Raw genomic sequence first — 56,169 nt, forward strand, 5'->3', positions numbered from 1 at the left:
ATCTGGCGGCACATGAAGGAAGTCAGGTCGCACCTGACCTTGATCCTGTTTCCCCATACGCCCGAGCAGCGGAGCGAATGGCTCGACAGCTTCGCGCGATCGCCGGGCGGAAGGTTCGCTTTCCGCGACGATGGGTCGCTCCACGTCGATCTGGTGCACGCGACACTGAACGGCACGGCGCTGCACATCCGGCGCTTGTGGACCCATGTGGGCGGGGTGAATGATCCATTGCAGAGCTTTACGATCCGTCTCAACCCGATCCAGTGCGGCGACTTCGAAGCGCGGGCGCGGGAGGCCCGAGCGATGCAGGACTGGATCGACCTGAAACCGCATCATCCTTCCGTCAACTGACGGCATCAGCTGGCGGCGATTTCCTTCGCCGTCCCTCAGCCAATCCCTCTAATGCCTCCACGTGCGGATTCCGCTCCGCTCGATTGTTGTTGCCTGTCGCCATCATCTGCAGGGAGCTTTAGGCACGTCAAAGAACGGCCGATGACTCAACCGTATCCTGTGGGCCTGTAACTGAAGCAAAGCAACGTCGCCTGCTCGTAGGTTCGACACTCGTCAATGGGCGGGCTGCACAGCGCGATTTGCTTGCGTTCAGTCATGCACTCGATATGCGAGGGAGTCGCCGCATGACCAGTCCGATCCATTCATCAGCCTCCGTCCTTGTTGCCGCCAGCCAGCATGATCGCTTGCTGAAGCTGGATACGCCCCTCGGCGACGACGTGCTATTACCGTTGCGTGTCGCAGGGCAGGAACGGTTCAGCAGTGCTTATGAGTTCATCGTCGATTGCCTGTCGGTCGAAGGCGATATCGAACTAAAACGGCTCATCGCCCAGCCCGTGACGCTGTGGCTACGGCGGGACGATCGGAGTTACTTTCCCGTGCACGGCTACGTGCATCGCATGACGCGGCTTGGCAGCGATGGCCAGAGTACGTTTTGCCAGTTGTCCTTGTCACCCTGGCTGCACTTCCTCAAGTTCCGCAAAGACGCGCGGATATGGCAGGACAAGACGGCGGACGACATCCTGTGCGACGTCTTCAATAGTTACCCGCAAGCGCAGGGCAATTACCGCTTCGACATCCGCGACCCGGCAACCCGGCGCTCCTACTGCACGCAATACGAGACCGACTGGCATTTCACGCAGCGTTTGATGGAGGAGGAGGGCTGGTACAGCTATCACGAGCAGCGGGAAGATGGCGCAGGACATGTGCTGGTCGTTACCGACAACCTCAACCAACTCAAGGCGATCGCGCAGGAACCGATCCGATTCCATCGTGCCGGGACGCGCGATGAACTGAACAGGATTGTGCACTGGAGCGCGGTACGAAGCCTGGGGTCCACGCAGTATTCGGCGCGGACCGATGACTACAAGGCCACCTTTTCTCCGAAGCAGACGAATACGATCGTGCGTCCCGAGCATGGCCAGTTGCCAGGGCAACTGGAGGTGTACGAATACACCGGCGCCTACACTTACTCGAAGCACGAGCAGGGCGACAAGCAGGCGCGGCTGCGTATCGAGCAGATCGAATCGGGCCTGAAGCGATACTTCGCCGTTTCCGGCGTCCGGTCGCTGCGGGTTGGGGGCTGGTTCACGCTCGAAGATCACCCTGCCCACGCGTATGACCCTGACGACGACCGCGAATTTGCGGTGATCGCGATCGAATGGAGCATCGAGAACAACTTGCCATTCTCGAGCGGCGCACAGCGCTTTCCCGGCAGTCTGCAATCCGATCTTGCCGCCTTCGGTATCGACACGTCCGGGCAAGAGTCAGCCGGCAACGGGCACTGTTTCAACCGCGTCGAAGTACAGCGCCGCAATGTGCCCTATCGCAGCGCCTTCGAGCACGCCAAGCCCACGCTGCATCCGCAGACCGCGGTCGTGGTCGGGCCTGCAAGCGAGGAGGTACACACCGATCAGCTCAACCGCGTGAAAGTCCAGTTCCGGTGGGACCGGCAGGGCCAGGACGACGAGCGTTCGTCGTGTTGGGTGCGCGTCAGCTATCCCAACGCCGGGCAGGGCTGGGGCGCGCTCAACGTGCCGCGTATTCGCCAGGAAGTGATCGTCACCTTTCTGAATGGCGATGCTGACCGTCCCGTGATCACGGGGCGCCTGTACAACGAAGAGCAGGTGCCGCAGTGGCACACCAATGGCCTGCTGTCCGGCTACAAGTCGAAAGAGTACAAGGGTGCGGGCTTCAACCAGCTGGTCATGGACGACACGACCGGGCAGAACCGTATTCATCTGTACAGCACCAGCGCCAACGCGCAGCTCAATCTCGGCTATTTGGTGAGCCAGAACGGCAATCAGCGCAACGGCTTTTTCGGTATGGGCTTTGCGCTCAGCACCGACGATTCGGGAGCGGTCGTCGCGCCGAAAGGCCTATACCTCGGTACGTTTGGCCGCCCGGGAGCGCAGGGAGTGCAGTTGGCTGCCAACGAAGCGACCAGCCAGCTCAAGGCCGGTGCCACGTTGACGAAAACGCTGTCCGATACCGCCTCCAAGGCCGGTGCCGAGGTGCTGGCCGGGCAGGGCGCGCTCAACGACTTTATCGAGGCCACGCAGGATCGTTACGACGGCCAGGGGCAGGGCGGCGCGAACCGCTTCAAGGAACCGGCGCTGCTGGCCGGTTCCCAGGCCGGTATCGGCCTCGTCAGTACCAAGGGCACGCATGTGCACGCGGGCGCGGAGGTGACCGTGTCGTCGGGGCAGGACACCAATATCGCCGCCGGCAAGAGCCTGCTCGCCAGCGTCGCCGAGAAGATCAGCATGTTCGCCCACAACGCTGGTATCAAGCTGTTCTCGGCCAAGGGGAAAGTCGAGGTACAGGCGCAAGGCAACGACCTGGACCTGATCGCGGAAAAGGTGGTGCGTCTGCTGTCGACCACCGCACGTGTCGAGATCCATGCCCAGGAAGAGGTGCTGATTTCCGCTGGCGGCTCGTTCGTGAAGATCAACGGTTCCGGGATCACCAGCGGCACCTCCGGCACATGGACGTCGCACGCTGCGAAGCATTCGATGCCGGGACCGGCCACGCAGCAATCCGTAATGCCGCATATTGCAAAGCCGGAACTGGAGAAGACGGACCTGGAATTCCGACACCTGACGGACTGGGGCGAGCCGCTGGCTGGCGCGGCGTACAAGGCCATCCTGAGCGACGGCAGCATTCGCAAAGGGATCCTCGACGCGGCCGGCATCGCCCGCATCAGCGGTGTGCCGCCGGGAGTCGGCGCCAAGATCGAGTACGACTATCGCCCGCTGCAGGTCATCTCGACTGTCAGCACGGAGCTCGATGCCGACGTCCACGAGCTGCTCAACTGGGCGGCGGGTGCGGCGAGCGGGAAGGGGCAGGCATGACGCAGCGGCCACCGGATCACCACAACATCGTCGAGGATGCCTGGAGCGAGGTCGTCGGCGGCCTACATTGGCTAAAGTCGGTGTTCATCGGCGAGTTCGCGGACCATCGGCCGATGTCGGTGCTGATTGCCGACATGCTGCTGAGCTTTTTTCCAGGCGTCGTCATCGTCACCAGCGCGCGCGACGCCGTCGCGGTGATTCTGCGCCTTGCCAACCATCCCGAGAAGCGTGAAGAGCTGATGGAATGGGTGCTGTTGAGCGCTTGCCTGATCGTGATCGCGCTGCCGGTCGCGATGGCCGCGGGCGGCGCAGCCGCGGCCGGTGTCGGCGCGATCGTCGGCGGCATCGCGGGTTCCGAGCTGGGTGCGGCGCTGCGCGCAATGATGCTTCTGCTGATCAAGGAAGCTTCCAAGCTGGTCGAGGTGGTGGAGTTTCTGCAGAAGTTCATGAAGGGCGACGTCCTCAAGTTCGTCCGCGCAGTGAAGTTCGCAAAATATGAACAGGCCTTGCTGCAGGCATTGAATGCAATGAGCGGCAAGCTGCTCGAGATCGTCAAGTCGCTCCGCCTGCACCTGGAAAGCCTGCGCTACTTCGACGCCGTCAAGGCGACGATCGCCCAACTGGCCGCTTGGGAGAAAAAGTTCTACGATTTGCAGCGGGATGCGCTCAGGCAGATTCCGAGAGCGCTGGCTGAGCTGGATGCCCGGCTGGCGATGGTGATTGCGCAGACAGGCCCCAAGGAGGCGCATACGGTGGCCGCGGGCGTTCAGGCTGACAAAACCGCGGTGGCTGTGCCGGCCAAGCAGCGGGTTAGGGATACGCCGGGGAATGTGTTCGCGAGTGTGGCCGATAATGTCGTAGCGCACGGGGAACAGAAGGCCACGCCTAGCAGCGGCAGCTCGCCGTCGAAGTCACAGTCGATACCAGGAACAAAAGCTGCTGAGAAACCGAAACCTCCTGCTGAGCCGCTAAAGAACAAACCCGAGCCACCCGAACGGCAGGAGCAGGGAGCGAACACGAAAACGCAAGCGGTGGTCGATGCGGTGGCGGCGGCGGATAAAGCGCGCATTACTCAGTTGTCGAATGAGGCGCTGGAGGCTGAGAGAGCCGGAAATATAGAGCTGCGCGACAAAAAAATAGGTTTGGCGCAAGATATACTTAGGCCATATTTTCCTAAAAAAAATTCAAATGAAACATGGGATGAGGTCGTAAAGAGGCTGGATGTGTCGTCGCCTAAGGATGGGGCAGTCTTTTGGTCGGGCACTGCAAATTTGGCCAAAGAGACAGGAAAACCCGACGCGGCAAGGGTGTTCGCGGAGAAGATCGGAGGGGTAACGTTAGAGACGACCCCAGGAGGACGTATTGTAGACGGCTGGGAGGAAATTAATGTCGACTACCCATGGAACCAGAAGGATGGATCGAGACCATTTGCTAGCGAGTTGTGGCAAGGGATATCGACCAATTATGCTCAATCTGCAATAGGCAAGGTAACGTTGTTCAGACAGCCGATAAGTTACGCGCGGACTACACTGTTTGGTACAATTTTGAAAAAGGTGAACTTGTCAGCCGTAGAAGGAATGGGCTCATAGGTGAAATAGACATTCATGTGGCACACCCGGATTCTTCGCTTACCACGCTAGGAAAAGACGAGGTCGAGGAACTATTGTTCTATAGGAAATAATTATGAATACATATCAGAAGTTTTTGGATTTTTTTTCGATGCATAATAAGGAGCGACTAGACGGCCTTACTTCAGCCTACTTCGATGGGATGGCCCAAGATGAGCGGAAAAGGGCATACGACTTTCTCTTCGCACGCGTCGTGTCTGGTGGTGTCGAGGAAGATGTGAATGGTATTTTTATGGCGGACTCCGGCAAAGCGATGAAGGATATGGCTGTGCTTTTGAATGCAAAGCAGCTCGGCAACATTGCAGAGATTGTTGTTGCTGGGCACATGGCTGCTGCTGGTGTGAATATGGACCTACTTCCAATTTTCATCAACGCAATGTCCAGTCCGGAAAGAGAGCTGCGTGAACTTGGTGCTCGTTATGTGCCGGCCACTGTTGAGCCAAATGTGCTAAACGGTTTGCAAGGAATGGTCAGAACTGAAACGGATAGACGATTACTTATTCAGGCCGCAACTAAGCTCCTGCAATGCTTCGATCTTAGTGTTCATACGATTGATAAGGACGAATATATAGATCTGTTCAATGATTTGTTGAGTAATGAGATTGAAAAAAAGGAACGCGCTCTTGCGAAAGCAAAAGCCCTCGCTCAGAGGTAGCAATACGCTAGCCTGAGAGAGTAAGCGTCACTGCAACGTTGAATGGCTTTATGAAATTGATTTGGTTTTGCTTTGGAAGGTTGTGATTTCCAAAAAAAAGTGATATGACATCGCCATCCCTGGGTGAGGGTTTAATGCGAACGGCGAGGAATGGGGTTGTGCCATGCCAACAGACAATGAGCTGAATGCTCGGGGTGGCGATAATATGGCCGATTTCTATGGGTTCTTTAAGCAGTGCAATAAGGAGCGCCTGGATGGTCTGAACGAATGCCATTTCAGCGCGATGTCACTTCAGGAGAGGGCGCGAGCGTTCGACTTCTTGATGGAGCGGGCCCGGGGCAGCGGGGGTGCTGAATCCATACACGGCCTTTTCGTGGCGGACGCCTCGAGGGCGGTTGAACCTGTAAAAGCACTGCTGAGGGCTGGCACGCTTACGCAGTCCGGACAAATTGCAGCAGCCTGGAACTTGTACTGCTTACAGCCAGACAAAGCGCTGATCGATGTTTTTGTCAAGGCTATGACGGGTTCTGACAGTCGTGTCAGGGAAGAAGCAGCGTATTTTGTCCCAGATGCCTACCTGACAACCGAGTTGAAATTTGCTCTTCAAGCGATGATCGTTACGGAAGAGGAGCGGCTGCCGCGTATCCACGCCGTAAACAAACTTCTCGCATGCTATGGTGTTACCGAGGATTCCGTAGGTCGCAAAGTGTATAGGACGATATATCGGGGGCTCCACAGTGACGATCTAGTCGAGAAGGAAAAAGCGTTTCGGACTCTAGACGAGTTGTTCGATTGCCGCGACGATAGCGTGAACTGGATTATCTGAAACGGCTGGCACTTCCCAGCGCCACCTCACCGCAGCCCCCGCGCCGCCGCCTCCGCCAACCCCACAAACGCCTCCACCCGCGGATTCCCATCCTCGACCCGCTGCGCCAGCATCATCGTGGTGGTGGCCGCAGGGTCTTCCAAAGGCCGGTAGACGACCCCCTCCATCCTGATCCGGTCGAACGAGCTGGGCAGCACCGAGATGCCGATGCCTGCCGCCACCAGGCCGATGATGGTGGATGCCTCGCCAGCCTCCATCGCGATCTGCGGCACGAAGCCGGCCGCGCGGCACAGCCGGAAGATCTGCGGGTAGATGCCCGTGCCCGCGTTCTTCGGGTACATCACGAACGGCAGGCCTTCCAGGTCCTTGATGGCCACCGTGTCCTGCGCCGCGAGCGGCGAGTCGGCCGGCAGCACCAGGCGCAGAGGTACGTGCTGCAGGGTGGTCAGCCGGATCGTATCCGGCACCGCCACCGAGACGGCACGGACGAAACCCAGGTCCAGTTCGCGCGCCTCCAGGGCCGCCAGTTGCGGTAACGTGGCCATTTCATGCAAGGTCAGCGCGACGCCGGGGAATTGCTGGCGGTACTGGCGGATGACGGTCGCGAACAGCGGCGTGAACGGCGTCGAGAACGTGAAGCCGACGCGCAGCTCGCCCGCTTCGCCGCGGGCCGCGCGCCGGGCCGTTTCCTTCGACTGCTCGGCCAGTGCCAGCATGCGGCGCGCGTCGGCCAGGAACAGCTTGCCCGCTTCCGTCAGCCGGACCCAGCGCTTGCTGCGCTCGAGCAGGCGGGCGCCCACTTCGGCTTCCAGTGCCTGGATCTGCTGGCTTAGCGGCGGCTGGCCGATGTGCAGCCGCTCGGCCGCGCGCGTGAAGCTCAGCTCTTCGGCGACGGCGACGAAATAACGCAGGTGACGCAGCTCCATGTTATCGCTTTGAAGTATTAATGACGCTTCAAATATATATTGGACTGTAGGGAAACGCCAACCTAACATGGCTCCACTGTCTCACGAGGTTTCGCCATGTCCCGCATCGCCGTCGGCACGCCCGACTTCAAACGCAGCAACCGCGCCATGTTCTTCGGCGGCTTTTCCTGCTTCGCCCTGCTGTACTGCGTGCAGCCGCTGATGCCGCTCTTGGCGCACGAGTTCGCGCTGACGCCGGCGCAAAGCAGCCTGTCGCTGTCCATTTCGACCGGGGCACTGGCGCTGTCGCTGCTGGTGTCGTCGGTCATTTCCGACCGCTTCGGGCGCAAGCCCATCATGGTTGCCGCGATGGCGGTGGCCGCGCTGATGACGCTGGCCTGCGCCTTTGCCGACGGCTACGGCCAGCTGCTGGCGCTGCGTGCATTGCTGGGGCTGGCGCTGGGCGGCATGCCCGCGATCGCGATGGCGTATCTCGGCGAGGAGATCGAGCCGGCGTCGCTGGGATTGTCGATGGGCCTGTATATCAGCGGCAGTGCGTTCGGCGGCATGTTCGGGCGGCTGTTCGCGTCGACGTTGTCCGATTTCCTGTCGTGGCGGGTGGCGATGGCCGTCATCGGCGTGACGGGCGTGCTGGCAGCGGCTGAATTCTGGCGCAGCCTGCCCGCATCGCGACATTTCCGGCCCGGTGTCGGCGGCCTGCGCGGCCTGGCGGGCGGGCTGCGCCAGCATTTCGGTGACGCCGGCCTGCCGTGGCTGTTCGCGCTGGCCTTTCTGTTGATGGGCTGCTTCGTCAGCGCCTACAACTTCATCGGTTTCCGGCTGCTGGGCGCGCCGTTCGGGCTGCGCCAGGGCGTCGTCGGCGCCATCTCCTTCCTCTACCTGCTGGGCATTTTCAGCTCCGTCTGGGCCGGCAAGCTGGCCGACCGGCTGGGGCGGCGCGGCGTGCTGTGGCTGGTCATGTCCGTCATGGCGGCCGGGCTGGTGTTGACGTTGTCCGGCTCGCTGATCGTCATCGTAGCCGGCATGGCGCTCTACACGTTCGGCTTTTTCGCCTCGCACTCGATCACCAGCAGCTGGGTGGGCCGGCGCGCGCGGCCGCCGCAGGCGCTGGCCTCGGCGCTGTACCTGTTCTTCTATTACCTGGGCTCCAGCGTGGTCGGCTGGCTGGCGGGCATCCTGTGGGCGTGGGGCGGCTGGAACGGTGTCGTCGCCTTGCTGGGCGCACTGCTGGGCTGCGCCTTGCTGATCGCGCGGCGGCTGCGCTGCCTGGCGCCCCTCGAGCCGGCGCAGGCGCTGGCGCCGGCCAGTTGACAGGCCGTTTGAGCGAGCGCAAACGACGGCCGGGCTGACGCAACCATCGCCAGCGGGACCGCTCCAATGTTCATCGGCACAAGAGGTGCCACATCAGACAGAGGAGGAAGCCATGTTGCCGGAACAGGAAATCCGCAATCGTCTCAGCAGTCTGCAGCTGGCCGTCGGCCATGCGGCCCAGGCCTTGTCCGCCGAGCGCTGCCTGCCTGGAGAGCTGCGCGACTATATCCAGAAGCTGGACCGCCAGTCCGATCGCATCAGCGAGATCCTGGCGTTGCGCGATCCGCGCCGCATCGTCAAGCTGATCGAGGACATGGAAGTGCTGGGCGCGCGTGCGCGGCGCGTGTGCAGCAGCGGGCTGCCGCTGTCGGGCCAGATGAAGTCGGCGGTCAACCACATGCATAACGAGCTGGTCGATTTCAAGCAGCGCTTGCATTGACGGGCAGGCGACCGGGCGCCGAGCTGGCACGACAGCCGGTGCGCGTCTCTTACCGGCGCCAACTGCTATATTGACGGTCCGGTGGCCGCGGCTCGGTAGCATGCCGCGGTCCCTGACGACATTCGGATAATTTGCAGGCTGCGTTGCCGGGCCTGTACGAGCGAAAGCGAGGAAGCGTACGATGCAGCAGTATTCAGTAGGACTCGTAGGCTATGGCCTGGGCGGCGCCACGTTTCACGCGCCGGTGATAGCAGCTGTGCCTGGATTGCGGCTGGCCCGCATCGCCAGCCGCAGCGCGCGGCCGGAGACGCTGGATGCCTACCCCGGAGTACAGCTGGACGATACCCCGCAAGCGATGCTGGACGATCCTGCCATCGAGCTGGTCGTGGTGTGCACGCCGAATGCCAGTCATTACGCGTTGGCCAAGGCCGCCCTGTTGGCCGGCAAGCACGTGGTGGTGGACAAGCCGTTCGTGCTCTCTTCCGCCGAGGGCGAGGAGCTGGTCGCCCTGGCGCGGCAGCGCGGCGTACAGCTGAGCGTGTTCCAGAATCGCCGCTGGGACGGCGATTTCCTGACGCTGCGCCATGTGATCGAGTCGGGCCAACTGGGTGCGGTCCATACCTACCGCGCGCATTTCGACCGCTATGCACCGCAAGTGAAAGCGCGCTGGAAGGAAGCGGCGCAGCCCGGCGCCGGCGTGCTGTGGGACCTGGGCTCGCATCTGATCGACCAGGCGCTGGTACTCTTCGGCATGCCGCGCTCGGTCACGGCGCACCTGTCGATGCAGCGCGACGGCGCCCAGGTGGAAGACGCGTTCGAGCTGCAGCTCGATTTCGGCGCCACCAAGGCCATGCTGCATGCCGGTGCGCTGGTGCGCGCGCCTGGTCCGCGCTACCAGGTCCACGGCACCAACGGCAGTTTCGTCAAGCACGGCATCGATCCGCAGGAAGCGGCGCTGAAGCTGGGCGCGCGGCCTGGCGATGCCGGCTGGGGCATCGACGCTCCCGCCGACTGGGGTACGGTGTTCGCGGCCGATGGCTCGTGCAGCACGGTGGAAACCATACCGGGTGCCTATGAGGCGTTCTATCGCGGCATGTACCATGCCATCGCCGAAGGCGTGCAGTTGCCCGTGCAGCCGGAAGATGCGGTGCAGGTGGTGCGGGTGATCGAGCTCGCACTGCGCAGCCACCACGAACGCAGGACGATCGATTTCACTGGAGGGGAACACGGTGCAGGATGAGAATTTAGCCCTGTTGAGGGAACTCGAGCTCGAGGAACAGCAACTGCAATTCACCGCGTTCTCGAACGCGGACGCGCTGCGGCTTGGCATCGCGCTCGTCGAGCGCGCCCGCGCGCTGGGCAAGGCCATTACGGTCGACATTACCCGCAACGGCCACCAGCTGTTCCATCACGCCATGGACGGCACGTCGCCCGACAACGCCAACTGGATACGGCGCAAGAACAACGTGGTGCAGCGCTTCGGCCGCAGCTCCTGGCACGTGGGCACGCGCTACCGCAGCAAGGGCAAGTCGTTCGAGGCGGACAGCGGCCTCGATACTACGGACTTCGCCGCGCATGGCGGCGCTTTCCCGCTCACGATCCGCGGCACGGGCGTGATCGGCACGATCACCGTCTCCGGCCTGCCGCAACAGGAAGACCATGCGCTCGTGACGAGCGTCTTGCGCGCATACCTGGAAACGCTGCGATAAGCGTTGCAGCCCGCGCTCCCGTGCCCAGCGGCCGGGAGCGGGACCGGACCGTTACGGCTACAACACCCCGGCCGCCCGCAGGGCCGCGATGTCCTCGGCCGTATGCCCCAGCAGCTCGCCCAGCACCTCGTCGGTATGCTGGCCCAGCGTCGGCGGGGCCGTGCGCACGTCGGCAGGGGAGGCGGACAGGCGCATCGGGCTGCGCACGAGCTTCGTGCTGCCGGCCGTCGGGTGCGGGACGTCGACTACCATGCCGCGCGCCTGCACCTGCGGGTTCTTGTAGACGTCGTCCAGGTCGTTGATCGGGCCGCACGGCACGTTGACGGCTTCCAGCAGCGCGATCCATTCGTCGCGCGTCTTGGTCGCCACCATCCCGGCCAGGATCGGCACCAGGATGTCGCGGTTCTGCACGCGCAGCGGGTTGGTCACGAAGCGCGGGTCGGTCGCCAGCTCCGGCCGGCCACCGGCCTCGACGAACTTGACGTACTGGCCGTCGTTGCCGGTGGCGACGATGATGTGGCCGTCCGCGCAGGCGAAGGTCTGGTACGGCACGATGTTCGGGTGCGCGTTGCCCCAGCGCTTGGGCGCCTTGCCGCTGTTCAGGTAATTGCTGCCCATATTGGCCAGCATGGCGACCTGCACGTCCAGCAGCGCCATGTCGATGTACTGGCCTTCGCCGGTGCGGTCGCGGTGGATCAGCGCGGCCTGGATCGCGATGGTGGCGTACATGCCCGTCATCAGGTCGCACAGCGCCACGCCGGCCTTCTGCGGGCCGCCGCCGGGCAGGTCGTCGCGCTCGCCCGTCACGCTCATCAGGCCGCCCATGCCCTGGATCAGGAAGTCGTAGCCGGCGCGGTGCGCGTAGGGGCCGTCCTGGCCGAAGCCGGTGACGGAGCAGTAGACCAGGTCCGGCTTGACGGCCTTCAGCGCTTCGTAGTCCAGGCCGTAGCGCTTCAGCTGGCCGACCTTGTAGTTCTCCAGCACCACGTCCGACTGCGCCGCCAGCGCGCGGATCAGCGCCTGGCCCTGTTCGGTCGAGATATCGACGGTAACGGAGCGCTTGCCCCGGTTGGCGGCCAGGTAGTAGGCGGCCTCGCGGGTGTCGCGGCCTTCGGCGTCCTTGGCGTACGGTGGGCCCCAGGCGCGGGTGTCGTCGCCGGCGCCGGGCCGTTCGATCTTGATGACGTCGGCGCCCAGGTCCGCCAGGTTCTGCGAGCACCAGGGGCCGGCCAGCACGCGCGACAGGTCGAGCACGCGGATGTGACCCAACGCTTTTGGCTTGGGTGCCGAGGTGGAAATGGTTTGCATCGATGGTCTCGTTGTTGTTCGAAGGGCCACAGCTTAGCCTATCTGTACCCCGGCATCCACTCATGCTACTGTAATGGGCATGTGGCCCTATCCGACAATGATCGCCCACCGGGGCGGCGGTACCACGGCGCCGGAAAACACGTTCGCGGCGCTGGCGGCCGGCCTGCGCCATGGCTATCACGCCGTCGAGTTCGACGTGATGCTGGCCCGTGACGGCGTCGGCGTGATCATGCACGACCCCGACTTCGGCCGCACCGTGCCCGGCCCGGGCAGCGTCGCCGAGACCGACTCGGCCGTCCTTGCCGCGCTCGATGCGGGCAGCTGGTTCGGCCCCGACCATGCGGGCGAGCCGGTGCCGCTGTTCGTACCCTTCGCCGAGTACTGCAAGGGCCACGATATCTGGATGAATGTCGAGCTCAAGCCGGCACCCGGTCACGACGAAGCCACGGGCCGCTGGGTGGCCGAGACCGTGCGTCGCCTGTTTCCCGACGAAAGCGACCTGGCGCGGCTGCCGCTGCTGTCCTCGTTCAGCGCCGCCGCGCTGCGCGCCGCCCGCGCCGCGGCGCCGGGCCTGCCGCGCGCGCTGGCATTCGGCGCGCTGCCGCCGGACTGGGAAGGGCAGGCGCGCGAATTGGGCGTGCTGTCCGTGCACGTCGACCACAATGAGCTGACACCGGCGCTGGCGCAATCCGTCAAGGCGGCCGGCTTCGGCCTGTTCTGCTATACCGTCAACGATCCGGCGCGGGCGCGCCAGCTGCTGGGCTGGGGCGTGGACGCCCTCTGCACCGACCGGATCGACCTGCTGCCGGCCGATTTCCGCTGAGCCGCTGGCCCGTGCGACCGCCCACCGGCGGCGCATTGGTATACCGTATAATCAATCTTTTGCCAAATCCGCCTGGTTCTACCGCCAACACGACATGAAATCATCTGAAATCCGCGAGAAGTTCCTCAAATTCTTCGAGTCCAAGGGTCACACGATCGTCCGTTCCAGCCCGCTGGTGCCAGGCAACGATCCCACCATGCTGCTGACCAACTCCGGCATGGTGCAGTTCAAGGACGTGTTCCTGGGCCTGGATACGCGCCCGTATTCCCGCGCCACCTCCGTGCAGCGCTGCGTGCGCGCCGGCGGCAAGCACAACGACCTGGAAAACGTCGGCTACACGGCGCGTCACCACACGTTCTTCGAGATGCTGGGTAACTTCAGCTTCGGCGACTACTTCAAGCGCGACGCCATCGCCTACGCCTGGGAGCTGCTGACCAAGGTGTACATGCTGCCGGCCGAGAAGCTGACCGTGACGGTGTACCAGGAAGACGACGAAGCCTACGACATCTGGGCCAACGAAATCGGCGTGCCGCGCGAGCGCATCATCCGCATCGGCGACAACAAGGGCGCGCGCTACGCGTCGGACAACTTCTGGCAGATGGCCGACACCGGCCCGTGCGGCCCGTGCACGGAGATCTTCTACGACCACGGCGCCGAAATCTACGGCGGTCCTCCCGGCTCGCCGGAGGAAGACGGCGACCGCTTCATCGAGATCTGGAACCTGGTGTTCATGCAGTTCAACCGCGACGAAGCCGGCAACATGACGAAGCTGCCAAAGCCGTGCGTGGACACCGGCATGGGCATGGAGCGCCTGGCCGCCGTGCTGCAGCACGTGCACAGCAACTATGAAATCGACCTGTTCCAGAACCTGATCAAGGCAGCCGCGCGCGAGACGGGCGTGGAAGACCTGGAAAGCAAGTCGCTGCGCGTGATCGCCGACCACATCCGCGCCGCCGCGTTCCTAATCGTCGACGGCATCATCCCGAGCTCGGAAGGCCACGGCTACGTCCTGCGCCGCATCATCCGCCGCGCGCTGCGCCACGGCCACAAGCTGGGCCAGACCAAGCCGTTCTTCTACAAGCTGGCTGCCGACCTGAACACGGAAATGGGCAGCGCCTATCCGGAACTGACCGAAAAGCTGGCCTACGTCCAGCAGGTGCTGAAGACGGAAGAAGAGCGCTTCGGCGAGACGCTGGAAAACGGCATGAAGATCCTGGAAGCGCAGCTGGCCAAGGATGCCAAGAACCTGGACGGCGCCACCGCCTTCACGCTGTACGACACCTACGGCTTCCCGCTGGACCTGACCGCGGACATCTGCCGCGAGCGCGGCGTCACGCTGGACGAAGCCGGCTTCGCCGAGGCGATGGAAAACCAGAAGAAGACGGCGCGCGCGGCCGGCAAGTTCAAGATGGCCGCCAACGTCGAGTACAGCGGCGCCAAGACCAACTTCGTCGGCTACGAGCAGCTGACCTTCGACTCCACGGTGATCGCGCTGTACAGCAACGGCGCGCCGGTGCAGGAGCTGCAGGCGGGCGAGCAGGGCATCGTCGTGCTGGACACGACGCCGTTCTACGCCGAATCGGGCGGCCAGGTGGGCGACCAGGGCGTTATCCAGAGCACGGGCGCCAAGTTCAGCGTGGAAGACACGCTGAAGATCCAGGCCGACGTGTTCGGCCAGCATGGCGTGCTGGAAAACGGCACGCTGAAGGTGGGCGACAAGGTGTCGGCGCTGGTCGATACGGAGAAGCGCAACCGCACCATCCGCAACCACTCGGCCACGCACCTGATGCACAAGGCGCTGCGCGAAGTGCTGGGTGGCCACGTGGCGCAGAAGGGCTCGCTGGTCGATCCGGACAAGACCCGTTTCGACTTCAGCCATAACGCGCCCGTGACGGCCGAGCAGATCGCCCAGGTCGAGGCGATCGTCAACCGCGAGATCCTGGAAAATCACCCGACGAAAGCGCAGCACATGTCGTTCGACGACGCCGTCAAGCATGGCGCGATGGCGCTGTTCGGCGAGAAGTACGGCGACCAGGTGCGCGTGCTGGACATCGGCTCGTCGAAAGAGCTGTGCGGCGGCGTGCACGTCAACCGCACCGGCGACATCGGCCTGTTCAAGATCGTCTCCGAAGGCGGTGTCGCGGCCGGTATCCGCCGCATCGAAGCCGTGACGGGCGAGGGCGCGCTGGCGCTGGTGCAGTCGATGACGCGCCGCCTGAACGAAGCCGCGGCCGCGCTGAAGGCGACGCCGGAAGAGATCACCAGCCGCATCGGCCAGGTGCAGGACCAGGTCAAGGCGCTGGAGAAGGAACTGAACGCGCTGAAGTCCAAGCTGGCCTCCGGCCAGGGCGACGAGCTGGCGACCAAGGCCGTCGACGTCAAGGGCATCAAGGTGCTGGCCGCGACGATGGAAGGCGCGGACGTGGCCGCGCTGCGCGAGACGATGGACAAGCTGAAGGACAAGCTGAAGACGGCCGCCATCGTGCTGGCCAGCGTGGCCGACGGCAAGGTCAGCCTGATCGCCGGCGTCACGCAGGACTCGATCGGCAAGGTCAAGGCCGGCGAGCTGGTCAACTTCGTCGCCCAGCAGGTGGGCGGCAAGGGCGGCGGTCGTCCCGACATGGCCCAGGCCGGCGGCACCAACCCGGCCGCGCTGCCGGAAGCGCTGGCCGGTGTGGCAGGCTGGGTCGAGGGCAAGCTGTAAGCTCGTAGCGACCTGGACAAAGGCGGCTTCGGCCGCCTTTTTTGTTGGCCGCCGAGACCTTGGCAAGACCCTTGGTGTCAGGCACCTGTCTCCGGGCGTTACCGCCCTGAGACAGGTGCCTGACACCGGTGTTTCCGGCGTCATCGATTGCCCCTCGGCACCGCCCCGGTGCGGCACTGCACCGTCATGACGCAGTGCGTCAGCGACGGTTTTTGGTCTATACTCCGCACCTTGCGCGTCAGATCAGGGACTCGTTGTCTTACTTGATACTGGCGTTGCAACTTTGCAACGACTAATGAACAATTTTGGTGCAGTGCGTCACGGCGGGGAAATTGGAGTAGACTGTGGCGACTCTGCACAAAAATTGGCGAGAATCTGATGAGCGAAACTCTACTCGAAACCGAAATCATGGAATTTCATAAGGAACTCGATGCACGCGGTTTGAATTGCCCGCTGCCGATCCTGAAGGCGAAGAAAGCCTTGGCCGAACTGGAAAGCGGGCAGGTGCTGCGCATCATGGCAACCGATCCGGGCTCCGTGCGCGACTTCCAGGCCTTTGCCAAGCAGACTGGCAACCCGCTGCTGTCGCATGTCCAGCATGGTGCTGAATTCACCTTCCTGATGCAACGCAAGTAAGAGGCGGCTGGCAGCGCGTCGTGCAGGCACGGCGCGTTCTCAGTGCGTTGTCACGGCAAGCTGCGCGGTTCGCGGCCGGCAGAAAAGGCTCGAACCGCAGGCTCATCGATGGGGTCGTCTTCCCGCATGAAGCACGAAAAAACAAGGACAGTTCTGCGAATGAACTGTCCTTTGTCGTTTTAGAGCGCTACCACTAACAAAAAATCGCACGATCGTGCTTTAATTCTGTACCAGGCTAGAAATACTCATATAATCTAGCCCACATTTTTCACCATCACCACTATCACTTTTCCAAAGGCATCCCATGAAAGTCCTGGTACCTGTCAAACGCGTGGTCGACTACAACGTCAAGGTGCGCGTCAAGTCCGACGGCACTGGCGTCGATATCGCCAACGTCAAAATGTCGATGAACCCGTTCGACGAGATCGCGATGGAAGAAGCGACCCGCCTGAAGGAAGCGGGCAAGGTGACCGAAGTGGTGGCCGTCTCCTGCGGCGTCACCCAGTGCCAGGAAACCCTGCGCACCGGCATGGCGATCGGCGCCGACCGCGGCATCCTGGTCGAGACGACCGCCGACCTGGAGCCGCTGGCCGTGGCCAAGCTGCTGAAAGCGCTGGCCGACAAGGAACAGCCGCAGCTGATCATCCTGGGCAAGCAGGCCATCGACGACGACTCCAACCAGACCGGCCAGATGCTGGCGGCCCTGCTGGGTTGGCCGCAGGCGACGTTCGCGTCGAAAGTGGTACTGGAAGACGGCAAGGCGACCGTGACCCGCGAAGTGGACGGCGGCCTGGAAACCGTGGCCCTGACCCTGCCGGCCATCGTCACGACCGACCTGCGCCTGAACGAACCGCGCTACGTGACGCTGCCGAACATCATGAAGGCCAAGAAGAAGCCGCTGGAAACCGTCAAGCCGGAAGACCTGGGCGTGGACGTGGCGCCGCGCCTGAAGACGCTGAAGGTCGTCGAGCCGGCCAAGCGTTCCGCCGGCATCAAGGTACCGGACGTCGCAACGCTGGTGGCGAAGCTGCGCACCGAAGCCAAGGTCATCTAAGGCCAGCCTTTAACGCATACATTTACCCCAGGCGCAAACCCGGGGTCGGACCCGCCGGGTCCGACCCCGGCCCCTGCCCCTGGGGGTAACAGACAAGGATAGAAATCATGGTCGCACTCGTCATCGCAGAACACGACAACGCCAGCCTGAAAGGCAGCACCCACCACACCGTCACCGCGGCTGCGCAAGCCGGCGGTGAAGTCCACGTCCTGGTCGCCGGCGCCAACGCCGGTGCCGCGGCGGAGCAGGCCGCGCAGATCGCCGGCGTCACCAAGGTGCTGGTCGCCGACGCGGCGCACTTCGCCGACGGCCTGGCCGAGAACGTCGCCGAGCAGATCCTGGCGATCGCCGGTTCGTACTCGCACATCCTGGCGCCAGCCACCGCCTACGGCAAGAACATCCTGCCGCGCGTGGCCGCCAAGCTGGACGTCGCCCAGATCTCCGAGATCACCAAGGTCGATTCGCCCGACACGTTCGAGCGCCCGATCTACGCCGGTAACGCCATCGCCACCGTGCAGTCGTCCGACAAGGTGAAAGTCATCACCGTCCGTACCACCGGCTTCGACGCCGCCGCGGCCACCGGCGGTTCGGCCGCCGTCGAGAACGTCACCGCTGTCGGCGACGTCGGCAAGTCGTCCTTCGTCGGCCGCGAACTGGCCAAGTCGGACCGTCCGGAACTGACCGCCGCCAAGATCATCGTCTCGGGCGGCCGCGGCATCGGCTCGGCCGACAACTTCAAGCTGCTGGAACCGCTGGCCGACAAGCTGGGCGCGGCCATGGGCGCCTCGCGCGCCGCCGTCGACGCCGGCTTCGTGCCGAACGACTGGCAGGTCGGCCAGACCGGCAAGATCGTCGCGCCGTCGCTGTACATCGCCGTCGGCATCTCCGGCGCCATCCAGCACCTGGCCGGCATGAAGGATTCGAAGACGATCGTCGCCATCAACAAGGATCCGGAAGCGCCGATCTTCTCGGTGGCCGACTACGGCATCGTGGGCGACCTGTTCGAAGTGGTGCCGCAACTGGTCAAAGAGCTGGGCTGATAACACGGGCCAAGCGCCGAACCGACTGTACGAGCCACGCTGGCCAGGCACCGAACGCCGGCCACCGTGGCTTTTTTCTTGGAGAGACAAAGATGAGCTACAACCCACCACTGAAGGACATGCTGTTCGTGATGAACGAGCTGGCCAACCTGCAGGTCGTCAGCGCGCTGCCGGGCTGCGAGGACGCGACCGCGGAAACCGCCGAAGCGGTGCTGGAAGAGAATGCGAAATTCGTCAGCGGCGTGATCGCTCCGCTGAACCATCCGGGCGACAAGGAGCCGAGCTTCTGGCACGACGGCCAGGTCACCACCAGCAAGGGCTTCAAGGAAGCCTTCCGCCAGTTCGCCGAGGCGGGCTGGCAGGGCCTGCAGCACCCGCAGGAATTCGGCGGCCAGGGCCTGCCGAAGCTGGTCGGCACGCCATGCGTGGAGATGCTGCAGGGCGCGAACATGTCGTACGGCCTGGTCGCGCTGCTGTCGGACGGCGCCATCGAAGCGCTGCTGACGGCCGGCAGCGACGAGCAGAAGGCCACCTACCTGGAGCCGCTGGTCACGGGTAAATGGACCGGCACCATGAACCTGACGGAGCCGCAGGCCGGCTCCGACCTGGCCGCCGTGCGCACGCGCGCGGTGCCGCAGGGCGACGGCACCTACAAGATCTTCGGCACCAAGATCTTCATCACGTGGGGCGAGCACGACATGACGGAGAACATCGTCCACCTGGTGCTGGCGCGCACGCCGGACGCGCCCCCGGGCGTGAAAGGCATCTCGCTGTTCATCGTGCCGAAGTTCCTGGTCAACGCCGATGGTTCGCTGGGCGCGCGCAACGACGCGCACTGCGTGTCGATCGAACACAAGCTGGGCATCAAGGCCAGCCCGACGGCCGTGCTGCAGTTCGGCGACAACGGCGGCGCCATCGGCACGCTGGTCGGCGAAGAGAACCGTGGCCTGGAATACATGTTCATCATGATGAACGCGGCCCGCTTCGGCGTCGGCATCCAGGGTATCGGCCTGGCCGAACGCGCCTACCAGCAGGCGGTGGCCTTCGCCAAGGACCGCGTGCAGTCGCGCGACCTGGCCGGGTCCGCCGGCCCGGTCTCGATCATCCACCATCCGGACGTGCGCCGCATGCTGATGTCGATGCGCGCCCAGACCGAGGCGGCGCGCGCGCTGGCCTACGTGGGCGCCGGCTTCTCCGACATCGCCCACTACCACCCGGACGCGGACGAGCGCGCGGCCCACATGGCCATCTACGAATACCTGGTCCCGGTCATCAAGGGCTGGTCCACCGAGATGAGCGAGAACGTCACGCGCGACGGCGTGCAGGTGCACGGCGGCATGGGCTTCATCGAGGAGACGGGCGCCGCCCAGCACTACCGCGATGCCAAGATCCTGCCGATCTACGAAGGCACGACGGCGATCCAGGCCAACGACCTGGTGGGCCGCAAGACCGTGCGCGACGGCGGCAAGGTGGCGCAGCACCTGATCGCCCAGGTGCGCGCCACGGCCACCCAGCTGGGAGAACTGGAAGGCGAACACTTCGCCGCCATCCGCGCGCAGCTGGAAAAGGGCGCGGCCGACCTGGAGGCGGTAGTCGCCTTCGTGCTGGCCAACGTCAAGAGCGACGTGAAGGCGGTGTTCGCGGGCAGTGTCCTGTACCTGAAGCTGGCCGGCGTCGTGCTGGGCGGCTGGCAGATGGGCCGTGCCGCCATCGCGGCGCACAAGAAGCTGGCCGAGGGGAACGGCGACGCGGCGTTCTACCAGGCCAAGATCGTCACGGCGCGCTTCTTCGCCGACCACATCCTGACGCAGTCGGCTGGCTTGAAGAGCGCCATCGTCGACGGCCATGCCGGCGTGCTGGCGCTGTCCGAAGACCAGTTCTGACGCAAGCGATGTGAGAGTGGAGGGCGGGCCATGCGAACGACGATCCTGTTGTTGCTGGTTCCGCTCTTCCTGTTCGCTCCGGCCGCGCGCGCGGAACCGGGCATCGTCTACCTGCACCGGCCGTGGGTGCACCCGGACGTCACGGAAGTAAAACGCCAGGAAATGTTGCGCCGTGGGGCCGACGACGCCCGCCGGGCCGTGGCGGCGGGACGGATGTACTGGTTCGACGGCCGTCCCAGCCTGATCGACGACAGCGGCGGCATCACCGATGGCGTACGTGCCGAGGTGCTGGCGCGCTACGGCATCACCGAACAGTGGCTGATCTGCCCGTTGCCGGGTGGTGTGTGGGACTACCAGCAGGCCTATAACGAGGTCGTGGCAGCCTGGCTGCGCCAGCGCCACGGTGCGCGCTTCTGGCAGCGCATCGAGCGCGAAGTGAAGGCGGGCGTGCGCCAGGAGCGCCGCCGCAAGCCGCCGCGTTTTCGTCCCGACCCGGCCTCGCAATACTTCATATGCTAGGCGGGCCGATCTCCGCCGTCGCACGTCGGCCGCATAATTGTCGGAAAACTGTCAGCGTGTTCAGCGCATTTGTAAGGGAGCGCTCACACGGGCCGCATGGTGGAGTACGCTGACCATGTGGTTCACGGGAGCGTTGAAGGGAGCCTCGCCCGAGGCATCATCTTCTTGCCTTTACCCCGCCGGCACGTCCCTGCCCGCGGGGCTTTTTTTGTCTGCTGGGCGAGAACGCGACAGTAAGCACATCGCGATATTGACGTAGGGCAATTTTCGCGGCATGATTGCCATGAAAACCTGATAACGTCACACCGCCCCTCCCCAAACTTCGCAGGGCACCGTCTGACATTGCGCCACCGGCCAGCGCTGTATCCGCGCCGATGGCGCTCATGACATCGAGTGCACCATGCTGAAAAAAATCACACTGGCCCAGGCACGCACGGGCATGTACGTCCACAAGATCGAAGGGTCGTGGCTGAACTCGCCGTTCTGGCAGAGCTCCTTCGAGATCGACAGTGCCGACGTGCTGGCAACGATGCGCACCACCGGGATCAAGGCGCTGTGGATCGACACGGAGCGCGGGCTCGACGTCGCAGTGCCGCCCGCCGCGCCCACCGCGGTCGCCCCCGCCGCTGCCCCGCCATTCGCGTTCGCTCGCGTCGAGCGTGCCACCACGCGCGAGGAAATGGCGCGCGCCGGCAAGGTGATCGCGCGCGCCAAGGGTGCCGTCATGACGATGTTCAACGAAGCGCGCATGGGGCGGCTGGGCGACCTGACGGCGGCGACCGACCTGGTGGACGACGTGGCGGCCTCCGTCATGCGCAACCAGGGCGCGCTGATCAACCTGGTGCGCCTGAAGCAGGCCGACGACTACACCTACCTGCATTCGGTCGCCGTGTGCGCGATGATGATCGCGCTGGCGCGTCAGCTGGGGTTGCCGGACCAGGAGGTGCGCGACTGCGGCATGGCAGGGCTGCTGCACGACCTGGGCAAGGTGGCCATCCCGCCGGAGATCCTGAACAAGCCGGGCAAGCTGACGGACGAGGAATTTCAGCAGGTCAAGCGCCATCCGGTGGCCGGGTTCGAGGCGCTGGGGGGGTGGCAGGACGTGCCGGACATCGCCCGCGACGTCTGCCTGCACCACCACGAGCGCTACGACGGCAAGGGCTATCCGCATGGGCTGAAGGGGGAGCAGATCAGCCGGCATGCGCGCATGGGCGCCGTCTGCGACGTGTACGACGCGATCACGTCGAACCGGCCCTACAAGGAGGGCTGGTGTCCGGCGGAGTCGCTGCGGCGCATGGCCGAGTGGACGAAAGAGGGGCACTTCGACCCGGTGCTGTTCGCCGCGTTCGTCAAGTGCATGGGCATCTACCCGGTGGGCACCTTGTTGCGCCTGAAGTCGAGCCGGCTCGGCGTGGTCGTCGACAACAGCAAGTCGCTGTTGAAACCCATCGTCAAGGTGTTCTTCTCGGCCAGGTCGATGGGCTATATCCAGCCGGAGGAAGTGGATCTGTCGTTGCCCGGCCTGACCGAAGCCATCGCGACGCGCGAGGAGGCGAGCGCCTGGGGCTTCGGCGACATCAGCCGCTACTGGGCCAACGCCTGAGTGGAAAATCCGGGACAGTCCCGGACCATTCTTACCGCTGCGTGCAATCAGGAACGGACGATGGTGCGATCCGTGCGGCGCACGCGATCGCCGTTCTGCATGCGCGGGTTGTCGCGGAAGTAGAACGTGTCGGTCTTGCCGTTGTCGAAGCGCACCTTGACGTTCCACGTGCGCACCTTGTTCATGCGGCCCTCGATATGCTTGCCCGCATACGCACCGCCAACCGCGCCGGCCACGGTGGCCAGCGACTTGCCGGTGCCGCTGCCGACCTGGTTGCCCAGCAGGCCGCCGGCCAGGCCGCCGACGATGACGCCTGCCGCGCCGCCCTTGCCGTTCTGCTCCGTCACATACACATTGGTGACCTTGCCGCAGGTATTGCACACCCGATGCTTGTGGTGCGGGTCGGCTTGCGCGCCGGCCGCGCTGGCGCTCAAGGCAAGGGCGAGGAGGGCGGCTTGGATGTTCTTCATGTTCTGCTCCAGTGGTGACGATGGCCGCAGTATAGGGCGCCACCCGGGCGCATGGCTGGGCAAATTGTAATCGCTTGTGACAGGCCGTCTAGCCGTAGGCGCCACCCGTGTAGAGCAGGTCGAACAGGCGGGCGATGGTCGCGATCAGCATGCCGGCGCCCACCATCGACGTGGCGACCAGGACGATGGCAAGCGGCCAGCGCGAAGCCGAGTGCCGGCCGGACCCGGCGTTGTGGCGCGCATCCCATTGGTCGTCCGGCGTCAGGCCCAGCACCAGGGCTTCGAGGCAACCGGCCAACATCGACAGCGTCAGCGGCAGGTACCAGAAATACCAGTCGGCGCCCGGCGCGGCCGTCATGACGATGCCGCAGGCCGGCAGGGCAGCCGCATGCAGCCAGCCCCAGCGGTCAGTCGGTCCGCTCAGGTAGAAGCGGTGCGCGCCGATGCCGCCCAGCAGGAAGGCCAGCAAGGTGGCGACGGTCTTGTTTTTGTGTTTGGTTTGCAACATATCGACCATGCAAGGTTCCTCGGAGTACACAGTAAATGCGCAGTATCTTGCATAATCGTCGTCCCGTGTGGCGTGGCGAATCGTCAATTAGCGATTGCCGCCAACGCGAGAGTAGGGGATAATGCCGGATTGCCCCAACACTCACCCCATTGTTACTAATGCTTTGCAGTCGGCAGGAAGCACGCTATAATTTGCGGCTTTTTCCGACTCAGCACACTTTTTGGAAATATTATGGTCGTTATTCGTTTAGCTCGTGGTGGCGCCAAGAAGCGCCCTTTCTACAACATCGTTGCAACCGATTCCCGCAATCGTCGTGACGGCCGCTTCGTCGAGCGCATCGGTTTCTACAACCCGATGGCATCGGGCAAGGAAGAGCCATTCCGCGTTGCAGCAGACCGTCTGGCCTACTGGCAAGGCGTTGGCGCACAGCTGTCCCCAGCCGTTGCTCGCCTGGTCGCTGGTCAAAAAGCAGCCTAAGTTTTCAGTTTGTCCGTTAACGCAGCATCCGGGGTGCAAGTCCCCGACGATCTGGTACAGGTAGGCTTTGTCTCCGGTGCCTATGGCGTAGTTGGCGGAATCCGGGTACGCCCGTTTTCCGACGACGCCGATGCGCTGCTGCACGTTAGAACGTGGTGGCTGGACAAGCCGGGCCTGCGCGACGTCGACGTCAAGCGGGCCAGGTTGCATGGTGGCGACGTTGTTGCCCAGCTGGTCGGCCTGACCGACCGGGACGGAGCGGAAGCGCTCAAGGGCGCCGCGGTCTTCGTGCCGCGCAGCCAGTTCCCGCAGCTGGACGATGAGAACGAGTTTTACTGGGCCGACCTGATCGGCCTGGAAGTAGAGAATTTGCAGGGCGAACGTCTCGGTGTCGTGCACGACATGATGAGCAATGGACCGCAATCGATCCTGCGCATCACGTCGGCGCCTGCAGCCGATACGCCGGAAGAGGTGGCCTCCGAGCGCCTGATTCCGTTCGTCGACCAGTTCGTCATCAAGGTGGACAAGGACGCGAAGAAGATCGTCGTGGACTGGGGCCTGGATTACTGATCCGGCACATGCATCCATGCAGTTCGACGTCGTAACCCTGTTCCCCGAGATGTTCGCCGCGCTGACGCAGTCCGGCGTAACCCGCCGTGCGTTCGAGCAGCGCCGGTGGGGTTTGTCGTTGTGGAATCCGCGCGATTTCACCACCGACAACCACCGTACCGTCGACGATCGCCCGTATGGCGGCGGCCCCGGCATGGTCATGCTGGCCAAGCCGCTGGAGGCGACGATCGCCGCTGCCAAGCAGCGCCAGGTCGTGGCCGGCCTGCCGGCGCCGCGCGTCGTGTTCATGTCGCCGCAAGGCCGGCAGCTGACGCACGAACGGGTGATGGCGCTGAAGGACGAACCGGGTCTCGTGATCCTGTGCGGCCGCTACGAGGCGGTGGACCAGCGCTTGCTGGACCGCTGCGTCGACGAGGAAATCAGCCTGGGCGACTTCGTGCTGTCGGGCGGCGAACTGCCCGCGATGGCGCTGATGGACGCGGTGGTCAGGCAATTGCCCGGTGTGCTGAACACGGATGCCTCGGCGGTCGAGGACAGTTTCGTCAACGGCCTGCTCGATTCGCCGCATTACACGCGGCCGGAAGTGTACGAAGGCGTCGCGGTGCCGCCCGTCCTGATGGGCGGCAACCATGCCGAGATCAACAAGTGGCGCCGCGAGCGGATGCTGGAAGCGACCGCGAGGAAGCGTCCCGACCTGCTGGACAAGGCCCGCGCGGCGGGCCTCTTGTCGAAGCAGGACGAAAAGTTTTTGGCGGGTTTGTAAATCCGCCGGGCCGCAGGCAGTGCAAGCTGCGAGCGACCCTGTAATACCGTGCGAACAATCGTGTTCGCGTGTTTAACCCCATCCTCTACCGGGCAGTCGTGGCGACACGCGAAGCGCCGGCAAGATGGTTATTGGAGTCATTCAAAATGAACCTGATTCAGCAACTCGAGCAAGAAGAAATCGCTCGCCTGGGCAAGAACATCCCTGATTTCGCGCCTGGCGATACCGTGGTCGTGAACGTGAACGTGGTCGAAGGCACGCGCAAGCGCGCCCAGGCTTACGAAGGCGTCGTGATCTCCCGTCGTAACCGTGGCCTGAACTCGAACTTCATCGTTCGCAAGATCTCGTCCGGCGAAGGCGTCGAGCGTACCTTCCAGCTGTACTCCCCGCTGATCGCTTCGATCGAAGTGAAGCGTCGCGGTGACGTCCGTCGCGCCAAGCTGTACTACCTGCGTGAGCGTTCGGGCAAGTCCGCACGTATCAAGGAAAAGCTGCCGAACCGTCGCGCCACCGCGGCGAAGGAAACCGCGTAATCGCGTTTTCCCGGCATTGGAAAAGGGCACCGCGAGGTGCCCTTTTTTTTCGTCCGCGCGCCCCCAACTCGTCGTGTACCGGGTCGGACGCGGCCCGTGCTATGGTCTGCGTCAGACCATCATGGAGGACTCCCTTGGCCACACCGCAGTTCGATCCCACCCGGCTTCCTGTCGATGCCATCGCCGGCGAAGCGCCCGTACCGGCGCACCGGCTCACGCCTGCCTGGCTGCGGGAGCGCTTTGCCGCGCCGCCGGCCTGGACGCCCGAGGCGTCCGACGAAAACTGGAGCAGGCGTGCCGCGCCGCCCACGCCCGCATCCGTCCTCGTGCCGCTGGTCGAGCACGAATACGGCCTGGCGCTGCTGCTGACGCAGCGCACGGCGCACTTGAACGACCACGCTGGCCAGATCGCCTTTCCGGGCGGGCGCGCCGAGCATTTCGACCGCGATGCCGTCGACACGGCGCTGCGCGAAACGGAAGAAGAGATCGGCCTGCACCGGCGCCATGTCGAGGTGCTGGGCACCCTGCCGCTGTACACCACCGGTACGGGCTATGTGGTGACGCCGGTGGTGGCGCTGGTCAAGCCGCCGTTCGAACTGAAGGCGGACCCGTTCGAGGTGGCCGAGATCTTCGAGGTGCCGCTGGCCTTCCTGATGGACGGTGCTCACCACGAGCGCCGCGCGGTGGCGCTGGGGGAGGTGCGGCGCACGTTTTACGCGATGCCGTACGAGCGCTATTTCATCTGGGGCGCCACCGCCGGCATGCTGCGCAATCTGTTTCATTTCTTGCGCGCTTAGGCTATCGTAGCGCACATTGCGGTATCGCTATCCAAAGGACTTAGATGACATTTCTTTCCATTCTCTGCGCATTGCTGCTCGAGCAGATGAAGCCACTGCGCGCGGACAATCCGATCTACGCCGAGATCAAACGTCTCGCAGTGCGCATGGAAACGTGGTTCAACGCCGGTGACCCCAGCCATGGCCGGATCGGCTGGTTCGTCATGATGGCCGCCCTGATCGTGCCCACGGGCCTGATCTACTGGGTGCTGCTGCGCTATGACCTGATCCTGGCGGCCTTTGCCTGGAATGTCCTGATCGTCTACCTGACCCTCGGCTTTCGTCATTACAGCCACTATTTCACGTCGATCCAGCTGGCCCTGAACGCGGGCGACGAAGCGGCCGCGCGCGCGCTGCTGGCCGAATGGACCAAGCAGGACACGGTGGGCATGGAAGTGAACGAGATCTCCCGCATCGCCGTCGAAAAGGCCCTGATCACCACGCACCGCAGCGTGTTCGGCGTGTTCTTCTGGTTCCTGATGCCGCTGGGGCCCGCGGCCGCCGTCATGTACCGCGTGGCGGAATACCTGGCGCGCGCCTGGAACGAGCCTGAGCACATGCGCAACGAGGCCTTCGGCCTGTTCGCGGCGCGCGCGTTTTATTGGATCGACTGGATTCCCGCGCGCCTGACGGCGGTGGCCTTTGCCATCGTCGGCAACTTCGAGGACGCGATCTACGCCTGGCGCAATTTCGCCTACCGCTGGCGCGACGAAGCCATCGGCATCATCCTGGCCTCGGGCGGCGGCGCGATGGGCGTGCGCCTCGGCACACCGCAGGAAAACGCCGCGAAAGTGGTGCCGGCCGACGCGGGCACGGTCGACATCAGCGACGTGGAAGTGGAGACGCTGCCGGGCGACGAGCCTTCGGTGCGCGCGCTGCAAAGCACCGTGGGCCTGGTGTGGCGCGCGCTGCTGCTGTGGATGCTGCTGCTGTTGCTGCTGTCCGGCGCCGTCTACCTTGGCTGACCGGCCTTGGGCGGGGCACGCGCGTGCGTGCCGCGTGTCCTTCCGAAGCCGTTTACAATGCTGCCATTGGGGCCGGCTGCGCATGTAGTATTCCTTCATCCGCCTTCAGGTACTTCGGCGCTCAGGTCTTCTATAAGATATAATACCTGAGGTTCCTCCACGTATCTTTGTTCAAGCCTATGGCCAGCGAGTTCTTTATTCTTGGGCTTACCACCGACGGCAAGCAGTTCCGGCCCAGCGATTGGGCGGAGCGCCTGTGCGGCGTGATGTCGTGCTTCCGGCCTGCCGGAACCGGTGGCCGCAATGCCCATCTGCAGTACTCGCCGCTGGTGCGGCCCACGATCACGAACGGCGTCAAGGCGGTGGTCGTCAACGAGACGTTGAAGGAGATCGAGCCGATGGCGTACCACTTCGTGCGCCAGTTCGCCACCGATAACAAGCTGCAGATGGTCGACGCCTGCCACGTGCCCCTGCCTGGCGACAAAACCTAGTCATTCCCCCTCCCGGCCGAAAAGCGTACGATACGGTTTTGCCAACGCTCGTTGCGAGACCAAATGAATCCACGCTTTTGCGGTACCAAGGCAGTCCTGCTGCTGTCCTGTTTTTCCCTCACCTGTTCCGTCACCTTCGTTCCCGCCTACGCCGCTGACAAGCCGGTCGCCGCGAAGCCAGCCTCGCTTGTGTTGCCCGCGGGTGTCGCCAAGGGGCCGTCGATCGAAGGCATCACCGAATACCGGCTGGCCAATGGCCTGAAGGTGCTGCTGTTCCCGGACGCTTCCAAGCCCACCGTCACCGTCAACGTCACCTACCTGGTCGGCTCGCGCCACGAGAACTACGGCGAGACCGGCATGGCGCATTTGCTGGAACACCTGATGTTCAAGGGCGCGCCGAAGAACCGCAACATCCCGCAGCAGTTCGCCGAGCGCGGCATGGACTTCAACGGCACCACGTCGACCGACCGGACCAACTACTACGAGGTGTTCCCGGCCAGCGGCGACAACCTGAAGTGGGCGCTGGAGATGGAGGCGGAGCGCATGACGAAGTCGTTCATCGCCAAGAGCGACCTGGCCTCGGAGATGACGGTGGTGCGCAACGAATACGAGAACGGCGAGAACAGCCCGTTCGACGTGCTGATGAAGCGCATGGAAAGCGTGGCCTACGACTGGCACAGCTACGGCCGTTCGACGATCGGCAACCGCAGCGACATCGAGAACGTGCGCATCGAGAACCTGCAGGCGTTCTACCGCACCTGGTACCAGCCCGACAACGCGGTGCTGCTGGTGGCCGGCAAGTTCGATCCGGCCCAGACGCTGGCGTGGATCGGCAAGACCTTCGGCGCCATCCCGAAACCGAAGCGCAAGCTGCCGCCGTTCTGGACGGTCGAGCCGACGCAGGATGGCGAGCGCCAGTACGTGGTGCGCCGCAAGGGCGACGTGCAGATCGTCCTGGTCGGCTACAAGGTGCCATCCGGCCTGCATCCGGACAGCGACCGCCTGTCCATCATGAGCCAGATCCAGAGCGACACGCCGAACGGGCGCCTGCACAAGCTGCTGGTGGAGACGGGCAAGGCGGCGCAGGTGTTCAGCTACGGCATGACGGGCTATGCGCCCGGCCTGCAGCTGTTCGGCGCCGTCGTCAAGGCCGGCCAGCCGGTCGAGCCGGTGCGCGACGCGCTGGTCGAGGCGGTGGAAGGCTTCGCCAAGACGCCGCCGACGGCCGAGGAAATGGCGCGCACGCTGCGTACCTATAACAACGCGATCGAGAAGTCGCTGAACGATCCGCAGCAGGTCGGCATCGCGCTGTCCGAACACATCGCGCTGGGCGACTGGCGCCTCCTGTTCCAGGGCCGCGACGCGCTGCCGTCGATCACGGCGCAGCAGGTGGCGGAGGCGGCGGGGCGTTACCTGAAGCGCGACAACCGCACCGTCGGCCTGTTCCTGCCGGACGACGCGCCGCAGCGCGCCGTCATCGCGCCGGCACCGGAAGCGGCCGAGGTGCTGAAGGACTACAAGCCGAAGGACAGCACGCTGACGTCGGAGAATTTCGAGCCGAGCCAGGACAACATCATGGCGCGCACCGAAGTGCGCCAGATCGGCCCGATCAAGGCGGCGCTGCTGCCGAAGAAGAACCGTGGCGAGGCGGTCTCCGTCAACCTGCGCCTGCACTGGGGCGACGAGAAGAACCAGTTCGGCAAGTCGCTCATCGCCGCCGCCACCGGCGAGATGCTGACGCGCGGCACGACGAAGTACACGCGTGCGCAGCTGGCGGACGAGATGTCGAAGCTGAAGATTTCGGGCAGCCTGTACGGCTTCGACACGACGCGCGAGCACCTGGATGCGGCGCTGCGCCTGGTCGCGCACGTGCTGCGCGAGCCGAGCTTCCCGGAAGCGGAGTTCGAGCAGATGCGCCAGCAGTGGATCGTCGCCATCGAAGCGAACCGCAACGAACCGCCGGCACTGGCGAACCAGGCACTGGAAGAGTACTTCGACCACTGGCCGAAAGGCGACCCGCGCGCCGTCATGACGGTCGACGAGCAGCTGGCCGGCATCAAGGCGCTGACCCTGGACGACATCAAGGCCTACCACCGCGAGTTCTACGGCGCCTCGCATGCCGAGCTGGCGATCGTCGGCGACTTCGACAAGGAAGCGGCCGCGAAAACGGTGGCGCAGGCGCTGGGCGGCTGGGACAGCAAGGCGAACTACGCGCGCATCCTCGACGCCAACGTGGACAAGCCGGCCGTACGCAAGGCCATCGTCACGCCGGACAAGGAGAACGGCTTCTACACGGCACGCCTGAACCTGGACCTGGGCCGCGACGACCCGGACTACCCGGCGCTGGAACTGGCCAACTTCATCTTCGGCGACGGCGGCCTGAAGTCGCGCCTGATGGACCGCATCCGCCAGAAGGACGGCCTGTCGTATGGCGGTGGTTCGGCGCTGAGCGTGAACGACATCGACCGCGCCGCGCACTTCTCGATCAGCGCCATCGCGGCGCCGCAGAACCTGGCAAAGCTGGAAGCGGCCGTGCGCGAGGAGCTGGAGCGCGCCGTCAAGCAGGGCTTCACGGCGGCCGAGGTGGCGGGCGCCAAATCGGGCCTGCTGCAGCAGCGCATCCAGAACCGCTCGAAGGACAGCGTGGTGGCAGGCGGCTGGACCAACTACCTGTACCTGGGCCGCACGTGGGAGTGGAGCAAGCGGCACGAGCAGAAGCTGCGCGCGCTGACGGTGGAGCAGGTCAATGCCGCGTTCCGGCGGCATGTGGATCCGGCCAGGCTGGCGGTCGTGGTGGCCGGGGACACCAAGGGCAAGTGAGTGGAACCCCTGGTGTCAGGCACCGATCTGCGGGTCTGCGACCCGCAGATCGGTGCCTGACACCGGCGTTTTCGATTTGCGGCCCGCGGCACAAATTGCACCGGTGTCAGGCACTCATCTTCGCGTCGAAGACTCGAAGATGAGTGCCTGACACCTTGGGTTTCCAGTCTCCGCACCCGCCTCAGGGCGTACTCAACTCCGCCACGAAGTCATACATATCGCCCCGGAAGATCGACCGGCAGAACTCCACCGCCCGCCCGTCGCGCAGGAAGCCCAGGCGTTCCACCGCCAGGCCCGCGTCGCCCTGCTGCGCCTGCAGCAGCTGCGCCTGTTCCGCGTTCAGGAGCAGGGCCGACAGCCGCTGCAAGGCCCGTACCGGCCGGTTACCCGACTTCTCCAGCGCCTCGTACATCGACACGTCCACCGCCTCCAGCGAGGGGAGGGCGCCCGCCACGATGGTGGCGTACTCCAGGCACATCGGGATCTCGTCCGCATAGCGGATGCGGTTGAAGCGGTAGACCGGCGCGCCCGGCGACAACCGCAGGCGCAAGGCTTCCTCGGGCGTCACCGTACCTTCCGAGCGCTTCAGCCACACGCTGCGCGGATTGCGCCCGCGCGCCCGCATGTCTTCCGAAAACGAGGTCAGCTTGGCGAAATTCTTCTCGATGCGTGTGTTGATGAAGTTGCCCGAGCCGGGCCGGCGCACCAGCAGGCCTTCGTCGACCAGGCCGTCGATCGCCTTGCGCACGGTGATGCGGGAAATCGACAGGTCGGCCGCCAGCTGGCGTTCCGCCGGCAGCGCCTCGTCCGGACCGAAGATGCGCTTGTCGATCGCCTCGCGCAGCGCCCGCTGCAATTGCTGGTACAGGGGCAAACTGGTCTGCTCCATGCTGCGCATGATCTCTGCGAGCGAATTCATTGGTTCTCCCGGGCCGGTCGCGTCGCTGCGCGCCTGTCGTTGATGTGGATGCGGCATGAAAATGCGGCGTCGATAATACCAAAAAAAGACCATGCCCCACCGGTCCACCTCAGCCTTTCGCAAGTCCTCCCTCTGCGATAGCGCTATCTAGCAACGCTTGTAACCAAAGTGGTATGTATTTTCAATACAACATGCGAAAAAATTACGGAAATTGGTAGTGTTCTGGTATTGGTTGGGGGTATATTGGCGCTCGATTGGTTTTGTAAGTGGCATGACGAGACCAAACCAGCCTGGGCAGGCAACAACCGGGTTCGGTCTTTCGTAGGTAAAAATCGGCACGAGCCACCACGGCACCGTGGGGCTCATCTCTAGGGGGAGTACATGAAGCGCAATTTGACACCGATCGCGGCCGCTGTCGCGATCCTGATCACCGGCAGTGGTATGGCCTACGCCCAGCAAGCCAGCGACCAGAACAAGGACATGACCGTCATCACCGTGACCGGCGTACGGGCCGCACTGGAACAGTCGCTGAACCAGAAGCGCAACGCCGACTCGCTGGTCGAGGTGATCACGGCCGAAGACGTGGGCAAGATGCCCGACAAGAGCGTCGCCGACTCGCTGCAGCGCGTGCCTGGCGTTTCCGTCGCCACCGCCGGCGGCACCGAAGGCGGCTTCGGCGAGAACGACCGCGTCAGCCTGAAGGGCACCCCCTCGAACCTCGCGCTGACGACCCTGAACGGCCATACCGTCTCCAGCGGCGACTGGTACATCTCGAACATCACCAGCGGCGGCCGCTCAGTCAGCTACTCGATGTTCCCGTCCGAGCTGATCGGCCGCGTTACCGTCCATAAGAGCTCGCAGGCCAACCTGATCGAAGGCGGTGCCTCGGGCAATGTCGACATCGAGACCCGCAAGCCATTGAGCTTCAAGAAGCCGTTCACCCTGATGGGTTCCATCGAGGGCGTGTACAGCGAAGGCTCGAAGAAGAAGGACGCGCAGTTCTCCGCGCTGGCGAACTGGAAGAACGAACAGAACAACATGGGCGTGCTGGTCCAGGTGTTCGACGAAAAACGCACCCTGCGCCGCATGGGCCAGGAATTCCTGTGGTGGGACAAGGTCACGCCAGGCATCGCGCCGGACTGGATCAAGGCCAACCCCGAGGTGGAAGGCAAATGGCTGTCGCTGCTGACCGGTTCCTCGCTGTTCCAGCAGGAGCGCGAGCGCAAGGGCGGCATGATCGACGTGCAGTTCAAGGTCAACAAGGACTTCAGCTTCGACATCAACGGCTTCTACACGCGCCTGGATGCCGACAACGTCAACGCCAACTTCATGATGGCGCCGTACCAGGCGCTGTCGAACAACTGGTCGGGCGTCGGCGGCGTGGTGCCGTCCAGCTACACGATCGCCGGCAACCAGATCACGTCGATCACGTTCCCGGCCGCCTGCCCGGCAGGCCTGAACTGCGCCAACATGGGCCCGTCCGTGCAGGACATCATCGCCCGCCCCGGTTCCTATTCCGATTCGAAGTTCGTCAACTTCGACTGGCAATGGCGCGCCAGCGATTCGCTGCGCTTCACCGGCCAGATCGGCACCACGCGCGGCACTGGCTACGCTCGTGACTACGGCTACGAAGCCTGGCTGGCCTATGCGGGCACCAGCCTGACGATGCATGGCCTGGGTGCGCCGGCCAACGTCACCGTCGACAATGCCGCCACGTTCAATCCGCGCACGGGCGCCGACTTCTTCGGTGGCTGGGCTTCGGACACGACGGCCAAGGACAAGGAAACCTACGGCCAGATCGATGGTTCCTGGCAGGCGCCGTGGGCGGCCGTGCCGACCCTGCACTTCGGTGTGCGCGCGGCCAAGCATGACCGCGACCTGACCTGGCTGCAGGGCACGATCGCACCGGCCGGCGGCCTGCTGGCCAACCGTCCGAAAGGCCTGACGAACTACCCGACGAGCCCACTGGCCAACGTGCTGCAGGGCGGCTGGACCTTCACCGGCGACTCGATGAAGGAGTGGGGCGATACCTACGTGTCGTTCAACCAGCATGCCTACCAGAGCGAATTCCAGATTCGCGAGAAGGCGACGGCCGCCTACGTGATGGGCGACCTGGAACTGGGCCGCTTCACGGGTAACGTGGGCGTGCGCTTCGTGCGCACCGAGATCGACGTGGCCAACGGCTCGCCGAACAACGTATGGAATCCGGTGCGCTCGTCGAACACGTACAACGACTTCCTGCCGAGCATCAACCTGAAGACCAACGTGACGGACAACGTGGTGGTGCGCGCCGCCGCAAGCCGCACGCTGGCGCGGCCGGACTTCGGCGCACTGGGCGCGCTGTCGCTGAACGACCTGACGTACTCCGGCTCGGGCGGCAATCCGAACCTCAAACCCATCATGTCGAACAACGTCGACGTGGGCGCGGAGTGGTACTTCATGCCGAAGTCGCTGCTGGGCGTGAACGTCTACAACATGAACATCGGTTCCTATGTCACGTACGGCGCCTCCACGGCGCAGTTCTACAACAACTCCGTCAAGGCCGTCACCACGTACAACATGAGCGCGGCGCTGAACACCAAGGCACGCGTGCGCGGCGTCGAGCTGCAGTACGTGCAGGACCTGGGCAACGGCTTCGGCTTCAACGTCAACTACACGTATGCGGACGGCGAGGAACGCGCCAAGGCGCCGAAATCGGCCTGCGCCGACCTGGGTGACTGCAATATGATCGGCACGTCGAAGAACTCGTACAACGCCAGCGTGTTCTATGAAAACGAGCGCTTCAGCGCGCGCCTGAACTACAGCTTCCGGTCGGCGTTCCTGAATGGCCTGGATCGCAACAGCGCGATCTACCAGGACGATGTCGGCACCGTCTCGGCTTCCGTCAACTACAACCTGACCGAAAACCTGACGCTGTCGCTGGAAGGCAAGGACCTGAACGATCCGCTGCTGAAGTCCTATGCCTCGTCGAAAGAGCAGCCACGCGCGTTCTACAAGAACGGCAAGCAGATCTTCTTCGGCGTGCGCGGCAAGATGTAAGCAGCCACCGCGTCAACGGGGCAGGGCCGGTTTCGCCGGCCCTGCCTTTTTTCCTTTCTGGAGTGCAGCATGCGTCACCTTCTTTCCTTCCTCGGCGCGGCGATGCTGGCCGGCGCGGTTCACGCCGCGCCGGCCGTCGTCGTCAGCCCGTACAAGCACCTGCCGCAGTACTGGCCTGACGACAGTGTCATCACCGTCGCGCAAGGCGCCTTCCTGGCGCAGGCAGGCCGGCCAGCCGCGCTGACCTGGGCCTTCGCCACCGGCGAGTGCGGCAGCGAGACCTGGAACGGCCGTCCCGGCCAGGCCGTGGCGCACGCCAACACGAAAGCCTTCGAGCGCGCCGGCGTCGATTACATCGTCTCCACCGGCGGCCAGGGCGGCGTGTTCACGTGCGCCAGCGACGCCGGCATGGAGGCGTTCATCGCCCGCTACGACACGCCGCGGCTGCTCGGCTTCGACTTCGACATCGAGGCGGAGCAGACCCCGGCGCAGATCCGCGCGCTGACCGACCGTATCGCCGTGGCCCAGCGCAAGCATCCGCACCTGCGCTTCAGCTTCACGGTGGCGACGCACGCGGCGTCCGACGGCAGCCAGGCCAGCCTGAATCCGATGGCCGAGCGGGTGCTGGCCGCCGTGCGCGCCAGCGGCATCAAGGATTACTTGCTGAACCTGATGGTGATGGACTACGGACCCGCCAGCAGCAAGGTGTGCGTGCTGCGCGGCGAACGCTGCGACATGGGCGCTTCCGCCCTGCAGGCGGCGCGCAACGTCCATGCGAAATACGGCGTGCCGTTCGCGCAGATCGAACTGACGCCGATGATCGGCGTGAACGACGTCGTCGAGAACGTCTTCACGCTGGCGGACGCCGCCACCGTCGCACGCGGCGTGCGCGAGCTGGGGCTGGCCGGGCTGCATTACTGGTCGCTGGATCGCGATACGCCATGCGAGGCGAAAGGGGCGGATGCGCGATGCAGCTCGATGCCTGGCGTGCCGGCCGGCGCCTACTGGCGCGCCTTCGAGCAGGCGGTGCGGCGTTGAGCGCGCAGGCCCGTTTCCTGTCGCTGGACGTGCTGCGCGGCCTGACGGTCGCGCTGATGATCGTCGTGAACACGCCGGGCAGCTGGAGCCACGTGTACGCGCCGCTGCTGCACGCAAACTGGCACGGCTTCACGCCGACCGACTGGGTCTTCCCGACGTTCCTGTTCGTGGTCGGCAATGCGCTGGCGTTCGCGCTGCCGAAGTACGCCGCACTGGGCCACGGCGCCGTGGTGGCGAAGGTCATCAAGCGCAGCGCGCTGATTTTCCTGCTTGGCTTCCTGCTGTACTGGTTTCCGTTCTTCGGGCCCGATGGTGCCGGCGGCTTCAAACCGCTGCCCCTGGCGGACACACGCATCCCGGGCGTGCTGCAGCGCATCGGCCTGTGCTTCGGCAGCGCCGCGCTGGTGCTGCATTTCTTCAAGGGGCGCGGCGCGGCAATCTTTGCCGTGCTGGCGCTGGCGGGGCACTGGCTGGTGCTGGCGTTGTGGGGCGACTATTCGCTGGCCGGCAACGCCGCGGCCAAGGTCGACCTGTGGCTGCTGGGCGAGCGTCACCTGTACCACGGCGAGGGCATTCCGTTCGATCCGGAAGGGCTGCTGGGCACCTTGCCGGCCACCGTCAACGTCATCGCCGGCTATTATGCCGGGCGCCTGTTGCTGGCGCGCGGTGCCGGCTGGGAGACGCTGGCGAAGCTGATGATGGCGGGCGTGGCGTGCGTGGCGATCGCGCTGTGCTGGAGCGGCGTCCTGCCCATCAACAAGAAGCTGTGGACCGGGTCTTACGTGCTGCTGACGGTGGGGCTGGACCTGCTGGTCCTGCCGTTGCTGGTGTACGCCATCGAGCTGCGTGGCATGCGGCGCGGGACGTACTTCTTCGAGGTGTTCGGCAAGAACACGCTGTTCATTTATCTGCTGTCGGAGGTGCTGGTGATCGTCATGGTCAAGACCTTCGTCGGCTCCGCTACCGTGTATGACTGGCTGTACGCAACGCTGTTCGCGCCGCTGGCCGCGCCCAAGGTGGCTTCGCTGCTGTTTGCCGTGATATTCATGCTGGGGTGCTGGCTGGTGGGGTGGTGGCTGGACCGGCGGCGCATCTACATCAAGGTGTAGCGTGGCGCGGTTCAGCCGCGGTGCTTGATGGGCCTGGGGTCTGTCCCCGGTAAGTGTTCGCCTCAGCGCTGGTCCCCGGCGGATCGAGGGGACTGACCCCGGTTTTTATCCGCGGCGCCAAGCTGTCGCGATCAAAACCGGGGTCAGTCCCCTAACGCCGCCGCAGGCAAGCACCGAAGCGAACACTTACCGGGGACAGACCCCAATGCATCGAGCGTCAACGCGCGCTAGAACTTCAGCCGCAAGCCGATCCGGTTTGCCAGCGCCGTCAACCCCAGCATCGCTACCGTCATGACGACCGCATTCAGCAACCCGGGTATACCGCCGCTGGCAAGATACGGCCACCACCAGCGCGGCAGATGCAGCACCGCGGCCAGCTGCTCCCACAAGTCCGGCGCGATGTAGGCGAACAGCGCATTGGTCCCGGCAGGCAGCACGACCACGGTCCAGCGCCGCCAGCCCCACACGTCCACCAGCACGTAACATAGCAGGAACAGCGCCAGCACGATGCCGGCGCATACCAGCGTGTAGGCCGCCGTCGCGTGGATCTTGTTGATGCCGTGGTAGGGCCGCAGCAGCAGGCCGCAGATGAACAGGCCCAGCGCGAACCAGGCCATGAAGCGGATGCGCTCGCGGTGGCCGCCAGCGGCACCGCGCACGAACAGCCGCCCGACGATGGTCCCGGCCAGCACGTTGGCGGCCGTCGATCCCAAGAGCTGGGGCACGTTGACGAAGGCGCTCACCGCGGCCGGCAGCCAGTCCAACGCGCCGGCCGTGCCGCCCAGGTACAGCGCCAGCAGGCCGGCGAGGGCCGCCATCAAGGCCGTGCCGTCGCCCCGCGCGGCCAGGTAGACCAGGCTGCACACCAGGTAGCTCCAGCCGATCATGCCGAGGATGCCCCACCACGTGTGCTGCAGGTAAGGACTGTCGAATTCCGCGTTGAGCGTGCCGCGGAACGACACCAGCAGGAACAGCATCAGCGCGGTACCCAGCCAGAAAGGCCAGGCGCGCGCCCCCTCGTCACGCTGGCGCCACAGCAGCATCATGGCCGCATAAAACAGCAGAAAGTACCAGGGGCGGGACAGCGATGCGCTGGCCGCGTCGTAGCGGTAGGCGTTGGCCAGCACGACCCCTGCCACCATCAGGCTGGCGGCTCGCCACAGCAGGCGGCCCAGCAGGGCGGGCGTTACGTGGCCGACGGCGCGCTGCAGCGCCAGGGGGATGGCGATGCCGACGATGAACAGGAACGCGGGGAAGACGATGTCGGGCAGGGTGATGCCGTCCGCGCGCGGCCCGGCGTGCTCCAGCCAGTAAGGGATGCCCGGCATGCCGGCGATGTAGTTCACCCAGATCATCGCCGCGATGACGCAGCCGCGGAAGGCGTCGAGGCTGACGAGGCGGTTAGCGGGCATGCCTGTCCCCAGGAGTTAAACGGACGTAAAAAAAGCGGGTCAGGCCAAGGCCGTTCCCGCTTTCGCGAAGTACTGCAAAGGCTTACTGGGCAGCCTGCGCCGGTGCGGCGGCGCCGCCGGCCGGACGGTTCACCCACATGATCCAGTAGCGGGCCAGGTCGCCGCGGCCGTCGGTGCCCTGCACGGACTGCAGCGTCTTGATGGCGTCGTCCTTCTTGCCGGCCAGCGCGTACGAGTAGCCCAGGCGCAGCTTGGCGTCTTCCGCGTTCGGCAGGCCGCCCTTGGCGATGCCTTCCTGGATCAGCGCGATGCCCTTGTCGTACTGGCCCATCGTCACGTAGGCATAGCCCAGGTTGATCAGGCCCGTGCCGTTCTTCGACTTGCGCGCCGAGGCTTCGCCGCTGCCGATGTTCTTCATGTCGTCCGCCGCCTGGCGGTCGGCCTGGGCGCGCAGCTTCTTGTGCTTGTCCGCGTTCGGACCCTTGCCCAGCACGCCCGCGTTGAAGCCGGCGTCCAGCGCCTGCTTCGCTTCGATCGGCTGGCCGGCCAGCAGGGCCAGGTCGGCCATCTCGGCATAGTCTTCCGCCGACATCTTCGACACGGCGGCTTTCTGCAGGCGGTACACGTCCAGCGCGAAGCGGGTCGAGTAGGTGGCCTTGCCCTGGGTGCGGCTCAGGAGGTCGATCCAGTAGTCGTCGTTCGGGTAGTAGCGCACCAGGTTTTCCACGGCCAGCAGGTAGGTGGCCTGGTCCTTGGTCTTGGCGCCGGTATTCGCCAGCAGCTGCAGTTCCTCCAGCTTCGGCGCCTGGCCGGCCTTCTGCGCCGCCTCCAGGTCCTTCATCAGCTCCGTCTTGGCGGTGGCGAAGTCGTTGCTGAAGTAATGGGCGCGGATGATGTAAGGACGCATCTTGTTATCGCCGGTCTCCGTCTGGTAGCGGTTGAACCAGGTGATGGCCTTCTGGTAGTCCTTGGCGTTGTAGTACATATTGCCCAGCGCGGCGATGAAGTCGCGCTGCTCGGACGGCTGCAGCTTGCCCGAGTTGATGACGGCTTCCAGCGCGGTCGTCGTCATCTGGTTGTTGTTGGTGGCCGAACCCAGCGAGATGCGCATGCGGTTCAGCACGAAGTTTTCGTAGACGGTCTTGTTGGGCAGCGCCTCGGCCTGATCCAGGCGGCTCTGCACCTCGGCGTAGTTCTTCGCCTCCAGCAGGGCCTTGATCTGGGCCGGCTCCACCAGCTTGTAGATCTCCGGGCGCACGGAATCCTTCGGCGCCTCGGCGGCCGGAGCCGCGGCCTTGTCCTGGGCGAGGGCGGCAGGGGTCAGCGCGGGAACAGCGGACAGGCCGATGGCAGCCAGGAGCAGGCTAATGCGAGCGATACGGAACTGAGGCATGATGAAATGATCCTTCAATCAAGTAGACAAACACTTATTGTCCCATAAAATTGCCCGCAACCGTGGTTCAAATGGACAGTTTTGTAACACCCTGTTTCAGCGCGCGTCCCTCCGCGTCGAACACGTGAACGGCCCCCGGCGGCAGGTGCAGCGCAATGGCGTCGCCGGGCCGCGGCACCGGCCCGTCGGCCGCGTGCCGCAGGGCGATCGGCGCCGTCGCGCCGGGCGCGGTGGCATGTACCAGCAGTTGGTCGCCCAGGTACTCGACGTGGCTGACGACGCCCTCCAGGCGGTTGCCCGCGTCCGCGCCGGCCACCCGCACGTGCTCCGGCCGAATACCGATGGTTACAAGGGCGCCAGGCGCCGCAGCGTCCGCGTGGATGCCGGTGGCTAGCTGCGCGCCGTCGGCCAGCCGCACGGTCAGTGTGTCCGCCGCGGCGGCCACGCTGGCGTCGATCCGGTTCATCTTCGGCGTGCCCAGGAAGCCCGCGACGAACAGATTGGCCGGCTCGTTGTACAACTGCCGGGGCGTGCCGACCTGCTCGATGCGGCCGCCGTTGAACACGACGATGCGCTCGCCCAGGGTCATGGCCTCGACCTGATCGTGCGTCACGTAGATCATCGTCGTCTTCAGTTGCGCGTGCAGGCGCGCCAGCTCCATGCGCATCTGCACGCGCAGGCTGGCGTCCAGGTTCGACAGCGGTTCGTCGAACAGGAACAGGCCGGGCTGGCGCACGATGGCGCGGCCGATCGCCACGCGCTGGCGCTGGCCGCCCGACAGCTCCTTGGGACGGCGCGCCAGCAGGTGGCCGATCTGCAGCACGTCGGCGGCCTGCTGCACGGCGGCGCGGATCGCATCCTTCTTTTGTCCCGCCAGCTGCAGCGCGAACGCCATGTTGTCGTACACCGTCATGTGCGGATACAGCGCATAGGACTGGAACACCATGGCGAGGTCGCGCCGTGCCGGCGGCACGTCGTTGGCGAGGCGGCCGCCGATGTGCAGCTCGCCGCCGCTGATTTCCTCCAGCCCGGCGATCATGCGCAGCAGGGTGGACTTGCCGCAGCCGGATGGGCCCACGAAGACGACGAATTCGCCGTCGCGGATGTCCAGGTCGACACCGTGGATGACGGCGTGCTCGCCATAACGCTTGGCGAGCTTGCGCAGCGACAGGGCCGCCATCAGCCGGCCGCCGCCTGCCTGGCCTCGACTTCGGCCGGCGGTTCGGGCTGCGCGCGCGGCGTCAACGGAATGAACAGCGCCAGCACCGTCACGGGGATGGCGCACACCAGTACCCAGATGAAGAAGTGCTGGTAGCCCAGCGCGGCCTGGATCGCGCCGCTGAAATACTTGAACAGCACGAAGCCCAGCTGCATCACGCCGGTGGACAGGGCATAGTGCGCCGTCTGGTATTTGCCTGGCGCGACCACCTGCATCATGTACAGGATGACGCCGACGAAGCCGAAGCCGTAGCCGAACATCTCCAGGCTCAGGGCCGCGCCGATCACGGTCAGGTCGGTCGGCAGCCAGGTGGACAGGAAGTAGAACACGAGGTTCGGCAGGTTCACCGCCAGGATCAGGAAGATCATCGCGCGGCGCAGGCTGAGCCACGAGGTGAAATAGCCACCCGCGATCGAGCCGACGATGAAGGCGATCGTGCCACCGGTACCGTACACGGTGCCGACCTGCCCGGTCGACAGGCCCAGGCCGCCCTTGTCCAGCGCATCGCGCAGGAACAGCGGGCCGATGGTCTGTACCTGCGCCTCGCCGGCGCGGAACAGGATGATGAACAGGATCGACATCCAGATGCCCGGCTTCCTGAAGTAATCGACGATGACTTCCCACAAGGTGCCGGCGATGCCAGCCACGGTGGTGTTTTCGCTGACGGGATTCTTCGCCAGCGGCAGCACCCAGCTGTGATACGCCGCCAGCGCCACCATCGTGATGGCCAGGATGATGAAGATGGTCGTCCATGCCGCCACGATGCCCTGCGACTTTTCCAGGTGGCCCGCCAGGATGACGAGGCCGCCCAGCGCGATGAAGCGGCCGGCGTTGAAGAAGGTGCCGGTCCAGCCGGCATACTGGGCCTGCTGCTTTTGCGTCAGGCTGGTGATGTAGACGCCGTCGCAGGCGATGTCGTGGGTGGCCGAGCTGATGCCCACGCAGGCCAGCATCGCCACGCTGGCCGCCAGCCAGAAGGGCAGGTGCAGGGCGAGTGCCACCAGCGCGAAGAACAGGCCGCAGGCCAGCTGGAACGTGACGACGACGAGCTTCTTGCTGCTGGCCAGTTCCAGGAAGGGGCTCCACAGCGGCTTGAAGATCCAGGCCATGCCGATGTAGGCGGTCCAGTGCGCGATGTCCTCGTTGGGCACGCCCATGCTCTTGAACATCATGCTGGCGATCAGGGCCACCGAGAAGAACGGCAGGCCCTGGGCCAGGTACATCGTCGGCACCCACGTCAGCGGGCTCTTTTGCTTTTCCATGTTTTCCTCGTCTCGTCTGCGTTTTTCTTGTCACTTATTTGACCGCGCCGTCCATGCCGCGCATGAAGAAGCGCTGCGCGAACAGGAAGGCTGCCAGCGTGGGCAGGATCGTCAGGATCGTGCCCGCCGCGACCACGCGGGTGCTGCTGCCGAACGTGCCGCGCAGGTACAGCACGCCCACCGACAGCGGGAACTCGTCGGGTTTGCTCATCACGATGGACGGCCAGATGTACTCGTTCCATGACTCCACCGCCGTCAGGATGCCCACGGTAGCCAGCCAGGGTGCGACCAGCGGCAGCATGATGCGGGTGAAGATCGTCCATTCGGAGGCGCCTTCCACGCGCGCCGCGTCGATCAGGTCCTGCGGCACTTCCTCGAAGGCCTGCTTCAAGAGCAGGATGGCGACGGCCGTCACCACGTTCGGCAGGATCACGCCGGTGTAGGTATCGACCAGCGACAGCTTGGTCACCGTGATGAAGTTGACGAGGAAGTTGACCTCGGACGGCAGCACCAGGGTCGCCAGGATCAGGCCGAATACCAGCTTGCGGCCCCTGAAGTGCATGCGCGCCAGCGGATAGGCGGCCATCGAGCAGAAGAGCAGCTTCCACAGCACCGTGCAGGCGGCGATGAGGACGGAGTTGCGGAAGAAGTCCCACAGCGGGATCACGCGGAACACCTCGGCGAAGTTGGCCAGCGACGGCGCCTTCGGCCAGAACGTGGGCGGGAACGCGAACACATTGCCCTCGGTGGACAGGGCCGTGACCAGCGTCCACCAGAACGGAAAGACGCACAGCAGCGCGATGGCGACCAGCGCCAGGTAGTGGAGGGTGGTTTTCATCGGTGCTTGGGTTTGAGCCAGCGCAGGCAGCACAGCGCCACGCCTATGCACAGCAGCGAGACCACGAAGCTGGCCGCCAGCGCGCGCGGCAGCTTCAGGTGCTTCAGGCCCTGGTCGTAGGCGTAGTACAGCGCCGTGAAGGTCGAGTTCATCGGGCCGCCCTGGGTCAGCACGTCCACCTCCTGGTAGGCCTTCAGCGCGGCCAGTACCGACAGGATGGTGCAGACGGCGATCGTCGGGCGCAGCATCGGCACGGTGATCTTCCAGAAGCGCTGCCAGCGGTTGGCGCCGTCCAGGACGGCCGCCTCCTGCATGTCCGCCGGCACGGCCTGCAGGGCCGCCAGGTACATCACCATGTACCAGCCCAGGCCGCGCCACATCGTCACGAACATGATGGCGAACAGCGCGATGCCATCGTGCGACAGCCAGCCGACCGGCGCGTCCACCGCGCGCATCAGCAGCAGCACATAGTTCAGCGTGCCCTGTTCGTGGAACATGAAGCCCCACATGATGCCGACCACGGAGACCGTCGTCACGACGGGCACGTAGAAGGCGGCGCGGAACAGGCGGATGCCGGGCAGCTGGTTGTTGACGAGCACCGCCAGCGCCAGGGCGCCGACCTGCACGCACGGCACCATCAAGAGGAACAGTACGGAGTTGACGAGGCCCATGACGAACATCTCGTTGCCGAAGATGTAGCGGAAGTTGTCCAGGCCGACCCAATGCGTGGGGCGGATCAGGCTGTAGTCGGTGAACGCGAGGTAGGAGCCGAAGCCGACGGGCCAGAAGGAGAACACGGCCAGCAGCACTAGGGCCGGGGCCAGGAACAGCCAGGCGGTGAGGGTGGTGCGGGAAGTCAAGGTGCCACCATCATGTTCGAGACCCCAGAACCGAAAACTGGGGTCAGACCCGACGGGTCTGACCCCGGCTTTAAGCCGTTGGGTGTGTAATGCGTCTGCGGCACTTGTTGTCCGAACTGTTTGGTCAGCTTGCGATTCCAGATCGCGACAGCCTGGTCCAGCGCCTGCTGGATATCCTGCCGCCCCGTGACACCGGCTTCGACGGCTTTCACCAGCGTGCGCCGCAATTCGTCGTAGTCGGTCACGCCGGCTACGTACAGGGTGTGCGAATGCGGCATCGAGACGGCGCCGGCCGCCACCGCCTTTTCGGCCGCGCCGGCACCCGGCGGCACCGTCGTGAAGAACGGATCGGACGCGGCGCGTGCGGCGGCCGGGAACACACTGGCGGCCTTGGCAAAGGCCAGTTGGTTGGCATCGTTCGTCAAGTAGCGCGCGAACTTGCCGACCGCTGGCAGCAACGCCTTGTCGACGCCGGCCGGCACGCCGAAGTGGATCAGCCAGCCGCCGTCGGCGATGCCGGTCGGGCCCAGCGGAGCCGGCGCGACGTCGGTCACGGCATAAACATCCTTGGCGTCGAGCGCGATGCGGCCGACGGCCGTCGGTGGCGCCAGCAGCATGCCCAGGCGCCCGCCCTTGTAGGCGTCGATCGCGGCGGGGAAGTTATCCTCGGCGAACAGGCTGTCCTTCAGCAGGCCGCCCACCTTGTAGGTGTCGGCCAGCTTGCGGATCAGCGCCACGTGGGCGGGCGAGTTGAACACGGCGCGGCCGTTGCGAATCACATCCAGGCCCTGCTGCATCATCAGGCCGTCGATCTTGGCCAGGGCGGGGCACAGGCCGGCCTTGCCGGTGCGCTGGGCGATCTGGCGCGCAAACGCCAGCTGCTCGTCCAGGCTGCGCGGCGGATGGGGAATGCCGGCCGCTTGAAAAATCGTCCGGTTGTAGGCGATGACGGCCACGTTGCTGTACAGCGGGAAGCCGTAGGTCTTGCCGCCGAACGTCAGGTCCTGCAGGGTGCTGGGCAGGTAGCGCGCGCGCTCGGGCACCAGCAGTGCATCGACCGGCTGCAGCAGGCCGTCGCGGGCGAATTCGTCCGCCCACGGCACGTTCAGGTTGACCAGCGCCGGCGGCGTGCCGGCGACGATGCGGGTCACCAGTTTGGTCTGGATGATGTCCCAGGGGAAGTCGACCCATTCGACCTTCACGCCCGGGTTGGCCGCCTCGTAGCTGCGCACGATGCCGTCGAAGTAGGGCGTGAATTTCGGCTTCATGCTGAACGTCCAGAATTCGATCTTCTGGACCGGGGCCGCCAGGGCACCCGCCGCGAGCAAGGCGCCGGCGAGGATCAGCATGCGCTTCATCGTCGGTTGGCTCAGTTGGCTCAGTTAGTCTTTGTGACTTTCGACAGATGCCTTGGCCGGTCCGGATCGAGCCCGCGTGCGGCCGACAGCTGCGCCGCCATCACGTAGAACGCCTGGATCGCGACGATCGGATCGAGGTCCGGCGTGGCCGCCACCGGCAGGGTCAGGTCGCGCCTGGCCACGTCGGCCGGCGCCGCCAGCAGCACGCGCGCGCCGCGGCCGCGCATCTCGTCGGCCAGCGCCAGGAGGCCGGCCTGGGTCGGGCCGCGCGTGGCGAAGATCAAGAGCGGATAGCCTTCCTCGATCAGCGCCATCGGGCCGTGCTTGATCTCGGCGCCGGAGAAGGCCTCGGCCTGCAGCGCGGAGGTTTCCTTGAACTTCAGCGCCGATTCCAGCGCGATGGGGAAGCTGATGCCGCGGCCGACGACCATGATGTTGCGGGCCGGCGCCAGCACGTCCAGCGCGGCCGACCAGTCGGACTGGCCCGCCGTGTGCAGCGCTTCCGGCAGCGCGGCCAGGCCGTCCTGCAGTTCCGGGTCGTTCTGCCACTGCGCCACCAGGCGCGCACCGGCCACCAGCGAGGTGATGAAGCTCTTGGTCGCGGCCACGCTCTGCTCCTTGCCGGCGCGCAGCGGCATCGCCCATTCGGCGGCCTGCGCCAGCGGCGAATCGATGTCGTTGACGAGTGCCACGGTGGTGGCGCCGCCGTCGCGGAAGTAGCGGATCGGCTCGACCACGTCCGGACTCTGGCCCGATTGCGAGACGGCGATCGTCAAGGTGTCGCGCGTCATCAGCGGCGACTTGTGCAAGGTGACGAGCGACATCGGCAGCGAGGCGACGATGCGGCCGAGGCGCGCCATGATCAGGTAGGCGATGTAGTTGGACGCATGGTCCGAGCTGCCGCGCGCCACCGTCAGCGCGGTGGTGAACGATGTGCTCCTCAGTTTGCGGCCCAGTTCCGCGTAACGCTCCACGTCGTGCGCCAGTTGCAGCGCGACGCATTCGGACGCGGACAGGGCTTCTTTAAGCATCATTGAGGTCACAACGTTCTCCTTCGATATAGACGGCTTTGAGTTTGAGTTCGCGGTCCAGCACGACGAAATCGGACCACGCTCCCGGCGTGATGCGGCCACGGTCTTCCAGGCCCAGGTAATCGGCCGCGTGCGTGGACACGCGCGCGGAGGCGTCGGCCAGGTCCAGGCCCAGGCCGACCAGATTGCGCAGCGCCTGGTCCAGGGTCAGCGTGCTGCCGGCCAGCGTGCCGTCCGGCAGGCGCACGCCGCCCATGCATTTGTGCACCGTGTGCCGGCCCAGCATGTACTCGCCGTCCGGCATGCCGGTGGCCGCGGTGGAATCGGTCACGCAATACAGGCGCGGGATCGCGCGCAGGGCCGTCTTGATGGCGCCCGGATGCACGTGCAGCAGGTCGGGTATCAGTTCGGCGAACTGCGCATGCGCCAGCGCGGCGCCGACCATGCCGGGCTCGCGGTGGTGCAGGCCGCTCATGGCGTTGAACAGGTGCGTGAAGCCGGAAGCGCCGTGCTCCAGCGCGGCCACGCCGTCGTCGTAGGAACCCAGCGTGTGGCCGATCTGCACGCGCATGCCTTCGTTGGCCAGCTCGCGCACCAGGCCCAGGTGGCCGGCGATCTCCGGCGCCACCGTGATCACGCGCAGCGGGGCCAGCGTCTCCAGGCGCTGGACTTCGGCCAGGGTGGCGGCGCGCGCGTAGTTGGGCTGCGCGCCCAGCTTGCCGGCATTGATGTACGGGCCTTCCAGGTGTGCGCCGAGCACGCGCGCCTCGTTCTTGCCGCGCTCCTTGACGGCCTTGCCGATGGCGGCCAGCGCCACGTCGATGTCTTCCGGCGGCGCCGTCATCGTCGTCGCCAGCAGGCTGGTGGTGCCGTGGCGGGCGTGGATCGCCGCGATTTTATGGATCGCGTCGCCGCCCTCCATCACGTCCTTGCCGGCGCCTCCGTGCACGTGCAGGTCGATGAAGCCGGGCAGGACGTAGTCGTCCGCATTGCCCTTCGGGTCGGCGCTCGCGCCATGGATGTCGGCCACCCGGGTGCCGAAGGTGACGGCGCCGTGGATCCAGCCGCCCGGTGTCAGTATGTTTCCTTTGATGGCATCGTTCATCGACGCGACTCCGCTACGAATTCATAGTAATCACTGCGGCACCACGAGTGGGTCAGTTCCACCGCGGCCCCGCTGTCCAGATAGCTCACGCGCGTGATGTGCAGCATGGCGGTGCCAGGGGCGATATTGGCCAGCCTGGCCTGTTCGATATTGGCGTTGATGGCGCGGATGTGCTGCAGTGCGCGCATCGGCACCGTGCCGTTCGCTTCCAGGTAACCGTACAGCGAATCCGTCACGTTGTGCGGGTTCGGCATGTAGGCGGCCGGGATCGTCGACGTCTCGATGGCCATCACCACGTCGTCGGCCGTGCGCAGGCGTTTCAGGCGCGCCACCGGCATGTTCGGCGACAGGCCCAGCGACAGCAGCTCCAGCGGCGCGGCGATGCCGATCTCGCGTTGCAGCCAGCGCGAGCCGGCCGTGAAGCCGCGCTGGCGCAGCTCCTCGGAGAAGCTGGTCAGGCGCGACAGCGGCTGCTCCAGCTTGGGCGTGATGTAGGTGCCCGAGCCGCGCCGGCGCGTCAGCATGCCGCGGTCGCACAGCATGTCGATCGCCTTGCGTGCCGTCACGCGCGAGATCTGCAGCATCTCCGACAGCACGCGCTCGGACGGCAGCGCCTCGTTGGCGCGCCAGTCGCCGCTGGCGATGCCGTCGGACAGCTTGTTCGCCAGTTGCATGTAGAGAGGGGTATCGCTGGACGCATCGGGACGGAAATCGCGCAACTGGGCTAGCACGGCTTACTCCTTCAGTTGTTGTTGGATCAGGCGCAGGGCGCCTTCGGCCGAATCGCCATGGGCCGGTACCACGGCGGCCAGCAGCTCGGGCGGCAGGAAGGGCCGCATCGGTTCGCCCAGGCCACCGCACAGCGCGATCGGCAGGGTGCCGGTGTCGTCCAGCGCCTGGGCGATCAGCGCGACCTGGCGGCCCGCTTCGAGCATGATGGCGCGCGCCGGCTCGGCGCTGTCGGCGAACTGCAGCACGATGCGCGCCAGCTGGGCGTATTGGGTCTGGCTGGCGTTGGCCAGCCACACCTGGATGCGGTCGCGGCTGCCGCCGCAGGCCTCGATGACGGCATCGGCAAAGGCGTTGCCGGGCACGCGGCCGTCCACCACCTGCTGCACGTGGTTGACGGCGCGCAGGCCGATCCAGGCGCCGCCCGCTTCGTCGCCGGCCGGGAAGCCCCAGCCGCCGACCTGGCGGCGGCTGCCGTCCGGGTACAGGACTTCCCCCACGCTGCCGGTGCCCAGCGCGATGATGGCGCCGGGCTGGCCGGCATGCGCGCCCAGCACCGTGGAATAGGCATCCGTTTCCAGCGCCACGGCGGCATAGCCGGGATTGGCGGCAATGAAGTTGGCGGCCCATTGCGGATTGTGCACGCCGGCCAGGCCCAGGCCCACTGCCAGCGCGCTGCGCCCGGGCTGGGGCAGGGCGGCGGCGGCGAAGGCGGCCGCGATCGCCTCTTCGACGGACTTCCACGCGTTCTGGATGCCGTGCAGCAGGCCGGACGGGCCGGCGCTGCCTTCGGCCAGCAGCGTGCCGTCGGGGCGGGCCAGGCGCACCCGCGTGCCGCTGCCGCCGCCATCGACACCGATGAGATATTCGATCATGTTGACTGTGGTTGTGAGGAGCTGTGGGGCACTATACGGGCGTGCAAACCAGCTTGTCAACAGGTATTTAACTGGTATTGAAAGATGTTGTTAATACGACTAACTGCTGTGCTTGGATGCTGAGATAAGCCATTGATCCTTATGGGATTAGCGCAAAACGTAATGGTATTGAAGTTGGTATTCGATGTGACCGGTTGAGCTAATACCAGCGGGCGCGCCGGCAAAACTGCCCGGTCGCGACCGGGCATCGTGCGGCCACGGCGCGGCGCGGTCAGTCGGCGGCGGCGCCCTCGTGGATGCCGCGGCGGTCCACCAGCACCAGCCGCGCCTGGCCCGGCTGCCCTTTCGGGGCCGCCTGGCGCGACTGCGTTTCGATCTTGCCGCGCACGTTCACGGTAGCGCTGCCGGGGCCGCGGACCGTGATGTTGGCCTGGTCCGCCTGCAGGGCACGGCCGTCCAGGCTGCCCGAGCCCGTCAGCTGCGCGGCCAGCGTGCCCGTCCTGCCGTGCAGCGTGACGGCGGCCGGGCCGTTCATCGTCAGCCTGGCGCTGCGCGTTTCCAGCCGCGCCGCCAGGCCGCCCGAGCCGTTCAGCTCGCCATCGAGGCTGTCGCTGACGCGCTGCAGTTCGATGTTGCCGGGGCCGGTCGCGCGCAGCACGGCACGGCCCACCTGCAGGTCCTGGCCGTCCAGGTCGCCCGAGCCGCTGACGTCGGCATCCAGGCTGTCCGTGCTGCCGGCCAGGGTGGCGCTGCCGGGGCCGCTCAGCACGACGCGCAGGCGCTGCGTCCGCAGGCCGCGCGCTTCCAGGTCACCCGAGCCGTGCACCTCGGCCTGCATCTGGCGGATGGTGCCGCTGACGCAGGCATTGCCGGGGCCGGACAACGTGGCGCTGGCCGCCTCGACGGCCAGGTCGCAGGCCTCCAGATCGCCCGACCCTTGCACCGTCGCGCGGATTTCCTTGCTGCGTCCATGCAGGGACAGGTTGCCAGGCCCGCGCACGGTGGCCGTCACGACGTCGGTGCGCAGCTCGGTCGCGTCCAGGTCGCCCGAGCCGGTCAGTTCCGCGGCCAGTTCGCGGCTGACGCCGGCCGCCGCCACGTTGCCGGGACCGCTCAACTGCGCGCGCAGGGTGGTCGGGCGCAACTGGCGCACGTCGACGTCGCCGCTGCCCGTCACGCGCAACGTCAGCTCGCCGACGATGCCGGCCGCGCGCACGTCGCCCGGGCCGGCCGCGGTCAGCAGCAGGCGCTCGCCCTGGAAGTGCGTCAGCTCGACATCGCCGCTGCCACCGTTCTTCAGGCTGCGCAGTTGCGGCGCGCCGATGACGAGCGTGACCGCTTCGCGCCGCTTGCCGAAGCTGAAGTGCCAGCCGTTGCGCTGGCGCGGCCGCACCACCAGCGTGTCGCGCTCGGTGATGGTTTCCACGTCGGCCAGGTCCGCCGCGGGTCCCGTCAGGCGTATGCCGCGCGGGGCCTGGGTGTCGACCAGCACGTCGAACGGACCCGCCAGTTCGATCGCGCTGAATGCGCCAGGCTGGCGAGTCTCGGTGGCGGTGCGGGGGGTGTCGGCGCCGGCCGGGGCGGCCAGCAGGCAAAGCGTCAGGGGAAGGGCGGTGGCAAGCAGCTTGGTCATGATGTCGGCCATGTCGATTGATGAGTGATGTCAATACGATATGCCAAACGGACCGGCCAGGTGGCCGCCGCGAGATGGACGGCTGGAAACGGGCGGTGGACGGCGCAAAAGCGCCGCCAGGCGGTGCGCTGTTACTTGAAGGTGTCGTTGCGGCCTTTGCGACCGAGGCGGAGCCCGACCAGGACGATGCCGATGGCCAGCATCGGCAGCACGCCCGGTTCCGGAACGGCCGTGGCCGGGCTTGGCGCGGCGGCCGCTGTCACGGCGGAGGTGTCGGCGGCGGCCGGGGTGTCGTCCGCCTGGGTCAGGCCCGGCTGATCGATCACCGGCACCGGTTCGGCGCCCTGGGCGGCGGCGCAGGCGAGCGCCAGGCTGAGAGAGGCGAGCAGGGTTTTCATGGGCGGAAAATGATTGAAGATATTTCTATTATGACACAGATAGTGCAATCATGATAATCAAAACGTGAAAAATGTTGCGTCCAGAAGTAACAGACGGGTGTCCCGGGCTGTCGGGCGCGCGCGGTGGTGTCATAATGGTCGCTGGAGATGCGAGAACATGATCAAGTACTTAGGGACCAGGAAAACCGATGAGGGCGTGACGCTCTACGTCTTCCTGATCAATGGTGCGGAAAAGCAGATACGCGAAAGCGCCCTGAAGCAGTATCCGGGCTGCTACGAAGCGCTGCCAGCCGCCGCCAAGGCCAGGATCAACGCCAATCGCGCATGGCTGCAGAAGCTGTAGTGCGCGCATTGGCGTCGCTCGCGTTCGCCGGCGCGCTGCTGGCGGCCGGCACGGCTGCCGCGGCCGTTCCCACCCACTTCGGCACCGTGCTCGGCAACGGCCTGCTGTGCCGCGACGAGACCTCCAACCGCTACTATTTCGATTACATGGTGCGCTTCTTCGGCCAGCCCTACAAGCGCGAAGGCGGCGCCTACTGGTTCCGCACGCCCGAGGCCACGCTGTGGGGCTTCCCCATCCGCGAGGTAATGGTCAGCGACGAAAGCTGGCCCTACAGCTTCGTTGGCGCACTGGCCGACGCGACGCCGGAAAAGCTGGAAGCGGCGATTGCTGCCCAGGATGGCGTGCGCTATGCGAAAATCGACCGTTCCAGGTACCCGGTGCGCGAAACGCGGACGGGCGGTCGCATCGTCTATGCCAACCGCCAGGCAAAGATCTACTGCGCCAAGTTCAAGCCGTTGCCGCTGCCGCCCGCGCTGCGCTAGGGACCCCCAACGACAGGGTGTTCATGTACACGCAACATTTTCAGCTGAAACAATCCCCGTTTTCCATCGCGCCCGACCCGCGCTACCTGTTCATGAGCGAGCGCCACCGCGAGGCGCTGGCCCACCTGCTGTATGGCGTCGGCAGCGGCGGCGGCTTCGTGCTGCTGACCGGCGAGATCGGCGCCGGCAAGACCACCGTGTGCCGCTGCTTCATCGAGCAGATTCCCGCCAACTGCCGGCTGGCCTATATCTTCAATCCCAAGCTGTCGGTGGAGGAGCTGCTGCTGTCGATCTGCGACGAGCTGGGCATCGAGCTGCCGGCCGACGGCGGCGACAAGGTCAGCATCAAGGGCTACGTCGACGCGATCAACCGCCACCTGCTGGCCAACCACGCCCAGGGCCTGAACAACGTACTGGTCATCGACGAGGCGCAGAACCTGGCGCCCGCCGTGCTGGAGCAACTGCGCCTGTTGACGAACCTGGAGACGAGCGAGCGCAAGCTGCTGCAGATCATCCTGATCGGCCAGCCCGAGTTGCGCGCGATGCTGGCCCGGCCCGAGCTGGAGCAGCTGGCGCAGCGCGTTATCGCGCGCTATCACCTGGGTTCGCTGACGGTGGACGAGACGGGGCAGTACATCGCGCACCGGCTGGCTGTCGCGGGCGCGACGGGACCGTCGCCGTTCCCGGCTGGATTGAGCGGACTCGTGCACCAGCTGACCAAGGGCGTGCCGCGCCGCATCAACCTGCTGTGCGACCGTGCGCTGCTGGGTGCCTACGTGGAGAACCGGCGCCAGGTGACGGCCCGCATCCTGCGCCGCGCCGCCACCGAGGTGTTCGGCGGCGAGGCGACGCGCACCTTGCGCCGGCCCTGGCTGATCGGCGCGGCCGGTGTGCTGACCGGCGCGGTGCTGACGGCCGCCGCCGCGTGGCAGTTGGCGCCGGCGCCGGTGGCGCAGCCGGCCAGCGTCAAGGGCGCCCCTGCCGTGCCGGTGCTGGCGGCGGACGACTACGACGGCCACCTGCACCGGCTGGCCGGGCTGTGGGGTGTCACGCCCGGCCACGGCGAGCCCTGCGCCACCGCGGCGCGCGAGGACTTGCGCTGCCTGCAGGGTAGGGCCAGCCTGGACGAACTGCGCCGGCTCGACCGGCCCGCCGTGCTGCGGCTGGGCAGTGCCACGGCGCCCACGTATGCGCTGCTGACGGCGCTGGACGGCCAGCAGGCCACGCTGGAGCTGGGCGGGCGGCGCCAGCGGCTGCCGCTGGCGGAGCTGGAACGCCGCTACGACGGCAGCTACACGACGTTCTGGCGCGCCCAGAGAACGTGGCGCGACGAGCTGGGCGCCGGCGCACGCGGGCCGGACGTGGACTGGCTGGCGCGGCGGCTGGCCGAGCAGCGTGGCGAGAGCGCGCCGCGCGAGGGCGCGGCGCTGGACGGTGCCGTGCTGCGCTGGCTGCGCGAATTCCAGGCCGCCCAACACCTGAAGGCGGACGGGGTGGCCGGGCCGAAGACGTTCATCCGCCTGAGCCAGCTGGCCGGCGTGCGCGAGCCGCGCCTGGCCGCCGGAGGAAAATAATGTCCTATATTCTCGAAGCCTTGAAAAAAGCCGAGGCGGAGCGCCAGCTGGGCGCCACGCCGACGCTCCATGCGCCCGTGCTGGAGGGCGGGGCGCCGCGCGCCACCATGCTGCGCAAGCCGCTGGTGGCCGCCGTCGGTGCGCTGGCCGCCGCGATCGCGGTGCTGGCCGCGGTGCTGTGGCAGCGGGCCCCGGCCGTTACGCCGCCGGCGCCCGTGGCCGCGGCCACGGCGGCGCCAGCGGCCGCCCCTGCCAACGTCGTTGCAGCCAGGGGCGCGGCGACCGCCACCGTGCCGATTGCCGCGCCCGCAGCCGCGCCGGGCACGGTGCCTGCCGCGCCTCCCGCTGCGCCGGCCGTGCCGCCGTCCCCCGTCGTTGCCTCCGCGCCGCCAGGGCCGCCATCGCCCGTCGTCGCCGCGCCGCCGGCCGCCGCACCGGCAGCACCGGCCAAGGCCGAGCCGGCCGCACCGGCGGCGAAGCCGGCCGAGGAACCGGCGCAGGCGCTGGCCGACCTGCCCGAGCCGATCCGCCGCGCGATCCCGCCGTTCTCGATGGACGGCTACATGTACTCGGCCAACCCGGCCGACCGGCTGATCCTGATCGACAAGGTACTGCGCCGCGAAGGCGACGAGGTGGCGCCCGGGCTGGTGCTGGAAAAGCTGCTGCCGAAAGGGGCGGTGTTCAGCTTCCGCGGCTACCGCTACCGCGTATCGTTCTGACCACGCACGATTGCGCCGTCATCGGGCCGTCATAACAGTTCGTCATGCTTGTCGTATTGGCAAATACGACAGGAGTTTTCGATGAAGCTGAACATGTTGTCCCTGCTGGTCGCCGCCGTGCTGCCCGCCCACGCCGCCGCCATCTCGCCCGATCGTGCCGCCACGGAGCCCGGCAGCCTGATCGTGCTGCTGGCCATCGTCGTGCTGATCTGCCTGGCCACCGGCGGCGGCAAGGACGGCCCGTTCCGCCCCGAGTGACGCCGCGCGCCCGGCGCGCCCTTCCGTGCTCGGTATAATGGCCGGCAAACCAACAGGGAGGGCAGATGCATCGCGAACAATCGCCGGCACGGCGCGTCATCGGCGTCGTCGGGCGCTCCGGCAGCGGCAAGACCACGCTGCTGGAAGTCGTCGTCGCCGCGCTGGCGGGACGGGGACTGAAGGTCAACGTCATCAAGCACAGCCACCACGACCTGGAACTGGAGCCGCCACGCAAGGACAGCGCGCGCATGCGCCTGGCGGGCGCGGCCGAGGTGATGGTCGCTTCCCCGTATCGCTTTGCCATCGTGCACGAGTTGCGCGGCGCTCCCGAGCCCGGCCTGGACGAGCAGCTGGCCCGGCTGGCTCCCGCCGACCTGACCCTGGTGGAAGGCTTCAAGTCCTGGCCGCTGCCTAAGCTGGAGGTATACCGCGCCGCCGTCGGCCAGCCGCCGCTGTACCCCCACGATCCGCTGATCGCGGCGGTCGCCTCCGACAGCCCCCGTCCCGCCGACGCGCCTCCCGAGCTGGCTTGGCTGGACCTGAACGCGTCGGCAACCGTGCTGGCCTGGCTGGACCGGCAGCTGGACCTCAAGTTTTCCGCCAACCTGCCGTAACCGATACAGGGCACAAGGCAAACGGAGGCGATCATGGATGTAATGGGTATTGCAAAGCTGGCGACGTCGATCGCCGAGACGGGCGTCAAGCAGGAAGTCGGCATCACGATGCTGAAGAAGGCGCAGGAGGCCCAGGCCGCCAGCGCCGCCGCGCTGATCGCGGCCCTGCCGCAGCCGGCCGCCAACCTGCCGCCGCACCTGGGCAATCACGTCAACACGACGGCCTGACTTTTCATTAGAATCGCTCTTCCTGGGCAGCATCCGCCGCCCGCCACGAGAGGAAAACGATGAACAAGCAAGCCCTGCTGGCCGCCGCGCTGGCCACCGTTTGCGCCAGCGCGAGCGCCCATACCCCGACGGCCGACAACGCTGAAAAGGAACGCTGCTACGGCGTCGCCAAGGCCGGCCAGAACGATTGCGGCTCGGCGGACGGCGCGCACGGCTGTTCTTCGCAAGCGAAAACCGACAACGCGCCGACCGAGTGGAAGTGGGTAGCCAAGGGCACCTGCGAGAAACTGGGCGGCAAGACCACGCCGCCGCCAGCGCAATAAGATGGCGGCGCTGCCCGCGTGGGCCGGTGTCGGCCTGCGTGTGCCGCACTACCGTGACTTCCTGGACGGCCGCCCGGCCGTCGGCTGGCTCGAAGTCCACACGGAAAACTACCTGGAGCGCGGCGGCTGGGACGCCCATGTGCTGGCGACGCTGCGGCGCGACTATCCGGTCAGCCTGCACGGCGTCGCCACGGGCCTGGGCAGCGCGCACGGCATCGACGCCGCCCACCTGGCCCGCGTGCGCGAGCTGGTGCGCCGCATCGAGCCGGTGCTGGTCTCCGAGCACCTCAGCTGGACGGGCGTGCCCGGCCGGCACCTGCACGACCTGCTGCCGCTGGCGCTGGACGACGCGATGCTGAACCTGCTGAGCGAGCGGGTGGCGCGCGTGCAGGATGCACTGGGGCGCCAGATCCTGGTCGAGAACGTGTCGAGCTACGTGCGCTTCCACGCCGATACGATGAGCGAGGCCGCTTTCCTGGCCGCGCTGGCGCGCCGCACCGGCTGCGCACTGCTGCTCGACATCAACAACCTGTACGTCAACCAGTGCAACC

At 65.7% G+C, this 56,169-nt stretch carries 55 protein-coding genes (2 of these 55 running past the window's edge); 37 read left to right on the plus strand and 18 right to left on the minus strand.

Features of this window, described 5'->3' with window-relative positions:
* From E7V67_005785 to E7V67_005805, 5 genes are all read left to right on the plus strand, one after another.
* Positions 1-351 carry the 3' portion of a hypothetical protein gene (locus E7V67_005785; protein WUR14615.1) on the plus strand. Its footprint begins 216 nt before the window's first position, so only the last 351 of its 567 coding nucleotides appear in the window; its start codon lies off the left edge, out of view; it ends in the stop codon at positions 349-351.
* Positions 352-635: 284 nt separating this feature from the next.
* On the plus strand, positions 636-3,362 hold the full coding sequence (locus E7V67_005790) for a type VI secretion system Vgr family protein (GenBank protein ID WUR14616.1): 2,727 nt from the start codon (positions 636-638) through the stop codon (positions 3,360-3,362).
* Entirely contained in the window at positions 3,359-4,951 is a 1,593-nt protein-coding gene (locus tag E7V67_005795) for a hypothetical protein (GenBank protein ID WUR14617.1), read from the plus strand. Before E7V67_005790 ends, E7V67_005795 begins: the two co-directional genes overlap by 4 nt.
* A 94-nt stretch (positions 4,952-5,045) precedes the next feature.
* Entirely contained in the window at positions 5,046-5,645 is a 600-nt protein-coding gene (locus E7V67_005800) for a hypothetical protein (GenBank protein ID WUR14618.1), read from the plus strand.
* A 205-nt stretch (positions 5,646-5,850) separates the two neighbouring features.
* Positions 5,851-6,471 carry a hypothetical protein gene (locus E7V67_005805; protein WUR14619.1) on the plus strand — a complete coding sequence of 207 codons (621 nt, stop codon included), beginning with the start codon at positions 5,851-5,853 and terminating at the stop codon, positions 6,469-6,471.
* A gap of 26 nt (positions 6,472-6,497) precedes the next feature.
* On the opposite strand, the gene E7V67_005810 is transcribed toward E7V67_005805, so the two are convergent.
* Positions 6,498-7,397, minus strand: a complete 900-nt coding sequence (locus E7V67_005810; protein WUR14620.1) for a LysR substrate-binding domain-containing protein — start codon at positions 7,395-7,397, stop codon at positions 6,498-6,500.
* 96 nt (positions 7,398-7,493) lie between these two features.
* Here E7V67_005810 and E7V67_005815 point away from each other — a divergent pair, with 96 nt between their 5' ends.
* The 4 genes from E7V67_005815 to E7V67_005830 all read left to right on the plus strand — a co-directional run bounded on the left by E7V67_005815 (position 7,494) and on the right by E7V67_005830 (position 10,856).
* Entirely contained in the window at positions 7,494-8,708 is a 1,215-nt protein-coding gene (locus E7V67_005815) for an MFS transporter (protein ID WUR14621.1), read from the plus strand.
* A 112-nt stretch (positions 8,709-8,820) separates the two neighbouring features.
* Positions 8,821-9,147 (plus strand): hypothetical protein, encoded by a 327-nt coding sequence (locus E7V67_005820; protein ID WUR14622.1) that lies wholly within the window; start codon positions 8,821-8,823, stop codon positions 9,145-9,147.
* A 181-nt stretch (positions 9,148-9,328) separates the two neighbouring features.
* The gene (locus E7V67_005825; GenBank protein WUR14623.1) at positions 9,329-10,387 is read left to right on the plus strand and encodes an oxidoreductase; all 1,059 of its coding nucleotides are present in this window, start codon (positions 9,329-9,331) and stop codon (positions 10,385-10,387) included.
* Positions 10,388-10,400: 13 nt separating this feature from the next.
* Complete coding sequence (locus tag E7V67_005830; GenBank protein WUR14624.1) at positions 10,401-10,856, plus strand: heme-degrading domain-containing protein; 456 nt, start codon at positions 10,401-10,403, stop codon at positions 10,854-10,856.
* Between the two features lie 57 nt (positions 10,857-10,913).
* Here the strand turns inward: E7V67_005830 and E7V67_005835 are convergent, their stop codons facing one another.
* Positions 10,914-12,164, minus strand: a complete 1,251-nt coding sequence (locus E7V67_005835; GenBank protein WUR14625.1) for a CaiB/BaiF CoA-transferase family protein — start codon at positions 12,162-12,164, stop codon at positions 10,914-10,916.
* 79 nt (positions 12,165-12,243) lie between these two features.
* Here E7V67_005835 and ugpQ point away from each other — a divergent pair, with 79 nt between their 5' ends.
* The 8 genes from ugpQ to E7V67_005875 all read left to right on the plus strand — a co-directional run bounded on the left by ugpQ (position 12,244) and on the right by E7V67_005875 (position 22,426).
* Complete coding sequence (ugpQ, locus tag E7V67_005840; GenBank protein WUR14626.1) at positions 12,244-12,987, plus strand: glycerophosphodiester phosphodiesterase; 744 nt, start codon at positions 12,244-12,246, stop codon at positions 12,985-12,987.
* A gap of 94 nt (positions 12,988-13,081) precedes the next feature.
* Positions 13,082-15,691, plus strand: coding sequence for an alanine--tRNA ligase (gene alaS, locus E7V67_005845; GenBank protein WUR14627.1), 2,610 nt, complete (start codon positions 13,082-13,084; stop codon positions 15,689-15,691).
* Positions 15,692-16,099: 408 nt separating this feature from the next.
* Complete coding sequence (locus tag E7V67_005850) at positions 16,100-16,327, plus strand: sulfurtransferase TusA family protein (GenBank protein WUR16235.1); 228 nt, start codon at positions 16,100-16,102, stop codon at positions 16,325-16,327.
* Between the two features lie 304 nt (positions 16,328-16,631).
* Positions 16,632-17,381 (plus strand): electron transfer flavoprotein subunit beta/FixA family protein, encoded by a 750-nt coding sequence (locus E7V67_005855; protein WUR14628.1) that lies wholly within the window; start codon positions 16,632-16,634, stop codon positions 17,379-17,381.
* 107 nt (positions 17,382-17,488) lie between these two features.
* Complete coding sequence (locus E7V67_005860; protein ID WUR14629.1) at positions 17,489-18,421, plus strand: FAD-binding protein; 933 nt, start codon at positions 17,489-17,491, stop codon at positions 18,419-18,421.
* 92 nt (positions 18,422-18,513) lie between these two features.
* Positions 18,514-20,304 carry an acyl-CoA dehydrogenase gene (locus tag E7V67_005865; GenBank protein ID WUR14630.1) on the plus strand — a complete coding sequence of 597 codons (1,791 nt, stop codon included), beginning with the start codon at positions 18,514-18,516 and terminating at the stop codon, positions 20,302-20,304.
* A gap of 30 nt (positions 20,305-20,334) precedes the next feature.
* Positions 20,335-20,823: a hypothetical protein gene (locus E7V67_005870; protein WUR14631.1), complete on the plus strand. Its 489-nt coding sequence runs from the start codon at positions 20,335-20,337 to the stop codon at positions 20,821-20,823.
* A gap of 400 nt (positions 20,824-21,223) precedes the next feature.
* Positions 21,224-22,426, plus strand: a complete 1,203-nt coding sequence (locus E7V67_005875) for an HD-GYP domain-containing protein (GenBank protein WUR14632.1) — start codon at positions 21,224-21,226, stop codon at positions 22,424-22,426.
* 47 nt (positions 22,427-22,473) lie between these two features.
* Here the strand turns inward: E7V67_005875 and E7V67_005880 are convergent, their stop codons facing one another.
* The gene (locus E7V67_005880; GenBank protein WUR14633.1) at positions 22,474-22,896 is read right to left on the minus strand and encodes a glycine zipper 2TM domain-containing protein; all 423 of its coding nucleotides are present in this window, start codon (positions 22,894-22,896) and stop codon (positions 22,474-22,476) included.
* 88 nt (positions 22,897-22,984) lie between these two features.
* Positions 22,985-23,404, minus strand: coding sequence for a TM2 domain-containing protein (locus tag E7V67_005885; protein WUR14634.1), 420 nt, complete (start codon positions 23,402-23,404; stop codon positions 22,985-22,987).
* 231 nt (positions 23,405-23,635) lie between these two features.
* Here E7V67_005885 and rpsP point away from each other — a divergent pair, with 231 nt between their 5' ends.
* The 8 genes from rpsP (at position 23,636) to E7V67_005925 (ending at position 30,859) form a co-directional block, all read left to right on the plus strand.
* Positions 23,636-23,881: a 30S ribosomal protein S16 gene (gene rpsP, locus E7V67_005890; GenBank protein ID WUR14635.1), complete on the plus strand. Its 246-nt coding sequence runs from the start codon at positions 23,636-23,638 to the stop codon at positions 23,879-23,881.
* 33 nt (positions 23,882-23,914) lie between these two features.
* Positions 23,915-24,451 carry a ribosome maturation factor RimM gene (gene rimM / locus E7V67_005895; protein WUR14636.1) on the plus strand — a complete coding sequence of 179 codons (537 nt, stop codon included), beginning with the start codon at positions 23,915-23,917 and terminating at the stop codon, positions 24,449-24,451.
* Positions 24,452-24,467: 16 nt separating this feature from the next.
* Positions 24,468-25,214 (plus strand): tRNA (guanosine(37)-N1)-methyltransferase TrmD, encoded by a 747-nt coding sequence (gene trmD, locus E7V67_005900; GenBank protein ID WUR14637.1) that lies wholly within the window; start codon positions 24,468-24,470, stop codon positions 25,212-25,214.
* Between the two features lie 146 nt (positions 25,215-25,360).
* Complete coding sequence (gene rplS / locus E7V67_005905) at positions 25,361-25,747, plus strand: 50S ribosomal protein L19 (GenBank protein WUR14638.1); 387 nt, start codon at positions 25,361-25,363, stop codon at positions 25,745-25,747.
* Positions 25,748-25,881: 134 nt separating this feature from the next.
* Positions 25,882-26,544 (plus strand): CoA pyrophosphatase, encoded by a 663-nt coding sequence (locus E7V67_005910; protein ID WUR14639.1) that lies wholly within the window; start codon positions 25,882-25,884, stop codon positions 26,542-26,544.
* A 44-nt stretch (positions 26,545-26,588) separates the two neighbouring features.
* Positions 26,589-27,548, plus strand: a complete 960-nt coding sequence (locus E7V67_005915) for a CobD/CbiB family protein (protein ID WUR14640.1) — start codon at positions 26,589-26,591, stop codon at positions 27,546-27,548.
* A 179-nt stretch (positions 27,549-27,727) separates the two neighbouring features.
* On the plus strand, positions 27,728-28,039 hold the full coding sequence (locus E7V67_005920) for a DUF3579 domain-containing protein (protein WUR14641.1): 312 nt from the start codon (positions 27,728-27,730) through the stop codon (positions 28,037-28,039).
* Positions 28,040-28,102: 63 nt separating this feature from the next.
* Positions 28,103-30,859: a pitrilysin family protein gene (locus tag E7V67_005925; protein ID WUR14642.1), complete on the plus strand. Its 2,757-nt coding sequence runs from the start codon at positions 28,103-28,105 to the stop codon at positions 30,857-30,859.
* 181 nt (positions 30,860-31,040) lie between these two features.
* On the opposite strand, the gene E7V67_005930 is transcribed toward E7V67_005925, so the two are convergent.
* Complete coding sequence (locus E7V67_005930; GenBank protein WUR14643.1) at positions 31,041-31,778, minus strand: GntR family transcriptional regulator; 738 nt, start codon at positions 31,776-31,778, stop codon at positions 31,041-31,043.
* A gap of 381 nt (positions 31,779-32,159) precedes the next feature.
* Between E7V67_005930 and E7V67_005935 the strand changes: the two genes are divergently transcribed.
* The 3 genes from E7V67_005935 (at position 32,160) to E7V67_005945 (ending at position 36,964) form a co-directional block, all read left to right on the plus strand.
* Positions 32,160-34,817 (plus strand): TonB-dependent receptor, encoded by a 2,658-nt coding sequence (locus E7V67_005935; protein WUR14644.1) that lies wholly within the window; start codon positions 32,160-32,162, stop codon positions 34,815-34,817.
* Between the two features lie 69 nt (positions 34,818-34,886).
* A complete protein-coding gene (locus E7V67_005940) occupies positions 34,887-35,855 on the plus strand; it encodes a glycosyl hydrolase (GenBank protein ID WUR14645.1) in 969 nt (322 codons plus the stop codon).
* Positions 35,786-36,964 carry a heparan-alpha-glucosaminide N-acetyltransferase domain-containing protein gene (locus E7V67_005945; protein WUR14646.1) on the plus strand — a complete coding sequence of 393 codons (1,179 nt, stop codon included), beginning with the start codon at positions 35,786-35,788 and terminating at the stop codon, positions 36,962-36,964. The genes E7V67_005940 and E7V67_005945 overlap by 70 nt, the downstream gene beginning before the upstream one ends.
* Positions 36,965-37,191: 227 nt before the next feature.
* Here E7V67_005945 and E7V67_005950 read toward each other — a convergent pair whose 3' ends face one another.
* The 13 genes from E7V67_005950 to E7V67_006010 all read right to left on the minus strand — a co-directional run bounded on the left by E7V67_005950 (position 37,192) and on the right by E7V67_006010 (position 51,077).
* On the minus strand, positions 37,192-38,376 hold the full coding sequence (locus tag E7V67_005950) for a DUF5009 domain-containing protein (GenBank protein WUR14647.1): 1,185 nt from the start codon (positions 38,374-38,376) through the stop codon (positions 37,192-37,194).
* 82 nt (positions 38,377-38,458) lie between these two features.
* Positions 38,459-39,769, minus strand: a complete 1,311-nt coding sequence (locus E7V67_005955) for a tetratricopeptide repeat protein (GenBank protein WUR14648.1) — start codon at positions 39,767-39,769, stop codon at positions 38,459-38,461.
* Between the two features lie 67 nt (positions 39,770-39,836).
* Positions 39,837-40,949: a sn-glycerol-3-phosphate ABC transporter ATP-binding protein UgpC gene (gene ugpC, locus E7V67_005960; protein WUR14649.1), complete on the minus strand. Its 1,113-nt coding sequence runs from the start codon at positions 40,947-40,949 to the stop codon at positions 39,837-39,839.
* Complete coding sequence (locus E7V67_005965) at positions 40,949-42,250, minus strand: MFS transporter (GenBank protein WUR14650.1); 1,302 nt, start codon at positions 42,248-42,250, stop codon at positions 40,949-40,951. Before E7V67_005965 ends, ugpC begins: the two co-directional genes overlap by 1 nt.
* 34 nt (positions 42,251-42,284) lie before the next feature.
* The gene (locus tag E7V67_005970) at positions 42,285-43,088 is read right to left on the minus strand and encodes a carbohydrate ABC transporter permease (protein ID WUR14651.1); all 804 of its coding nucleotides are present in this window, start codon (positions 43,086-43,088) and stop codon (positions 42,285-42,287) included.
* Positions 43,085-43,948, minus strand: a complete 864-nt coding sequence (locus tag E7V67_005975) for a sugar ABC transporter permease (protein WUR14652.1) — start codon at positions 43,946-43,948, stop codon at positions 43,085-43,087. The genes E7V67_005970 and E7V67_005975 overlap by 4 nt, the downstream gene beginning before the upstream one ends.
* On the minus strand, positions 43,945-45,297 hold the full coding sequence (locus E7V67_005980; protein ID WUR14653.1) for an extracellular solute-binding protein: 1,353 nt from the start codon (positions 45,295-45,297) through the stop codon (positions 43,945-43,947). The genes E7V67_005975 and E7V67_005980 overlap by 4 nt, the downstream gene beginning before the upstream one ends.
* A gap of 29 nt (positions 45,298-45,326) precedes the next feature.
* Positions 45,327-46,340: an SIS domain-containing protein gene (locus tag E7V67_005985; GenBank protein ID WUR14654.1), complete on the minus strand. Its 1,014-nt coding sequence runs from the start codon at positions 46,338-46,340 to the stop codon at positions 45,327-45,329.
* Positions 46,330-47,442 carry an N-acetylglucosamine-6-phosphate deacetylase gene (nagA, locus tag E7V67_005990; GenBank protein WUR14655.1) on the minus strand — a complete coding sequence of 371 codons (1,113 nt, stop codon included), beginning with the start codon at positions 47,440-47,442 and terminating at the stop codon, positions 46,330-46,332. Before nagA ends, E7V67_005985 begins: the two co-directional genes overlap by 11 nt.
* Entirely contained in the window at positions 47,439-48,173 is a 735-nt protein-coding gene (locus E7V67_005995) for a GntR family transcriptional regulator (GenBank protein WUR14656.1), read from the minus strand. Before E7V67_005995 ends, nagA begins: the two co-directional genes overlap by 4 nt.
* Positions 48,174-48,176: 3 nt before the next feature.
* Positions 48,177-49,046, minus strand: a complete 870-nt coding sequence (locus E7V67_006000) for a BadF/BadG/BcrA/BcrD ATPase family protein (protein WUR14657.1) — start codon at positions 49,044-49,046, stop codon at positions 48,177-48,179.
* Between the two features lie 271 nt (positions 49,047-49,317).
* Complete coding sequence (locus E7V67_006005; protein ID WUR14658.1) at positions 49,318-50,679, minus strand: DUF2807 domain-containing protein; 1,362 nt, start codon at positions 50,677-50,679, stop codon at positions 49,318-49,320.
* Positions 50,680-50,810: 131 nt separating this feature from the next.
* On the minus strand, positions 50,811-51,077 hold the full coding sequence (locus tag E7V67_006010) for a PEP-CTERM sorting domain-containing protein (protein ID WUR14659.1): 267 nt from the start codon (positions 51,075-51,077) through the stop codon (positions 50,811-50,813).
* A gap of 157 nt (positions 51,078-51,234) precedes the next feature.
* Here E7V67_006010 and E7V67_006015 point away from each other — a divergent pair, with 157 nt between their 5' ends.
* The 9 genes from E7V67_006015 to E7V67_006055 form a co-directional block, all read left to right on the plus strand.
* Positions 51,235-51,420 carry a hypothetical protein gene (locus tag E7V67_006015; GenBank protein WUR14660.1) on the plus strand — a complete coding sequence of 62 codons (186 nt, stop codon included), beginning with the start codon at positions 51,235-51,237 and terminating at the stop codon, positions 51,418-51,420.
* Positions 51,402-51,902 carry a hypothetical protein gene (locus E7V67_006020; GenBank protein ID WUR14661.1) on the plus strand — a complete coding sequence of 167 codons (501 nt, stop codon included), beginning with the start codon at positions 51,402-51,404 and terminating at the stop codon, positions 51,900-51,902. Before E7V67_006015 ends, E7V67_006020 begins: the two co-directional genes overlap by 19 nt.
* A 23-nt stretch (positions 51,903-51,925) precedes the next feature.
* Positions 51,926-53,476, plus strand: a complete 1,551-nt coding sequence (locus E7V67_006025) for an AAA family ATPase (protein WUR14662.1) — start codon at positions 51,926-51,928, stop codon at positions 53,474-53,476.
* Positions 53,476-54,195: a general secretion pathway protein GspB gene (locus E7V67_006030; protein WUR14663.1), complete on the plus strand. Its 720-nt coding sequence runs from the start codon at positions 53,476-53,478 to the stop codon at positions 54,193-54,195. The genes E7V67_006025 and E7V67_006030 overlap by 1 nt, the downstream gene beginning before the upstream one ends.
* 81 nt (positions 54,196-54,276) lie before the next feature.
* Positions 54,277-54,453: a hypothetical protein gene (locus tag E7V67_006035; protein WUR14664.1), complete on the plus strand. Its 177-nt coding sequence runs from the start codon at positions 54,277-54,279 to the stop codon at positions 54,451-54,453.
* Between the two features lie 65 nt (positions 54,454-54,518).
* On the plus strand, positions 54,519-55,067 hold the full coding sequence (gene mobB, locus E7V67_006040; protein WUR14665.1) for a molybdopterin-guanine dinucleotide biosynthesis protein B: 549 nt from the start codon (positions 54,519-54,521) through the stop codon (positions 55,065-55,067).
* A 33-nt stretch (positions 55,068-55,100) separates the two neighbouring features.
* Positions 55,101-55,295: a YjfB family protein gene (locus E7V67_006045; protein ID WUR14666.1), complete on the plus strand. Its 195-nt coding sequence runs from the start codon at positions 55,101-55,103 to the stop codon at positions 55,293-55,295.
* Positions 55,296-55,354: 59 nt separating this feature from the next.
* A complete protein-coding gene (locus tag E7V67_006050; GenBank protein WUR14667.1) occupies positions 55,355-55,618 on the plus strand; it encodes a DUF2282 domain-containing protein in 264 nt (87 codons plus the stop codon).
* Position 55,619: 1 nt separating this feature from the next.
* Positions 55,620-56,169 carry the beginning of a DUF692 family protein gene (locus E7V67_006055; protein ID WUR14668.1) on the plus strand. The gene runs 1,088 nt beyond the window's last position, so only the first 550 of its 1,638 coding nucleotides appear in the window; its start codon is at positions 55,620-55,622; the stop codon falls past the right edge of the window.

Origin of the sequence: [Empedobacter] haloabium (assembly GCA_008011715.2) — a bacterium.
Classification (GTDB): domain Bacteria; phylum Pseudomonadota; class Gammaproteobacteria; order Burkholderiales; family Burkholderiaceae_D; genus Rugamonas; species Rugamonas haloabia.

Excerpts from the sequence above, each read along its gene's own strand:
- E7V67_005790 (WUR14616.1), top strand. The coding sequence starts at position 636 with ATGACCAGTCCGATCCATTCATCAGCCTCCGTCCTTGTTGCCGCCAGC.
- E7V67_005795 (WUR14617.1), top strand. The coding sequence starts at position 3,359 with ATGACGCAGCGGCCACCGGATCACCACAACATCGTCGAGGATGCCTGG.
- E7V67_005800 (WUR14618.1), top strand. The coding sequence starts at position 5,046 with ATGAATACATATCAGAAGTTTTTGGATTTTTTTTCGATGCATAATAAG.
- E7V67_005805 (WUR14619.1), top strand. The coding sequence starts at position 5,851 with ATGGCCGATTTCTATGGGTTCTTTAAGCAGTGCAATAAGGAGCGCCTG.
- E7V67_005810 (WUR14620.1), bottom strand. The coding sequence starts at position 7,397 with ATGGAGCTGCGTCACCTGCGTTATTTCGTCGCCGTCGCCGAAGAGCTG.
- E7V67_005815 (WUR14621.1), top strand. The coding sequence starts at position 7,494 with ATGTCCCGCATCGCCGTCGGCACGCCCGACTTCAAACGCAGCAACCGC.
- E7V67_005820 (WUR14622.1), top strand. The coding sequence starts at position 8,821 with ATGTTGCCGGAACAGGAAATCCGCAATCGTCTCAGCAGTCTGCAGCTG.
- E7V67_005825 (WUR14623.1), top strand. The coding sequence starts at position 9,329 with ATGCAGCAGTATTCAGTAGGACTCGTAGGCTATGGCCTGGGCGGCGCC.
- E7V67_005835 (WUR14625.1), bottom strand. The coding sequence starts at position 12,164 with ATGCAAACCATTTCCACCTCGGCACCCAAGCCAAAAGCGTTGGGTCAC.
- ugpQ (WUR14626.1), top strand. The coding sequence starts at position 12,244 with ATGTGGCCCTATCCGACAATGATCGCCCACCGGGGCGGCGGTACCACG.
- alaS (WUR14627.1), top strand. The coding sequence starts at position 13,082 with ATGAAATCATCTGAAATCCGCGAGAAGTTCCTCAAATTCTTCGAGTCC.
- E7V67_005850 (WUR16235.1), top strand. The coding sequence starts at position 16,100 with ATGGAATTTCATAAGGAACTCGATGCACGCGGTTTGAATTGCCCGCTG.
- E7V67_005855 (WUR14628.1), top strand. The coding sequence starts at position 16,632 with ATGAAAGTCCTGGTACCTGTCAAACGCGTGGTCGACTACAACGTCAAG.
- E7V67_005860 (WUR14629.1), top strand. The coding sequence starts at position 17,489 with ATGGTCGCACTCGTCATCGCAGAACACGACAACGCCAGCCTGAAAGGC.
- E7V67_005865 (WUR14630.1), top strand. The coding sequence starts at position 18,514 with ATGAGCTACAACCCACCACTGAAGGACATGCTGTTCGTGATGAACGAG.
- E7V67_005870 (WUR14631.1), top strand. The coding sequence starts at position 20,335 with ATGCGAACGACGATCCTGTTGTTGCTGGTTCCGCTCTTCCTGTTCGCT.
- E7V67_005875 (WUR14632.1), top strand. The coding sequence starts at position 21,224 with ATGCTGAAAAAAATCACACTGGCCCAGGCACGCACGGGCATGTACGTC.
- E7V67_005880 (WUR14633.1), bottom strand. The coding sequence starts at position 22,896 with ATGAAGAACATCCAAGCCGCCCTCCTCGCCCTTGCCTTGAGCGCCAGC.
- E7V67_005885 (WUR14634.1), bottom strand. The coding sequence starts at position 23,404 with ATGTTGCAAACCAAACACAAAAACAAGACCGTCGCCACCTTGCTGGCC.
- rpsP (WUR14635.1), top strand. The coding sequence starts at position 23,636 with ATGGTCGTTATTCGTTTAGCTCGTGGTGGCGCCAAGAAGCGCCCTTTC.
- trmD (WUR14637.1), top strand. The coding sequence starts at position 24,468 with ATGCAGTTCGACGTCGTAACCCTGTTCCCCGAGATGTTCGCCGCGCTG.
- rplS (WUR14638.1), top strand. The coding sequence starts at position 25,361 with ATGAACCTGATTCAGCAACTCGAGCAAGAAGAAATCGCTCGCCTGGGC.
- E7V67_005915 (WUR14640.1), top strand. The coding sequence starts at position 26,589 with ATGACATTTCTTTCCATTCTCTGCGCATTGCTGCTCGAGCAGATGAAG.
- E7V67_005920 (WUR14641.1), top strand. The coding sequence starts at position 27,728 with ATGGCCAGCGAGTTCTTTATTCTTGGGCTTACCACCGACGGCAAGCAG.
- E7V67_005925 (WUR14642.1), top strand. The coding sequence starts at position 28,103 with ATGAATCCACGCTTTTGCGGTACCAAGGCAGTCCTGCTGCTGTCCTGT.
- E7V67_005930 (WUR14643.1), bottom strand. The coding sequence starts at position 31,778 with ATGAATTCGCTCGCAGAGATCATGCGCAGCATGGAGCAGACCAGTTTG.
- E7V67_005935 (WUR14644.1), top strand. The coding sequence starts at position 32,160 with ATGAAGCGCAATTTGACACCGATCGCGGCCGCTGTCGCGATCCTGATC.
- E7V67_005940 (WUR14645.1), top strand. The coding sequence starts at position 34,887 with ATGCGTCACCTTCTTTCCTTCCTCGGCGCGGCGATGCTGGCCGGCGCG.
- E7V67_005945 (WUR14646.1), top strand. The coding sequence starts at position 35,786 with ATGCAGCTCGATGCCTGGCGTGCCGGCCGGCGCCTACTGGCGCGCCTT.
- E7V67_005950 (WUR14647.1), bottom strand. The coding sequence starts at position 38,376 with ATGCCCGCTAACCGCCTCGTCAGCCTCGACGCCTTCCGCGGCTGCGTC.
- E7V67_005955 (WUR14648.1), bottom strand. The coding sequence starts at position 39,769 with ATGCCTCAGTTCCGTATCGCTCGCATTAGCCTGCTCCTGGCTGCCATC.
- ugpC (WUR14649.1), bottom strand. The coding sequence starts at position 40,949 with ATGGCGGCCCTGTCGCTGCGCAAGCTCGCCAAGCGTTATGGCGAGCAC.
- E7V67_005965 (WUR14650.1), bottom strand. The coding sequence starts at position 42,250 with ATGGAAAAGCAAAAGAGCCCGCTGACGTGGGTGCCGACGATGTACCTG.
- E7V67_005970 (WUR14651.1), bottom strand. The coding sequence starts at position 43,088 with ATGAAAACCACCCTCCACTACCTGGCGCTGGTCGCCATCGCGCTGCTG.
- E7V67_005980 (WUR14653.1), bottom strand. The coding sequence starts at position 45,297 with ATGCTGATCCTCGCCGGCGCCTTGCTCGCGGCGGGTGCCCTGGCGGCC.
- E7V67_005985 (WUR14654.1), bottom strand. The coding sequence starts at position 46,340 with ATGATGCTTAAAGAAGCCCTGTCCGCGTCCGAATGCGTCGCGCTGCAA.
- nagA (WUR14655.1), bottom strand. The coding sequence starts at position 47,442 with ATGAACGATGCCATCAAAGGAAACATACTGACACCGGGCGGCTGGATC.
- E7V67_006000 (WUR14657.1), bottom strand. The coding sequence starts at position 49,046 with ATGATCGAATATCTCATCGGTGTCGATGGCGGCGGCAGCGGCACGCGG.
- E7V67_006005 (WUR14658.1), bottom strand. The coding sequence starts at position 50,679 with ATGACCAAGCTGCTTGCCACCGCCCTTCCCCTGACGCTTTGCCTGCTG.
- E7V67_006010 (WUR14659.1), bottom strand. The coding sequence starts at position 51,077 with ATGAAAACCCTGCTCGCCTCTCTCAGCCTGGCGCTCGCCTGCGCCGCC.
- E7V67_006015 (WUR14660.1), top strand. The coding sequence starts at position 51,235 with ATGATCAAGTACTTAGGGACCAGGAAAACCGATGAGGGCGTGACGCTC.
- E7V67_006020 (WUR14661.1), top strand. The coding sequence starts at position 51,402 with ATGGCTGCAGAAGCTGTAGTGCGCGCATTGGCGTCGCTCGCGTTCGCC.
- E7V67_006025 (WUR14662.1), top strand. The coding sequence starts at position 51,926 with ATGTACACGCAACATTTTCAGCTGAAACAATCCCCGTTTTCCATCGCG.
- E7V67_006030 (WUR14663.1), top strand. The coding sequence starts at position 53,476 with ATGTCCTATATTCTCGAAGCCTTGAAAAAAGCCGAGGCGGAGCGCCAG.
- E7V67_006035 (WUR14664.1), top strand. The coding sequence starts at position 54,277 with ATGAAGCTGAACATGTTGTCCCTGCTGGTCGCCGCCGTGCTGCCCGCC.
- mobB (WUR14665.1), top strand. The coding sequence starts at position 54,519 with ATGCATCGCGAACAATCGCCGGCACGGCGCGTCATCGGCGTCGTCGGG.
- E7V67_006045 (WUR14666.1), top strand. The coding sequence starts at position 55,101 with ATGGATGTAATGGGTATTGCAAAGCTGGCGACGTCGATCGCCGAGACG.
- E7V67_006050 (WUR14667.1), top strand. The coding sequence starts at position 55,355 with ATGAACAAGCAAGCCCTGCTGGCCGCCGCGCTGGCCACCGTTTGCGCC.